Source organism: Rhodococcus sp. 14-2470-1b (assembly GCF_002259415.1).
Lineage (GTDB): Bacteria > Actinomycetota > Actinomycetes > Mycobacteriales > Mycobacteriaceae > Rhodococcoides.
Genome location: NZ_NPFY01000001.1, coordinates 1 through 57,671, shown reverse-complemented (window position 1 = coordinate 57,671; position 57,671 = coordinate 1). Strand labels below are relative to the sequence as shown.

Sequence of the window (57,671 nt, the reverse complement as noted above, 5' to 3'; positions counted from 1 at the left end):
TGTATTACGCGACGGTCTCGTTGTCCACGACCGGATACGGCGACATCACCCCCATCGCGCCATCGGCTCGTCTCGTCAACATTCTGGTGATCACACCACTTCGAATCTTCTTCCTCATCTTGTTGGTCGGCACGACGCTCGCGGTTCTGACCGAGCGTTCCCGGCAGGCATTCAAAATTCAGCGATGGAGGCGCAGCGTGCGCAATCACACCGTGGTCATCGGTTTCGGAACCAAGGGCCGCACGGCGGTCGACGCCATGCTCGGGGACGGTGTTCCTGCGTCGGAGATCGTCGTCGTGGACACGGACCAGACGGTCCTGGATTCCGCGTCCAACATGGGGCTCGTTACAGTGCACGGTTCCGCGACCAAGTCGGACGTGTTGCGATTGACCGGCGCACAGCACGCCGCAGCGATCATCGTCGCGACCAACCGCGACGACACCGCAGTTCTGGTGACACTCACCGCGCGAGAGATCGCGCCGAAGGCCAAGATCGTCGCGTCGGTGCGAGAGGCCGAGAACACTCATTTGGTTCGGCAGTCGGGTGCGGACTCGGTGGTGGTGTCCTCGGAGACTGCAGGACGTCTGCTCGGCATCGCTACCTCGACGCCGAGCGTGGTGGAGATGATCGAGGATCTCCTGACGCCGGAGGCCGGATTCGCTGTCGCCGAGCGCGAAGTCGAGCGCGACGAGGTGGGTGGATCGCCGCGGCACCTCACCGACATCGTGTTGGGCGTCGTGCGCGGAGGCAAGCTGTACCGCGTCGGATCGCCCGAGGTCGACGCCGTCGAGGCATCGGATCGCCTGCTGTACATCCGCCGCGTTGGGGAGTGAACGCGCGCACAATCGAGTCCACGCGGTCGGACGAGCGTCTGCGTGGGCGCAGTAGGGTCTAGAGGTGCCACGATTCGAACTCGCCTCTCCACCGCTGTTGTCCCGCTCGCCACTCGACCGAGCCGAGGAACTTCGAAAGGACACTGACGCGCTGCGTAGCGGTTGGCCGACGGCGAAGGTGCTGCAGGTCGATCACCGCGGCAGGCTCCGGGTCGAGGGTGACTCCCTGGTGTACGTCGATGCGACGGACCTCGGTGCGGAACCCGCGCTGGACGCCGTGTTTCTGGGCATCGACGACGGACGTCACCTGTGGGCGCAGCGCGTCGGTGCACTGACCGGCGAGCTGGGGGACCTACGCACCATCGGTGAGCGTCTGGACGCGACCCAGCTGTCCATCCTGACGAGCGCGCTCGCGATCCTGAACTGGCACGCGAGTGCAAGCTTCAGCGCGCTCGACGGCGCAGCGACGACTCCGTCGGCGGCCGGGTGGTCGCGGGTCAGCACGTCCAACGGTCACGAGGAGTTTCCCCGCACCGATCCCGCGGTCATCTGCCTCGTGCACGACGGAGCAGACAAGGTCCTCCTGGCCCGGGCTCCCGCGTGGCCCGAGCGTCGATTCTCGGTCCTCGCGGGCTTCGTCGAAGCGGGTGAATCGCTCGAGACCTGCGTCCTGCGGGAGATCCGCGAGGAAGTCGGCATCACCGTCGCCGACATCACGTACCTCGGCAGTCAGCCGTGGCCGTTTCCGCGGTCGGTGATGATCGGATTCTCTGCCGTCGCCGATCCAGAGGTTCCGCTGAACTTCCTCGACGGTGAGATCGCCGAGGCGCACTGGTTCGAGCGCAGCGAGGTGCGAGCGGCTCTCGAAGTCGGCGACTGGGCCGCCGATTCCGATTCACGTCTTCTGTTGCCCGGCTCGATCTCGATCGCCCGAGGCATGCTCGAAGCGTGGGCGGGTTCCGCCGGTTAGGTTGTGCAGCGTCGTCACCGCGTCCGACCCGCCACGGGTGGCATCAGAGTCCGAGTGCGCTCTTGACCGCGGCGAGTGACGGGTTGGTCGCGGTCGAGCCGTCGGCGTAGAGAACCGTCGGCACGACGTGGTTGCCGCCGTTGACGCTGCCGACGAACTCGGCGGATTTCGGATCCTCTTCGATGTCGATCTCGGCGTACGCGATGCCGGCTTCGTCGAGCTGGGTCTTCAGACGCCTGCAGTAACCGCACCACGTCGTGGAGTAGACGGTCAATGCCGCGGGGGACTCGGGTACTGCGTTCTCGGTGGTAGTCACGACACGATTCAACACCGATGCCGAATGTGTTGTTCCGTCGGTCGAGTGAGCACCGGCGGAGCAGGCGGCGGCAGGCGGGATGACGGGTGTGTCGGCACCCCCTGACAAGATGGAGACCATGTCTGTGGATTCGATGACCGCCGGGTTGGATCCCGAACAGTCGGCCGCGGTCGCGGCCCCACGAGGCCCCGTCTGCGTTCTCGCCGGCGCGGGTACCGGCAAGACGAGGACTATCACGAGGCGCATCGCACACCTCGTCGACGCCGGTCACGTGTCGGCTGGGCAAGTCCTCGCAGTGACGTTCACGGCGAGGGCCGCGGGGGAGATGCGCGGCCGACTGAGAGAACTGGGCGTCGGCGGTGAGGGACCGTCCGTGCAGGCCCGCACGTTCCACGCTGCCGCGCTGAGGCAGCTGAAGTACTTCTGGCCGCAGGTGGTCGGGGACACGGGCTGGCAACTTCTGGATCGCAAGTTCGCGTTGGTGAGTCAATCTGCGCACCGCGCAGGAGTGTCCACGTCGACGGACTCCGTTCGCGATCTGGCCGGTGAGATCGAGTGGGCGAAGGGTTCGTTGATCGCGCCCGAGGACTACCCGGCGGTGGCCGCGCGGCTGCGCCGGGAGGTGCCGATGGATGCTGCGAAGGTCGCGTCGGTCTACGCCGGGTACGAGGACTTGAAGTCGCACGGCGGTGACGGAATGCTGCTGGATTTCGACGACCTGCTGCTGCACACCGCCGCGGCGCTCGAAGAGCATTCTGCGGTCGCCGACGAGTTCCGTGAGCGGTACCGCTGCTTCGTGGTGGACGAGTACCAGGACGTGACGCCTCTGCAGCAGCGGGTGCTCGACGCCTGGCTCGGCGAGCGTGACGACCTGACGGTCGTCGGTGATGCGAATCAGACGATCTACTCGTTCACCGGCGCGACACCGCGTTACCTGCTCGATTTCTCGAGACGCTTTCCCGACGCCACCGTCGTGCGTCTCGAGCGTGACTACCGATCGACTCCCGAGGTGGTGTCGCTCGCCAACCGGGTGATCGGTGCAGCGCGCGGGCGGATCGCCGGGACTCGGCTGCAGTTGATCGGGCAACGGCCGGCAGGCCCAGAACCGGAGTTCTTCGAGTACGACGACGAGCCGGCCGAGGCCGACGGTGTCGCTCGGGCAATCAAGAGGTTGATCGGCAAGGGCGTCGCGCCGGCGGAGATTGCGGTGCTCTACCGCATCAACGCGCAATCGGAGGCGCACGAGCAGGCTCTGACGGAGTTGCAGATTCCGTACCAGGTCCGTGGCGGCGAAGGGTTCTTCAACAGACCTGAAGTGCGGCAGGGTATTTCGGCTCTTCGTAGCGCCGCCGGGAGGGAGGATCTGCCGGACGAGTCCAAGTACGGCGACGGCCTGCCGTCGCTTGTGCGCGCTGTACTGGCGCCGCTCGGTTTGACGTCGACGGAGCCGACGGGTGCGCAGGCGCGGGAGAAGTGGGCATCGCTCGGCGGGCTGGTACAGGTCACCGAAGAATTGTTGGCGCAGGATCCGGCTCTGGATCTGGATCGTCTGCTCGGGGAACTGGCGGCCCGCGCCGAGGCGCGGCATCCACCGGTCGTCCAGGGTGTGACGTTGGCGTCGCTGCATGCAGCGAAGGGTCTCGAGTGGGACGCTGTCTTCATCGTCGGACTCGCCGACGGCACGCTGCCCATTTCGCATGCGCTCGGCAGCGACCCGAGTGCCAACAACGACGCCGCGATCGAAGAGGAACGGCGGTTGCTGTACGTCGGCGTCACTCGTGCGCGTGAGCATCTGCATCTGTCCTGGGCGCTCGCGCGCAACGAGGGCGGTCGCAAATCCAGGCGTCGGTCGCGTTTTCTCAACGGATTGATTCCCGAGGATTCACCCGCATCACGCATCGCCACTCCGACGACCAAGAAGTCCGGACCCAAGTGCAGGTTGTGCGGCAAACCGTTGATCGGAACGGCGGCGACCATGCTCGGTCGCTGCGAAAGTCACCCGACGGACGTCGACGTCGCTCTGCTCGATGCATTGAAGGCATGGAGGTTGTACAAATCGCGGGAGCTGAAAGTGCCTGCCTACGTTGTCTTCAGCGATACGACGCTGACGGCCATCGCGGAGCAGCAACCACAGGACGACCGCGGTCTCGTGGCCATTCCCGGGATCGGCGCGAAGAAGTTGGAACGTTTCGGTGAGGACGTCCTGACCGTTGTGCGGGAATCATCGACCAACTGATGTAAAACCGCAGGTAGAAAATAACTTGTGCAGTTTCGACCAACAGGTTTAGTCTGTTTTCACCGCTCGCGGGAGACCGCGTGCCACACACATCGTCCGCAATCGATTCGCAAGTAGGAGGTGGAGAACATGAAGATTTTCAATTCGATCGTCACGAGCGCTGTCGCACCCGCGACCGACGCACGGCTGATGCACGTCCTCGGTAACTCCGCTCACTTCTCTTCCGCGTCGACGGGCGGGGCAGTGCGCGTCGCCGGAGCGCATCAGCTCGCGGCCGACGCAGTCTGCGCACGAGCAGCAGTCGTCCCAGCAGCTGCAGCGGCCGAAGCATTTGCCGCCCAGTGGTTCGCCGCCAAGGCGTCCCCCGCAGCACGCCGTCGCCGTACGGCAGTGGTGTCCGTGGTCGAAAGTCGATATCGAGAGAAATCTCGGTAGAGCTTTCGACTTGCCTTTCAGGCCACGGACCCGCATACGCGGACCGTGGCCTTTTTCGTTCGATGAGTCCCCTCGAATTCGAACTTCTCGGCCCGACCGGTTCGCTCAGATACCGAACAACCGTAAACACGCCGCACGAAAAGTAGAGGAGACCGACGTGTCAACCGCCACGATCCGGACGACATGCCGATACGAACGATCCGAACATGTTGCAGCCGAGCGATACTCGGCCACGCACCTCGGTGACGAGGCGACCCCGATCAGCGAGACCTCATCGTCGAACACCCTGAGTGCCGTGACGCTCGGTGACGAAGTGCCGTGCCGTGTGGCCGATCCGGATCTCTGGTTCGCCGAGACACCAGGAGAATTGGAGCGAGCAAAGGCGCTGTGCGCCGAATGTCCTGTTCGGCGCACGTGTTTGAGTGCCGCACTGGACCGTGCCGAGCCCTGGGGAGTATGGGGAGGTGAGATTCTCGATCAGGGAGTCGTCATCGCTCGGAAGCGCCCGCGTGGACGGCCGCGAAAGCAGCAGGTCGCGTGAAGTCCGATACGGCGGCCGTCGTACCCGCCCGGTTCTCGGACGAGACCGATCAGGTCTCGTCCGAGAACCCCGGCATCCACTCCGTCAGAATGGCCATGTACGGCGCATAGGCATCCAATTGCGCACAGATGCCGACGAGTCCGCCCAGCACCCTGAAGATCATGACCTGCTCGGCAGGCATGTTGAGCGCCCGTGCGGTCTTGAACTGCGCACTGTCGAATTCAGTTGCTGTACCGGCAGCTTTCTGCAGCCACGACCTGGTGAAGTGGAAGGAATCGGTCCGGATCGGATCGGTGAACGGACGTAGATAGTCGGCTATCTCCCTCGCTGTCACCGTTCTACCTGGGATCACGAACCCACTGACCGTACAGAGTTCGACCAATTCGTCGAACTTCTCTTCGCGTGCCAGCCTGACCATCCTGCCCAGCACCGGCGGGAGACCGTCCGGCATCGGCGCAGTGGCCCCGAAGTCGATCACACCGAGCCGTCCGTCGGGAAGCATCATGAAATTACCAGGATGCGGGTCGGCGTGCAGGAGACCGGCGAGTGCAGGCGCAGCGAACGCGAAGAGGACCAGAAGCTCACCGGCAGCATTGCGTTGCTCGACGGAACCGTCGGCGATGATCGATGACAACGAGGTCCCGGACATCCACTCGGTGACCAGAACCTTGGGCGCACTCGCCACCACCCGCGGCACAGCGAACCGGCTGTCGCCGTCGAACGTCGACGCGAACTTGCGTTGGCTTGCCGCCTCGATCCGGTAATCCAGTTCGTCCTCCGTCCGGGCGATCAACTCGTCGAGGACCGGCTTGACGTCGGCCCCGGTGAAAATCGCACTGAAGGTGTTGGCAAACCGCGACATCGTCTTCAGATCGGCGCGGAGCGCGTCGTCTGCGCCTGGATACTGCACCTTCACAGCGACGTCTCGGCCGTCGGACCACACTGCGCGGTGCACTTGCCCGATGCTCGCCGAGGCGACCGGAGTGTCGTCGAACGACGCGAACCGCGACCGCCAGGCGGTGCCCAGCTGCCTGTCGAGTACGCGGTGCACCTTTGCGGCGGGGAGCGGCGGTGCGTCTGCCTGCAGCTTGGTGAGAGCCTCCCGGTACGGTTCGGCGAATTCCTCCGGCACGGCGGCTTCCATCACGGACAGCGCCTGCCCGAATTTCATCGCACCGCCCTTGAGCTCGCCGAGGACCGCGAACAATTGCTCGGCAGCTTTGGCGGCAAGATCGGAGTCGATCTCCTGGCGGTTCCCCCCGGCCAACTTCTTTCCGAAACCGACTGCAGCCCGACCGGCGATACCGATCGGAATGCGCGCGAGTTTGGCTGTCCGGGCCGAACCCCGGCGTGGAATGTCTGGCACGCCTCCATCATGTCGGACGAGACGACATTCTGCCGAGACTGCAGGCCACAGCGCCTGTGTTCGCGTCGTTCGTCACACGGCACAATCGCAGTGCGGATGACGAGTCCACCGACGCCGTTCGATGATGTGCGAACCGAGGTCGATCTCGACGGTCGTGTCGATCAACGACGGTCGACGGGTGCGGACGAACTCGTGTATCTGTCCGAGAACGACCGCCGCAGCTGCCAGGACGGTGGGTTTGTCCGCATGCCCGACGCTGCCGAGAAGCTGCGCGGAGATGTGCGGCCACTGTGGGTCGAGTCCGCCTCTGATCAGGTCGGCGCAGCGTAGACAACTCGTCTTCCCTGGAATGACGAACGGGCCGACCACGCCCGTGCCGTCGCGCAACCGAACCTGCACGTGCGGTGTTCTGGCGCGAACAAGTTCGGTCACGAGATGCGGATCGGGGGCCAAATTGTCCGTGAGTACCGCGACATCACCGGTCGTGATGGCAGTGCCTGCGACCTTGCCCGCCCCAGACGTGGAACGTCGAACCGTGATCGAGGACGACGTCGGGAGGACCGCGACGACCGCGTCGGCCAGCGGCCCGCGTCCGACGACGTGCACCACGGTCCGCGTTGCTCCCTCGGGAACGTGAGGCGTCGAATGCCCTTCGACCAACAGTTCTGCCTCGACGAGCTCGGCCAGCAGTGTGGACATCGCATTGGCTGACATCCCGACGGTGCCCGCGTACCAGATCGTGTGCGCTCTCGAATGAACTCCGTCGAGCCGACGCAGTAGATCGACGAGAACGTCGTAGTCGACGCCCGGCGGAGGTGTGACGACGAACGACCGATCCGGATTCCACCCGAGCCGAATCGTGCCGTCCCGTTGGGAGAACACCGGCACGTCGAGTCTGGGCCGCCGCAGCATCGGAACCGGCTGGGGAGGGTGGGGTGGTTCGTGGGCGGACATAAACGCAGAGTCGCACACGACGCATCCCCGGCGACGGCGCCGAGGACGGGTTATCCACAGGCCGGCAGACTCCTCACCAGCGTGATCGAAACAAAACGAGGGATACGCCGAAAATTTCGGCGAACCCCTCGTCGACCGTGTATTCGGTATCAGCCGGCGCTGCCGGTGTCCCCGTCCTTCTTGTCTGCGTCGTTGGCGTCTGTCTCGTCCGACTTGTTCTTGGCTGCTCGTTCCTGAGCTTCCATGGCTTCGAGCTGGGCTATGGGGTCGTCGAAGGAGCTGGAACCTCCGCCGATGACACCGTCGACGAACCCGGCCGGGTCGTCCAGATCGGACGACACCGGCAGGAGGTCCGGGTGAGCCCAGACGCCGTCGCGTCCCTCGATTCCTGCGGCTGTGGTGAGTCGACGCCACAGATCGCCTGCTTCGCGAACCTTGCGTGGACGAAGTTCGAGACCGACGAGCGTCGCGAACGTCTGCTCGGCCGGTCCACCGGATGCCCGTCGGCGACGAATCGTCTCCGCGAGTGCCACGGCACCGGGCAACCTTTCCCCGAGGGCTTCGGAGACGACCGTCTCCACCCAACCCTCGACGAGGGCGAGCAGAGTCTCGAGTCGCTCGAGCGCCTGCTTCTGTTCGGGAGTCGTCTGCGGCTCGAACGCACCCTGCTGCAGTATCTCCTCGATCTTCGACGGATCGGTCAGCGACGCCGGGTCGAGGCCCGACGCGGCTTCCTCGATGGCCGAGAAGTCCATCCGGATACCGCGTGCGTACTCTTCGACCGTCGCCAAGACGCGCTGACGAAGCCACGGAACGTGGCTGTAGAGGCGCTGGTGCGCAGCTTCGCGAGCCGCGAGGAACACGAGAACCTCACGTTCGGGCTGCTCCAAACCTTCGGTGAACGCCGTGATGGACTCGGGGAGAAGGGCGGACACTCCGCTCGGTCCGAGGGGAATTCCGATGTCGGTCGACGTCAGAACCTCCTTGGACAGCTGCCCCAACGCCTGGCCGAGCTGGGAACCGAACGCCATGCCGCCCATCTGCGTGAGCATCCCCATCATCGGTCCTGCCATCTGCTGCGCCTCGGCAGGCAGACCGGCGGTCCACATTCCGGAAATCTGCTCGGCGACCGGATCGCACAGCCTCTTCCAGGTGTCGATCGTGTTCTCCAACCAGTCGACCGGAGTCCACGCCAGCGTCTTGGACGCACCAGCGGGGAGCGTGGTCGCGCCGTCGAGCCACAGTTCCGCGAGATGAGCGGCCTCGGAAACCGCGTCGGCCTTGCCCTTGCCGACGGGAGCGAAGTCTCCGATCTGCTGGCGTGCCAACTGCTTGGCCAGGTCGTAATTGACCGGGCCCGCGGCGGAGCCCCCGGCACCGGGCGCACCCATGCCGCTCAACATCTGCCCGAACTGGGTGAGCATCTGCCCCAGGGCCGCAGGATCGAAACCCTCGGTGCCGAAGCCGAAACCGCCGGGATTGCCGCCGGAGCCGTCGCCACCGCTCTGATCCTTCTTCTTGTCCGGATCCTCGTCGGAGCCCTGAAAACCGAAATTGCTCATAAGTCAACGGTACAAGGCGAGGGCGCGAACAGCACCGCTGGTGATCACGCTTACGGCGAACGCCGTCAGAGGAGCCGTGAGTGGAGCCTGCGGAATGAACCAGGAGGCCGTGAGTGGAGCCTGCGGAATGAACCAGGAGGCCGTGAGTGGAGCCTGCGGAATGAACCGTGACTTGTTCGGACGGGGGTCTCACATCGTCGTCACAGTCGGCGGATCTATGTTTGTCGGGTGAATCGTCGGATTGCCACTCTTGTCGCCGCCCTCGTACCGGTTGTCGTGCTCGGCGTGGTCGGCACCGTCGTCACGGTTCCGTTCGCTGCGCTCGGACCAGGACCGACGTACAACACCCTCGGTGATGCGGACGGGGTTCCCGTGGTGCAGATCGACGGGACGGATGTCGATCCCACCACGGGGCATCTGAACATGACCACGGTGGCGGTCCGTGATCAGCTGAACATCTTCGAAGCGCTCGGATACTGGGCGAGTGGACGGCAAGGACTCGTTCCGCGCGAGGAGGTGTATCCGCCGAACAAGACGAAAGAAGAGGTCCAGGAAGGCAATCAGGCCGATTTCGAACAGTCCGAGAACAGTGCTCAGCTCGCGGCGCTGCACCATCTGGGACTGCCCGTCGTTCTCGTCGTCGGTTCGGTGGCGCCCGACGGTCCCGCCGCAGGCCTGTTGAACGAAGGTGAGCGACTCGTGTCGGTGGCGGGTGCGCCCGTCGATTCGGTCAGCGCTGTCCGCGAGTCGGTCAGTGCTCGCTCACCGGGCGAGTCCATCGACATCGTCGTGGAGAAGGACGGTGTCACCAGAACCGAGTCGGTGGTGCTCGGTTCCCGTCCCGACGACGCGGAGTCCGGGTACCTCGGGGTGACGCCCACCGAGGAGCCCGACGTTCCGTTCTCGGTCACGTTCAACCTGGCCGACGTGGGCGGGCCCTCGGCCGGTCTGATGTTCAGCCTCGCCGTCGTGGACAAGCTGAGTCCCGGCGAGCTCAGCAACGGCGATTTCGTCGCCGGTACCGGCACCATCGATTCGGCCGGAGCAGTCGGGCCGATCGGCGGCATTCCGTACAAGCTGATCGCCGCGCGCGAGGCCGGGGCGACGACGTTTCTGGTGCCGTCCCAAAACTGCGACGAGGCGTCGCAGAACGTTCCTGCCGGACTTCGTCTGGTCAAGGTCGATTCCCTCGACGGAGCCATCGACTCGCTCGATGCCCTCGGCCGCGGCGACGACGCGCCGAGTTGCTGACGAACCGGGGTCAGTCGTCCTCGACGAGGTCGAATGTCGCGTGCAGGGCAGCGACGATGCCGGGTGCAAGACCCTCGTACAGCAGGAGCTCCACGGGGGCGAACGGATCTGCGTCCTCGTCGGGCTGCAACTGCAGAAGAGTCAAGGACGGCCCGTCCTTGAGAACGGCTGCGATGAGCCTGCCGTCCTTGCGGTCGGGATGCGCATGGGCGGCGGCGCGGGCCGCGTCGTCCGCTGCGTCGCGGTCGGCGAGGAGAGGAACCAGTGCGTCGTCGAGTGCCGACTCCGCGGTGGGAGGCAGTACGACGATCTCCTGCACCAGCGCGCACCCGACGACACCGTCCGGCCACGTTGTGGTGGCCAGAAATTCGTCGAGCGCAGGTGACCCGCCGGTGATGTCCTCGGGTAGCGAGTGCTGCTGGATCGGGGTGAGCAACGCACCGTCGGCGAGGTCGTCGAGCAGTCCGGGTTCCGCGGCCGCCAGGAGTTCGGTGGGTACCAGCGCGAACAGCTGGGGGACCTGACCCCAGCCTTCGCCGTCCACGAAGTCGGCGACCTCGCGCGCGCACCGCCCGAGAGCGGCACCGAGGGCATCGTTGTCGGCGTTGGGTTCCACGCCGTCACGGAACAGGTCGTCGCTGAAATCGCTCACCCGCTCATCTTCCCATTCCGCTGTTCGGCCGTCGCCGACCCATGGTCCGCGCGCGCAGGACGAAGGGGTGTCAGCGGCCGGTGCCGCCGTTCCGTACAGTGGTTCCCAAATCGGACAGGCGACGCACTCGGTGCGCCGTCGAACCCCATCAGCGATACCTAGGTGTATCGCCCGAAGTTGGAGTGTGGCACGTGGGCATGAGGGCCCCAACCGGTCTACCGTCGCTGTCGCGGCGCGGACGGATTCTACTTGTACTGGCATTGGTCCTCGCAGCGTTGCTGCTTGTCGGCCCTCGCCTCATCGACACTTACACGAACTGGCTTTGGTTCGGGGAGGTCGGCTTTCGGCAGGTCTTCACGACCACGCTTCTGACGCGTGTCGTTCTGTTCCTGGTGGTCGGGTTGTTCGTCGGCGCGGTGGTGTTCGCGTCGCTGCTGCTCGCGTACCGCAACCGGCCGGTGTTCGTTCCGGTCGCCGGTCCGAACGACCCGGTTGCACGTTATCGGACGACGGTCATGAGCCGGCTGCGCCTGTTCGGTATCGGAATACCGTTGGCGTTCGGCATCATCTCGGGACTGATCGCGCAGACCAATTGGGTGACAGTCCAGTTGTTCCTCAACGGTGGCGAATTCGGACTCACCGACCCACAGTTCAATTTGGACATCGGCTTCTACTCTTTCGATCTGCCGTTCTACCGATTCATCTTGAACTGGTTGTTCGTCGCGACGCTGATTGCATTCTTCGCAAACCTGGTCACGCAGTACATCTTCGGTGGAATCCGGCTGGCGGGTCGTGAGGGTGCTCTGACCCGCGCAGCGCGCATTCAGCTCGCGGTGCTCGCGGGATCGTTCGTGTTGTTCAAGGCCATCGCGTACTGGCTGGATCGGTACTCGCTGCTGTCCAGTGGTCGCAAGGAACCCATCTTCACCGGTGCAGGCTTCACCGACATCAACGCCGTACTTCCCGCCAAGCTGATCCTGCTCGCCATCGCACTGATCTGTGCCGCAGCATTTTTCGCTGCAATCTTCCTCCGCGATCTGCGTGTTCCCGCTCTCGCTACGGCGCTCCTGGTACTGTCCTCGATTCTCGTCGGCGCGGTCTTCCCGCTGCTGATGGAGCAGTTCTCGGTCCGACCGAACGCGGCCGAGAAGGAACGCACGTACATCGAGCGCAACATCGCCGCGACGCGCGACGCGTACGGCATCGGTGACGACCAGGTCGAGTACCAGCCGTATTCGGGAGAAGGCTCGCAGAATCCGCGGGAGAGCGACGCGGACATCACGACCATCGCCAACACCCGTCTACTGGATCCGAATGTGCTGTCTCGCACGTTCACCCAGCAGCAGCAGCTGAAGAACTTCTTCGGCTTCCCGTCGACCCTCGACGTCGATCGCTACGAGATCGACGGGCAACTCCAGGACTACATCGTCGCCGCGCGTGAGCTGTCGCCGGAGTCCCTGACCGGTAACCAGACCGACTGGATCAACCGGCACACGGTCTACACCCACGGAAACGGCTTCGTCGCGGCGCCGGCCAACCGCGTCAACGCGGCCGTGGAGGATCCGACGGCAGAGGGTGCGACCAGCAACAGCGGCTACCCGATCTACACCGTCAGCGACATCGCTTCACAGGGCCAGGATCAGGTCATCCCGGTCGATCAGCCTCGCATCTACTACGGCGAGGTGATCGCCCAGGCCGACCCGGATTACGCCATCGTCGGCGCGACGGGAACGGGTGACCGCGAGTACGACACGGACGATTCCAACTACACCTACACCGGTGCGGGTGGCGTCTCGGTCGGGAACTGGTTCAACCGTCTTGCCTTCGCGGCGAAGTACGCCGAGCGCAACATTCTGTTCTCGGGTGCCATCGGCGACGACTCCAAGATCATCTTCAACCGCGATCCTCGTGATCGTGTCCAGAAGGTGGCCCCGTGGCTGACCACCGACACCGACTCCTACCCGGCGGTCGTGGACGGAAAGATCGTCTGGATCGTCGACGGGTACACCACCTTGGAGAACTTCCCGTACGCACAGCGGGCGTCGTTGGACGGTCTGACCGCGGACAGCATCGAGCCCACGACGGGCAGGCCCCTCCCGCGCGAGGAAGTGTCCTACATCAGGAACTCGGTGAAGGCCACTGTCGACGCCTACGACGGCACCGTGACGCTTTACCAGGTCGACGACACCGACCCGGTGCTGAAGGCGTGGATGGGTGTGTTCCCGGATTCGGTTCAGCCGGAGTCGGAGATCTCGCCGGAACTACGATCGCACTTCCGCTACCCGGAGGATCTGTTCAAGATCCAGCGCGAAATGCTGGCCAAGTACCACGTGGACAATCCCAGTGAGTTCTTCACCAACAACGCGTTCTGGTCGGTTCCCAGTGATCCGACGGTGGACGGCGGAACCGACCTGAATCAGCCCCCGTATTACGTGCTGATCGGTGATCCGGAGACCGGTGAACCCTCGTTCCGTCTGACCAGCGCCATGGTCGGGTTCAACCGTGAACTGCTCTCCGCCTACATTTCGGTGCGTTCCGATCCGGAGAACTACGGAAAGTTCACGGTGTTGCAGCTTCCGACCAACACTCAGACGCAGGGTCCACAGCAGGCGCAGAACTCGATGACATCGGATTCACGCGTGGCCTCGGACCGCACGCTTCTTCAGCAGTCCAACACGATTCAGTACGGCAACCTGTTGACCCTGCCCATCGCGAACGGCGGCATTCTGTACGTCGAACCGCTGTACACCGAACGGAACACGGCATCGACGTCGACGTTCCCGCAGTTGACCAGGGTTCTCGTCAGCTACCGCGAGCCGGGTTCGGGAGGCGGCGTCCGCGTCGGGTACGCCGCAACGCTGTCCGAGGCCTTGGATCAGGTCTTCGGATCGGGTACGGGTACCGCGGCCACGGCACCGGGTGGCGACGCCGCGGATCCGCAGTCGACGGCGGAGTCGCCCGACGCTGCGAACGGCACCGAGCAGGGGACGGCGCCTGCACCGTCGACCACGCCGCCTGCAACCGGCGGTCAGCCGTCGGCTGCGGAGGTGCAGCGTCTGAACTCGGCTCTGGCCGATGTCAGGTCTGCGCAGCAGAGCGGCGACCTCGGTCGTCTGGGGGACGCGTTCGATGCCCTTCAGCAGGCCATCGACGCGTACAACGCCAACTGACCGTGCACTGACCTGGCGGCCGCACACACGAAGGCGCCCGCATCGCTTCTCTTCCTGAAGCGATGCGGGCGCCTTCGTCGGTCAGCAGGTCAAGCCTGCGGACGAATTCAGCGTCCGATCGACGCGAGAACCGGGTTGGTGCTCACGAGCTGCTCGAACTGAGCGCTCAGACCGTACTGGTCTGCGATGCCTTTCGCGGCGTCGAAGCTCTGCTTGGCAGTTGCAGCTGCCTGATCGACAGCCTGCTGTGCCGGTGCCTGGAACTCCGGCGCGACCGGAAGCGCCGGTGCTGCGGGAGCGGCGGGTGCCTCTTCGACAGCGGGTGCGGCCGGTGCCGCGGGGGCTGCCTCGGGCTCCGGGGTGGATGCACCGGTGGTGAGGTTCTGGCCGCAGACCGGCCATGCGCCCACACCCTGGCTCTGCAGCGTGTTCTCGGCAACGCGAATCTGCTCTGCCTTGGAGGCAGTGTGCGGCGATCCGGTGCCGCCGTTGGCGGTCCAGGTGCTCTGCGAGAACTGCAGGCCGCCGTAGTAGCCGTTTCCGGTGTTGATGTTCCAGTTGCCGCCGCTCTCGCACTGTGCGACGCCGTCCCAGTTGTGCTCGGCTGCGCTGGCGGTGCCCACGGAAAGGCCGAGGGGAATCGCTACGACGGCGCCGGTGACGGCGGCCCATCCGAGTGCACGCTTGCCGAAATGAATTTCCTTGGTCATGCGGGGTGAATCCTCTCCGCGCTTGCCTTCGCAACCCAGCCAGGGGACGACGATCGTTCGTAGTCGTCTCCAGGCACCGTGTACGAGGGGCCGGCGCGAGGACTCGGTGCGCGGCGTCGTACGTGTTGCGGCTCTGCCCCCGTGCGTATCGGGGAACCGTTCCCCGCGGGGCAGAGCGATGCAGCGGCGGGGGCGGTACTGACCCTGCGTTGTAGGGCCGACCGTGAAGGTAGTCGAGGATCGTCGTGACGTCACACAAAGAATCCGGGAACCAGTTGTCCACCATGTGAGACAGAGGTCGGTTTATCTGCAGGTGGGACGGCCTCGGAATGTATTCGAGTCCCGTTCGTTACATAGCTGTTATGTGGGATGTCTCACGCGATTTCTGTGGTCCAGCACACTGGTTTCGGTCGTTGTTCCCGGTAATTCGCACGTCGAACGATGCGCAAGTGTCGTCGTCGACGGCTGTACACGCGATTTGCATCCGGCGGACACCTTCGGGTAACTTCATCTCTTGCAACGCGGGGTGGAGCAGCTCGGTAGCTCGCTGGGCTCATAACCCAGAGGTCGCAGGTTCAAATCCTGTCCCCGCTACCAACGCAAGAACCCGGCATCGTGTCACGATGCCGGGTTCTTTGCTGTGCGTCCCCTGTCGGGGCCCTCTTTCGTGCACGCAGCCCACTCGAGTGGTCGACCCCGTGATCCGGGAATTTCGACGCGGAATCGCGGTACGACAACAGCCGATACGTAGCAGCAGGCGGAGCTGTTCCCATGCGAGGAGCGGGGTCGCTCGTCGGCGTCATCGAGATTTCGGGCCTGCCGGAAGCCGACGACCATCCGATGGTCGTCGACGCCCTAGCTTCGCACCGCTCGCGAGCGATCCCAGCCGAACTGCGAGTCGGGAACTAGCGTGTGGAATCCGATTCCGTGCCCGCTGTGGGCGATTCATCCGTCTCGTCCGCGGTGAGGTCGACGGTGTCGACCCCTTCGAGAGCCGTGAGCTCCTGTTCGGCCTCGGCGATGAGTCCCTTGGCTTCGTCCTTGATCTTCTTCGCCCACTCGGACATCGTTGCCCTCACTTCCATCGAATATCGATTCCTGCAGTCCTCGTCAGTCTATGAGTGTCGGTGCCGGCCGCGAGTGGGCAGCATCGGACTCCGACATCCGACCGTGGGCCTGCCGCCCGGTTACGCGCCCGCGGCGTCCCGAGCGTCGTCGGCCCGGCGTCGGAGGTAGTCGCGCTCGGGTATCGACCCGGCAACCGTGCGCGCGCGCTCGAAACAGATCGCTGCGTCGGACGATGCACCGAGGCGGCTGAGTACGTCGCCGCGAGCAGCGTGATAAGGCGAGTAGGCCTGCAGAGCAGGTTCGTCCGCCAACGCGTCGAGCTCCATCAGCCCAGCGGCCGGCCCGTCGCGCAGCGCAATGGCGGCTGCTCTGTTGACTGCGACGACGGGAGACGGGGCGAGCGACATCAGCACGCCGTACAGTTCCACGATCTGCGCCCAATCGGTGGCCTCCCACGTCTCGGACTCCACGTGGAGAGCCGCGATCGCGGCCTGTACCGAATAGGGGCCGGCTGCTCCGCCCGTCAGAGCCCGCACGGTCAGGTCGGCTCCCTCGCCGATCATGTCCCGATCCCACCGGGCCCGGTCCTGCTGGTCGAGCATCACGAGTGTTCCCTCCCCGTTCACTCGTGCGGCAGAGCGTGCGTGAACCGACAACATGAGCGCCAGCAATCCCGTGACCTCCCGTTCGCGGGGCAGCAGGGCCTGCAGGATACGGGCGAGCCGGATTGCCTCGTCGGCGAGATCGACCCGGACGAGATCGTCACCGCTCGACGCTGCGTACCCCTCGGTGAAAATCGAGTACACGACCTGCAGCACCACCGTCAGTCTGGTGGGCAGCTCGTCGGGGCCGGGAATTCGAAACGGAACTCGCGCCTCTCGGATCTTCTTCTTGGCTCGCGAGATTCGCTGACCCGCAGTCGACGGCGGGATCATGAAAGCCCGTGCCACCTCGGCCGTCGTGAGCTGCGCGAGGCAACGCAACGTGATCGCAAGACGGTCGTCGACGTTCAGCGCGGGATGCGCGCACATGAAGAACATCTGCAGCCGTTCGTCGGGCACGTCGTCGTCGAAGGTGCCAACGGCGAGCGCATCGGTTGTCTGCCCGCTGCTCGCGCGATCCTGCTCGATCTGCAGAATCGCCAGCTTCGTGGTGAGCGTCCGGTCTCGACGGAGGCGATCGACGGCTCGGCGCCTGGCTGTCGTCAACAGCCAGGCGCCCGGTTTGGTGGGTACTCCGTCGATCGGCCAACGCTGCAACGCAACCTCGATCGCGTCCGAGGTGACTTCCTCGGCCAGGTCGATGTCGCCGTAGCGGTGCACCATCGACGCAAGGAGTCGCCCGTGCTCCTCTCGGAACACATCCGAGAGGGAGGTACGTACGTCGTCGGACACGGCCGTGGCGCCGTCAGTACTCGGCGACAGGCCGGACGACGACGGTCCCCCCGCCCTTGGAACCGGGGCACCGTGCGGCCCAATCCAACGCAGCGTCGAGGTCGGGAACATCGATGATCTCGAAGCCTCCCAGAACCTCGCGGGTCTCCGCGTACGGACCGTCGGTGATGCTGCGTTCTCCGGACGAATCGACCTGCACGGTCGTCGCCGTCGTGAGGTCGGCCAGTGCGTGACCGGTGACCCATACGCCCGCGTCCTGCATCTCCTTGCCGTACTGCACCCAGTCCGACGGCGTGCATCCGTTGTCGAAATCGGCACTCGGTGCGTTGATCAGCAGCATGTACTTCATGGTGTCCTCCATCGAATTGCTCTTCTGTCTGCGTACATGATGACGACGAACGGGATACGCCGTCTTCGACAAGACCCGAAGAAATTTTTCGGTGGACACCCGATTCTTCTGTCGATACACGACGTGGCCCCGCGAACCTCACGGTCCACGGGGCCACGTCGTCACATCTGCATCACTTCAGTTCGGCGGAGGTCTTTCCGAGAACACGACGGGCGACGATCAACTGCTGAATCTGCTGGGTTCCTTCGAAGATGTCGAGAATCTTCGCGTCACGGCTCCACTTCTCGAGCAGCAGGCGCTCCGAGTAGCCGTAGCTGCCTGCAAGTTCGACGGCCTTGAGTGTGATGTCGGTGGCCGAGCGGCCTGCCTTCGCTTTGGCCATCGATGCCTGCAGCGAGTTCGGCTCCTTGTTGTCGGCCATCCACGCAGCCCGCAGCGCGAGCAGATGAGACGCCTCCCAATCGGCCTCGAGACGCAGGAACTCGGCAGCCGCTGCATGCTGACTGTAGGCCGGAGTGGTGTACGAGATCTCCACGCCTGCCTCGTCGAGGATGGAGCGCAGTTCTTCGAGGGCCGCGCGAGCGACACCGATGGCCATACCCGCGACGAGCGGGCGAGTGTTGTCGAACGTCTGCATGACGCCCGCAAATCCCTTTTCGGTGTTCACCTCGGCGGAACCGAGAAGGTTGTCCTTCGGGATTCGGCAGTCCTCGAGCAGGAGGGCGGCAGTGTCCGACGCCTTGATACCGAGCTTGTGCTCGAGTCGAGCAACACTGAGACCGGGGGCGTCACGTGGCACGACGAAGGACTTGATCGCCGCGCGGCCCTTCGAACGGTCGACACTCGCCCACACCACGATGTGCGTCGAACGTTCGCCCGCGGTGACATAGATCTTCTCGCCGTTGAGGACCCACTCGTCGCCGTCGAGAACCGCAGTCGTCGTCACCGCAGCGGAGTCGGATCCGAAACTCGGTTCGGTGATTGCCATCGATGCCCACACCTTGCCGAAGCGTTCGAGCTGCTCGTCAGTGGACACAGCCGCGATGGCGGAATTGCCGAGGCCCTGGTACGGAATGGACAGAGTCAAACCGACATCGCCCCAGCAGGTTTCGATGACGTTCACCAATGCAGCCATGTTGCCACCGTTGGCATTGGCGGTCTTGCTGGGCTTGGGAGCGCTCTCGCTGTCCTTCTCTCGGCCGCCGGCGGCGCCGCCGACCTCGGTACCAGCGTCGGACATTCCCTCCACCATGGATGCCATGGTGTCGAGTTCGACGGGGTACTCGTGCTCGGCGAGGTCGTACTTGCGAGAGATCGGGCGGAAGATCTCGGCCGCAACCTGATGAGCCTGATTCGCCTGTGCCCGAAGCTTCTTGGGAAGTTCTAGATTGATCATGAATTCAGTCCTTGACCGATGGGTTGCCTACGAGGATGGGGGCGAATCAGATGAGGACGATGCCCTCGGTGACACCGACAGCGCGGAGATCGCGGTACCAGCGTTCGACCGGATGTTCCTTGGTGAATCCGTGCCCACCGAGCAACTGCACACCGTCGGAACCGATCTGCATACCCTTCTCGGCGGCGAGGCGTCGGGCGAGCGCTGCTTCACGTGCGAACGACTTGCCCTGTTCGGCACGCGATGCGCCGCGAAGAGTGACCAGGCGCAGCCCGTCCAGCTCGATCGCAATGTTGGCGACCATGAACGCAACCGCCTGGCGGTTGCTGATCGGCTCGCCGAATGCCTCGCGCTCGTTGACGTACGGAATCACGTAGTCGAGGACAGCCTGACCGGTGCCGACTGCGAGAGCGGACCAGCCGAGCCGGGCAAGGCTGATGGCCTCGGCGTAATCGAGTGCGCGCTGATCTGCATCTCCATCGCCCAGCAGTGCGGATTCCGGAACCGCGACGTCGGTCAGCACGAGTCGACCCAGGCCGGCGGCACGCAGACCCATGCTCGGATCGGCTTCGACGACGAGGCCCTTGGTGTCGGACTCGACGATGAAGAACGCAGGCCTGCCTTCGAGTTCGGCGGCAACGACGAACAGTTCGGAGCTACCCGCGGCAGGCACGACACTCTTGACGCCGTTGAGCTTGAATCCGCTGGGGGAGCGCACGGCCTTCGTCTGCAGAGCGAACGGGTCGAACAGTGCACGCGGTTCGTTGACCACGACGGCCGCACCCGGGACCTTCTCGCCGACGAACGCAGGCAGGTAGGTCTTCTGCTGTGCGTCGGTGCCCCACTGCGTCAATGCGACCGCGACACCGCTCGGTGCGAGGATGGGAAGCGCGAGTCCGAGGTCGCCGTGCGCGAGTGCTTCCGCTACCAACGCGTTGGTGACGGCGCCACGCTCGGTAGCCGCGCCGTCGAGTTCTTCCGGGACGTTGATGAAGGTGATACCGAGTTCAGCGGAACGACGAACGATATCCTCCGGCGACGACGCCGCGGCATCTGCGTCGTGCGCTGCGGGTCGAAGGATCTCCTCGGCGAATTCCTTGACGGTCTCGACGATCATGCGCTGCTCGTCGTCCGGCGTCAGATCGAAGTAGTCGAGGTTCTTGACCGCGGCGTCCTCGAGTCGCTTCGGCTTGTCGCCACCGGTGACCTTCGCGAACGTGCGGTTGGCAGCGCCGAGGGTCTTGAACCCAGTCTTGGTGCTCTCGTACGTCACGCGGTCGATCGTCTGGCGAAGGTTGTACTTCTCCGCGAGATCGGACCCGGTGATAGCCGTGAGAACACGCATGGCGGTACCGATGGCGTCTCGCTTGAACGGGTTGAGGCCAACTGCGGATGTATCGCGAGGCGCCTTGCGCTTCGTCTCGATGACACTGTCTTGCTTGCTCATGATCACCAGCTGTTTCTCGGCGTCGGGCTCGGACTCCGCCTATCTTACTCCCGGGTAAGTTAGCTGTCTACTCTCGAGTAAGAAGTGGACCGTTCGCGCAGTTCACACCCGTTGTGGAAGCATTCGAGCATGCCTGTCATCGCTTCGATCTTCGCTGCCGTCGCCGCCGCGCTGCACGTTGTCATCTTCTTCATGGAATCCGTCGCCTGGACCAAGCCCGCCGTCTGGCGCAGATTCGGAGTCGCCAGTCAGGCCGACGCCGATGTGGTCCGGCCGATGGCCTTCAATCAGGGCTTCTACAACCTGTTTCTGGCAGTGGGAATCGTCGTGGGCCTGTTCCTGGGAGGCGACGCCGGGGACGCGATCGTCGTGTTCTCGTGCCTCAGCATCGTCGGTGCTGCGTTCGTGCTGGCCACCGGCGGGCGGAAGTACTTCCGCCCTGCCGTGATCCAGGGCATCACCCCGTTGTTGGCATTGCTGTTCGCAGCTTTCACGTGAGTGGAAATGTCGCGTTTTCTGGTCGCTCCGCAGGCTCCGCTCCTGGCCCTGCCCTAGATTTCCACTCACGTGCGGCGGAGCCGCGTCAGTACCTCGTCGTGCAGAAAGGCGTTGGTGGCCACTGCGCTTCCGCCGTGCGGGCCTGCCGCGCCGTCGAGTGAGGAGAAGCGCCCACCTGCTTCCCGAACCAGGATGTCCAGGGGTGCCAGGTCCCACAGCGACACCTCGGGTTCGGTCGCGATGTCGAGGGTGCCCTCGGCGAGGAGGCAGTAGGAGAAGAAGTCGCCGTACCCGCGAACCCGCCACACCTCGTCCGTCAGGTCCACGAACCGATCTCGCAGCCCGCGCTCCTTCCAGCCGGACAGGCTCGCGAAACTCAAACTGGCAGAGCCCAGTTCGCGAACCGACGATACTGTGATGGAGCGAGGTTCGCCGCCGTCGTAGGACGTCCACGCGCCCCCGTCCTTCGACGCCCACCACCGCCGGTTCAGCAACGGAGCGCTGATCACGCCCACGACCGGAATGCCGTCTTCGAGCAACGCGATCAGCGTGGCCCAGATCGGCACACCTCGCACGAAATTCTTGGTTCCGTCGATCGGGTCGATGACCCATTGGCGTCCGTCGAAGACGGCGTCGCCACCGAACTCTTCGCCCAGGACGGAATCCTCCGACCGCTCGTCCTGGAGGATGGACCGCGCCTTGTTCTCGACGGCGAGGTCGGCGTCGCTGACCGGACTCAGGTCGGGTTTGTCGTCCACCACCAGGTCGAGAGCGAGAAAACGATCCCGCGTGATGACGTCGGCCTGGTCGGCGATGGACAGTGCGAGCTGCAGGTCAGCGGCAGAGAAAGTCACGCTCCAAACACTAATGCCCGGGGTGCCGGTGGCATCGTCACCCCGGGCGCTGTGCACGTCAGACCGTGACTTCGTTCAGCTTCCCGGTCGCGACGTCGAAGACGAATCCGCGCACCGATTCGTGCTTGGTCACGAACGGGCTCTGCTCGATCCGCGCGAGCGACTGCCGCACGTCGGCGTCGAGGTCGGCGAATGCTTCGGCCGCCCAGTTGGGCTTGATGCCGATCTCGTCCTGGATGCCGTTCTTGAATTCGTCGTCGGTGAACGTCAGCATTCCGCAGTCGGTGTGGTGAATCAGAATGATCTCCTTGGTTCCGAGCAGACGCTGGCTGATGGCGAGTGATCGAATCTCGTCGTCGGTGACGACGCCACCTGCGTTGCGGATGACGTGCGCCTCGCCTTCGTTCAATCCGAGAATGCGGTAGACGTCGAGGCGCGCGTCCATGCATGCCACCACCGCAACGTTCTTCGACGGTGGAAGCGGGAGCGGGCCGGTGAACTGTGCCGCGTATGCCTCGTTGTTCTTCAGGTACTCGTCGGTGACCGTCATGAATCTCCTCCAGATGTTTCTGCGTGGGGTGGAGCTGCGCAGATGGCGCCGACTGTGGGCGCCCTGCGGTTGGGGTGGACCCATCAGCGACAGAGACTGGTGCCGGTCCTGCAGAAATCGACGTGGAGGCGCGCAACGAACAGCAGGGGGTACGCGGCATGGTCGCATGCGTTCGTGTCGATGCCGAGAAAACTAACAGGAGATCGACGTTCGGGCCAGGGCTCGCGATCCGCAGCCGTGCCTGCTCACGCCCTTGGAAGGGCCCGTCCAAATCGTAGAAATCCTGCTCGTCGGGCAGCGTTGGTCGGGCGAGTGCGCCGCGGCCGGTAAACTTCGATCTCGTGCATCCTGACGTCTCCGCGGACCTGAACGAACTCGACATCACCCTCACGACGATCGAGTCGGTTCTCGACGTCGAGGAACTACGTCGCCGGATCGACGAGCTCGAACATCAGGCTGCGTCGCCGGACCTGTGGAACGACCAGGAACACGCTCAGCAGGTCACCAGTCAGCTCTCGCACGCGCAAGCCGAACTGCGCCGCGTCGAGGAACTGCGTGGTCGCCTCGACGACCTGCCGGTGCTCTACGAGCTGGCCGAGGGCGAAGAAGGCGACGCTGCAGCGTCGGCGACAGCCGATGCCGACGCCGAGCGCGCATCGCTGCGCGAGGACATCGCCGCGGCCGAGGTGCGCACGCTTCTCTCCGGTGAGTACGACCAACGCGACGCGCTCGTCAACATTCGTTCCGGTGCGGGCGGCATCGACGCAGCGGACTGGGCCGAGATGCTCATGCGCATGTACATCCGCTGGGCGGAGAAGCATGGATACGGCGTCGAGGTGTACGACACGTCCTACGCCGAAGAAGCTGGAATCAAGAGCGCGACCTTCGCGGTGAAGGCTCCGTACACCTACGGCACTCTGTCTGTCGAGCAGGGAACCCACCGCCTCGTGAGGATCAGCCCGTTCGACAACCAGGGTCGACGGCAGACCTCGTTCGCCGAGGTCGAGGTGCTTCCGGTCGTCGAGACGACCGATCACATCGAGATACCCGAGGGTGATATCCGTGTCGACGTCTACCGGTCCAGCGGCCCGGGCGGACAGTCCGTCAACACGACGGACTCGGCCGTCCGTCTGACACATATCCCTACGGGAATCGTCGTGACGTGTCAGAACGAGAAATCGCAGCTGCAGAACAAGGTGTCCGCGATGCGGGTCCTCCAGGCCAAGCTGCTCGAAGTCAAGCGCAAGGAAGAGCGCGCCGAGATGGATGCACTCAAGGGCGACGGCGGAAGTTCCTGGGGTAACCAGATGCGCTCCTACGTGCTGCATCCGTACCAGATGGTCAAGGATCTGCGCACCGAGTACGAGGTCAACAATCCCTCCACCGTGCTCGACGGTGACATCGATGGTTTCCTGGAAGCAGGAATTCGTTGGCGTATGCGGGGGGACGAGTAGACCATCATGGATCTTGCACTGTCGCTCGGTTTACCGGCGGATCTGAAGCGATGGCTGAGCGGCAGTGGACTCGAGATCGTGCTGTACATCCTGGGGGGATTGCTCGTCGCTCGCTTCGTCAGTTATGTCGGGTCGAAAATAACCACTCGAATCGACGCGAACTATCAACACAGCGACGCGCTCGTCAGGTCCGAGGCCGCCAAGCACCGGCACGCCCTTGCCCAGGTCATCACCTGGGTCGCCGTCACGATCGTGTACGTGCTCGTCACGATCGAGGTGCTTCGTCGATTCGGGTTCGCAGTCAGCAGTCTCGTAGCGCCTGCGACGGTTCTGGGCGCCGCGCTCGGCTTCGGCGCTCAGCGCATCGTCCAGGACATACTTGCCGGCTTCTTCATCATCACCGAGCGGCAGTACGGCTTCGGTGACGTCGTGCAGATCGCGGTCAACGGCTCGGCAGAAGACGCGGAGGGCACCGTCGAGGACGTGACGCTGCGCGTCACTCGTGTTCGGAGTGTCGACGGAGAAGTGATCACGGTGCCCAACGGGCAGATCGTCAAGGCGATCAATCTGTCGAAGGACTGGGCGCGCGCGGTGGTGGACGTACCGATCCCGTCCATCGCGGACTTGAACCGGGTCAACGAGATCCTCCGCCGTGTGGGCCATACTGCGTTCGAGGATCGGCGACTCCGGCCGCTGCTGCTGGACGAACCGACAGTCATGGGCGTCGAGTCCATCGAGGTCGACCAGGTCAACGTGCGGCTTGTGGCACGGACGTTGCCTGGCAAGCAATTTCAGGTCGGACGTGATCTCCGCGTGCGCGTCGCTGCAGCGTTGCAGCCCGAGGGAATCAGTGTGAGCCCGGATGTGTCGACCGCAGGTGTCGCGCCGGAAGGTTCCAACCGTGACCGGGAGGTGGATCTGTGACCGATCCCGATGCCCAGCCGAACCGGCCGAGCCGTCGGTGGCCGATTCCGGCCCGGATCTATGGCCGGGTTCGAACATCGACAGTGCTCATCGGCGTGTGCTTCGTGCTGACGGCTCTGCTGTACGACCAGGTGCGACCGGACCCCGAGGTCGTCCAGACCGGTCCGCAGCCGATCGACACGAGTCAGTACACGCAGCAGCCGACGTACCGGCAGCCCTACACCGAACCGTCGATGACGCAGGCACCGAGCGCGACCGCACCGAGCGGGACCGAAGGCGAGTCGAGTACCGGTGCCGACTCGGTCGAACCGGAATCGTCCACGGGACAGTCCGGTGCGTCGGCAACGCAGGAGCCGACGTATCTGCCGGGACTGACGGTGCCGCCGCAGCTGCGGTCGCTGCTACCCCCCGCTCCGCAGGCCCCGACGGCCACCGGATCTCCCTAGGATTCCTCAGGCAACACACATGTCGAGCCGAGTCGGTTACCGGTAGGTAAGGGCTACACTGGCGACCCGTGATCAGCACCTCGAATGTCTCCAAGTCCTACAAGACATCCACCAGGCCGGCGTTGGACGACGTCACGGTGTCGGTGGACAAGGGCGACTTCGTGTTTCTCATCGGACCGTCGGGATCCGGGAAGTCGACGTTCATGCGTCTTCTTCTGAAGGAGGAGACACCCACCTCCGGCGACATCCACGTCGCGGACTTCCACGTGAACCGGTTGTCCTCGCGGCGCGTGCCGAAGCTCAGGCAGAGCATGGGGTGCGTGTTCCAGGACTTCCGTCTTCTGCAGCAGAAGACGGTCGTGGAGAACGTGGCCTTCGCGCTCGAAGTCATCGGCAAGCCGAGATCGATGATCAAGCGGACGGTGCCCGAGGTCCTGGATCTGGTCGGGCTCGGCGGCAAGTCGGATCGACTGCCCACAGAGCTGTCCGGTGGTGAGCAGCAGCGCGTCGCCATCGCCCGGGCCTTCGTGAACCGCCCACTGGTGCTGCTGGCCGACGAACCGACGGGAAACCTCGATCCGGACACGAGCCAGGACATCATGATGTTGCTCGAGCGGATCAACAGGACCGGAACGACGGTGCTGATGGCAACGCACGACAACCACATCGTCGACTCGATGCGTCGGCGGGTCATCGAACTGGACAACGGCAGAGTGGTGCGTGACGAGGCCCGAGGGGTCTACGGCGTCGGTAGGTAGTACGCCGCCGCACTTCTGCCGCCACGACTACAGACATCGACGACTACAGACATCGACGACTGCAGACACCACCGAAGGGCCCGGATTCCCCGATGCGCGCAAGTTTCATTTTCAGCGAAGTCCTGACCGGACTTCGCCGCAACATCACCATGACCATCGCCATGATTCTGACGACGGCCATTTCGCTCGGCCTGTTCGGAGGCGGACTGCTCGTCGTGCAGATGGCGGGCAAGACGCAGCAGATCTTCCTGGACCGCGTCGAAGTACAGATCTTCCTCACCGACGACATCTCGGCGACCGATCCGGACTGCGCGGCATCCACGTGCTCGACGTTGCGCAGTGAACTCGAGCAGACACCGTCCGTGGTGTCGGTGCAGTACCTCAACCGCGACGACGCAGTGAAGGATGCGACCGAGCGCGTGTTCAAGGATCAACCGGAACTCGCGGAGCTGGTCAGCCCGGACAGCTTCCCGGCCTCGTTCAAGGTCAAGCTCAGTGATCCAGAACGCTTCGGTGTCATCAACGACAACTTCGCGGGCCAGCCCGGAGTGCAGAGCGTGCTCAATCAGCGAGATCTCGTCGAGCGACTGTTCAGCGTGCTCAACGGCGTTCGCAACGCGGCATTCGCCATCGCGATCGTTCAAGCCGTCGGCGCTGTTCTGTTGATTGCGAACATGGTTCAGATCGCAGCCTTCACCCGGCGTACCGAGGTGGGAATCATGCGACTCGTCGGTGCGACCAGGTGGTACACCCAGCTGCCGTTCCTGCTCGAAGCCGTGGTGGCCGCACTGATCGGGTCCGGTCTCGCGATCGCGGGGCTGTTCACCGCGAAGAACCTCTTCATCGACGACGTGCTGTCCGAGGTGTACGACGCCAACATCCTCGCCCGAATCTCCAACAGCGACGTCTTGCTCGTCTCACCGTTCCTGGCGCTCGTCGGCATCGGCATGGCTGCGGTCACCGCGTACATCACGTTGCGGCTGTACGTCCGCGAGTAGGTTCCCGATCCGGCCGATTCCATCCGGAAGAAAAGTGCTTGCGACACGGTTCTATGCTGGAGCGGACAGCGCAGAGAGCGCGTACGCACGGACGAACAGCGCTCGAGAAAGGGCCCTGAAGTGAAAGAGAAGGGCCGCAAGGCCATTGCGACGAACCGCAAGGCTCGCCACCACTACTCGATTCTCGACGTCTACGAGGCCGGTATCGCGCTCGTGGGCACCGAGGTGAAGAGCCTGCGTGAAGGCAAAGCGTCGCTTGCGGACTCGTTCGCGACGGTCGACGACGGCGAGATCTGGTTGCGCGGGCTGCACATCCCCGAGTACACGCAGGGGAGTTGGACCAACCATGCGCCCAGACGCACCCGAAAACTGTTGTTGCACAAGCGAGAGATCGAGCGGCTCGTCGGGAAGACGAAAGAAGGGTCACTGACCCTCGTACCGTTGTCGATGTATTTTTCCGACGGCAAGGTGAAGGTCGAACTTGCTCTCGCCAAGGGTAAGCAGGACTACGACAAGCGCCAGGACCTGGCCCGTCGCACCGCCGAGCGTGAAGTGACCAGGGAACTCGGCCGCCGTATCAAAGGTATGCGGTGAGGGGGTATGCGGTGAGGGGCGAGCGGTGAGGGGTTCGCGCTGACCGCGATCCTGCTCGCACTCGTCGCTGCGGTGGGATACGGCGTCAGCGATTTCGTCGGGGGTGTGGCGTCCCGTCGGGTGGCGGCCCTGCGAGTGGTGATCGTCTCCTACCCTTTCTCGTTCGTGATCGTCCTGATCGTGGCGCCGTTCGTCGGGGGCCAGATTTCGTGGGTGCCCATTCTGTGGGGCTTGGCGTCGGGAGTGGCAGGTGGCCTGGCCGTCTGGTGGTTCTACCTCGCGCTCGCGTCGGGCCCGATGGCAGTCGTGTCACCGCTGACCGCCGTGCTGGTGGCGGGCATACCCGTCGTTGCCGGATTCGCGATCGGGGAGCGTCCGGGTGCGCTCGCGTTCGTGGGTATCGCATTGGCGTTGATCGCGGTACTCCTCGTCAGCAAGGAGTCTCCCGACGACACGACGGGTGAAGTAGCCGGTGGTCGCGAGATGAAATTCACCCCGACGGTGGCGTGGTTGACCGTCGGATCGGGTGTCACGTTCGCGCTCGCGTTCATCTGCCTCCATCAGATCGGCGACGGATCGGGATTGTGGCCGCTGGCTGCATCTCGCGCGTCGGCGACGGCGGTGGTGTGGTGTGTAGCGCTCGCCTCCGGTCATTTCACGCTGCCGCACGGCAGTGTGCTGAAGCTCGCTGCGTTCGTCGGCATTCTCGACGTCGTGGCGAACGCCGCTCTGCTCTACGCGTACCAGGGCGGGTTGCTGTCCTTGGTCAGTGTCATCGCATCGCTGTATCCCGCGGCGACCGTGCTCCTGGCGATGGTCATGCTCGGCGAGCGCGTCGGCAGACTGCAACAGGTGGGAATGGTCGTCGCTCTCGGCGCGGTCGGTCTGATCGCCCTGGGTTGATCGTCCAAGATCGATCGTCCAAGGTTGATCGGCCTGGTGAGATCGGGTTGAGATACCCCCGCGGGGGTATCGATAGACGATGAACGCCAACAGCAGTCCCGATGCCCGCCGTGTCCTCGTCACCGGAGCGACCGGTTATCTCGGCGGCAGGCTCGCTCCGCGACTTCTGGACGCGGGATTCACGGTTCGTGTGCTGGCCCGCAATCCCGACAAACTCCAGGGTGTGCCGTGGGCGGACGACGTCGAGATTGCCCAGGGAGATCTCGGTGACCGCGATTCGCTGAAGAAAGCGTTCGCCGACGTCGATGTCGTGTACTACCTGGTGCACTCGATGGGTTCCGGCGGCGGTGACTTCAAGAAAACCGAGCGTGAGAGCGCCGAGAATGTCGCTGCGGTCGCTGCGGAGGCCGGCGTGTCGCGGATCGTCTATCTCGGCGGGCTGCACCCCCAGTCTGGGGAGCTTTCCGAGCACCTGGAATCGCGCGCCGAGGTAGGCACGATTCTGTGCGAGTCCGAAGTGCCGACCTTCGTCCTTCAGGCCGGAGTGGTGATCGGTGCAGGCTCGGCCTCGTTCGAGATGATTCGTCATCTCACCAACCGGCTGCCGGTCATGACGACACCGCGCTGGGTCCACAACAAGATTCAGCCGATCGCCGTGCGCGACATCCTGCATTACCTACTCGGAGCAGCGGACGCAGACCTTCCGGAGAGCAGGACCTACGACGTCGGCGGCCCGGACGTGATGGAGTACGGCGAGATGATGAACATCTACGCGGACGTTGCAGGCCTACGCAAGAGACAGATGGTGGTACTGCCAGTTCTCACCCCACGGCTGGCCGGACACTGGATCGGACTGGTGACTCCGATACCGAGGGGACTGGCGATGCCGCTCATCGAATCCCTACAGTTCGACGCGGTGGCACACGAAACCGACATCGACTCCGTCGTCGAACGGCCGGAGGGCGGTCTGACGCCGTACCGCGATGCAGTTCGGCTGGCTCTACGCACCATCGACGACGGCGAGTCGGAGTCGACGTGGACATCGACCGTGTCTGCCCCGTCGGATCCTCTTCCGTCCGACCCCGATTGGGCGGGAGAAACCGTCTTCACCGACGTGCGCAGCGTCTACCTCGGAAGCGGGGCCGACGAGATTCGCAGCCGCCTGCACAAAGCCGTTGCGACAGGCAGCGCCGAGAACTGGCAGATCGAGCGCAGTGAGTCGGACGGCAGTGAGTCGGACGGCAGTGAGTCGGACGGCAGTGATTCGGCCGGTGACATCAGGCTACGTTCCACTGCCAAGTTGCCCGGGAACGCGTGGATGCAGTACTCGGTGGTGTCTGCAGGCGGGGGAACGCGGCTCGAGCAACGCATCGACTTCTTTCCTCGTGGCCTCGCGGGCCGCGCCTTCTGGTACGGGTCGTTGCCTGCTCGAAAGGTTGTCGCGGGCCGTCAGTTGCAGCGCGTCGTGGCTGAAGTCGACCGCGCATAGCGACGCGCTGCGTATATCGGGATGATTCTGTTCGGAGGACGCGTTACACTGACAAGCCCCGGCAAAGTGCTGGGGACGTACGGGGCTGAACGGTTTCGACTCTGTATGTTGAGTCAGGGGAAGCGTGTCGGTGCAGGCGAGAGACCACCGTAAGCGTCATCGCAAACATATAAGCGCCGATTCCAATCAGCGCGACTACGCACTCGCTGCCTAAGTAGCGACTGCGTGTCTGTCAGTCCGGGTTCGCCCTCGACCCGGGTACTGGCATCAGCTAGAGGGCTTACCGATTCACTCGGCCACGGAGTGATGAGGAACATCAAACAGTGGCTGGGATCGTCATCCTGGCTTGTTTGCGAGATCAGGAGATCCAAGTAGAGGCATAGCAGACTGCACACGGAGAAGCCCTGGTGATACAGCGGAGGACCCGGGTTCGATTCCCGGCAGCTCCACCGAGACCGGGTCGGAAAGCACACGCTTTCCGGCCCGGTTTTTTCTTGCTCGAAGCCTGTAATTCACCTCACAATCGCATTGCATCGCAAGAATCCAACCCGTGGCAGCGATGGTGTCGAATAGTGATCATGAGCAAGATCGCCACGCCGAAGTTGTGGTCCGGCCCCAGTCCGCGCGGCACTGTCCGCGCCGTCGTCCTCGTTCTGCACGGAGGCAAAGTGGACAGCCACGCGCCCAGTAGGCCTTGGCATCTGTCGGGACTGCGCATGTGGCAGTTCACGTGGGCGCTGCGGCGTGCAGGCCGAGCAGATGGCGTAGCAGTACACCAACTGCAGTACCGGTTCCGCGGATGGAACGGTGTCGAACGCAGCCCCGTTCGTGACGCCCGGTGGGCGTTGCTACGGATTCGCGACGAGCACCCCGGTGTGCCGGTGGTAGTCGTCGGGCACTCGATGGGCGGGCGGACGGCAGCCGCCGTCGGGCACGATCCCGGGGTCCTGGGCATCGTGGCGCTCGCGCCGTGGTGGCCCGACGGCGACGAGCTGGCGAACGTCCAATCCGACCGATCGGTAAGGGTCCTCCACGGGCGCGACGACAGCTGGACGGATCCGCGAAGGTCGTCGGCTGAAGTCGAGGCCGCACGCGGGCGGGGTGTCGATGCAACGTTCGTGGACATGGACGGCGGTCACTTCATGATTCGAAAGTCCCGCACATGGGTAGAGACAACGACGAAATTCGCGATGGACATCATCGCGCGTGTCCCCTCTGAAGAAAACGGAGTGTCGTCGTGACGCGTCGGCGTGTGGCGGTCGTAGGTAGTGGTGTCGCGGGTTTGACTGCGGCATACGTGTTGTCGAAGTCCTCGCACGTGACTCTGTACGAGGCCGACGACAGGCTCGGTGGTCATGCCGACACACACGATGTGAACGGCATCGGCGTCGACACCGGGTTCATCGTCCACAACGACCGGACGTATCCGACTTTGCTCCGTCTCTTCGCCGAGTTGGACGTGCCCACGCAGGAATCCGACATGAGCATGTCGATTCGGTGCGACGGGTGTGGCCTCGAATACTCCGGCGGTCAGGGGATCCGAGGGATTCTTCCGTCGGTACGGACTCTCGCCCGCCCTCGGTACCTGAAGATGCTCCGCGAAATCACCCGATTCCACCGCACAGCGACGGACGTGTTGCGAGCGACCGACAGTACCGTCGCCGACGAAACTCTTGCCGACTTCCTCGGTCGCACGGGCTTCTCCGATTACTTCACCGCGCACTTCATGGCTCCACTCGTCTCGGCGGTGTGGTCGTGTGATCCGGGCACTGCGCTGAACTATCCGGCGCGATATCTGTTCACCTTTCTCGAACACCACGGCATGCTCAGCGTGACGGGCTCTCCGGTCTGGCGCACGGTGACCGGTGGCTCGGCGCGCTACGTCGAGCGCGTCGCCGCGCACATCGACGAGATCCGCACGAGTTCACCGGTCCACGCGGTGTACCGACACTTCGGCGGTGTCGACATCCGCGACTCTCGCGACGTGATGGAACGCTACGACGCCGTGGTCATCGCGGTACATCCCCATCAGGCACTGAAGATGCTCGCCGACCCGACCGCACTCGAGCATTCGGTGCTCGGGTCGATGCCGTATTCGATCAACCGCACTCAACTCCACACCGACGAGGCGGTGCTTCCGGCGACGCCGCGGGCGCGGGCGTCGTGGAACTACCGCATTCCGGAATGCGGAGCGCAGCCGGACAGCGTTCTCGTCAGCTACGACATGACGAGACTGCAGCGGCTGGAAGGCTCGCAGCGATTCCTGGTGACGCTCGGTGGATCTCACGTCGTCGACCCGTCGACCGTGCTCGACGAGATGACGTACGAGCACCCGCAGTACACGCCCGCGTCGCTCGCAGCTCAACGCAGGCTCCCGGAATTGAACACCGACACGGTGGCTTTCGCGGGTGCATACCACGGATGGGGTTTCCACGAGGACGGCGCGGAATCGGGTCGGGTGGCTGCCGAACGTCTGGGCGGGCAGTGGACATGACGTACACCGACGCCATCTATTCGACGACCATCGTTCACGTGCGTACGGCGCCGATACGAAACAAGTTTCGCTACCGCAGTTACAGCTGGTTCGTCGACCTCGACAGTCTGCCCGCGTTGCCTCGGTGGATCCGGCCACTCGCGACGTTCCACGCGAGCGATCACATCGGTGACCCCTCGAGGTCCATCCGGCAGAACGTCGACGCGTTTCTGGCGGACCACGGCATCGACCTCGGCGGAGGACACATCACGATGCTCGCCAGCGCCCGGGTGCTCGGACACACGTTCAACCCGCTCAGCGTCTTCTGGTGTCACGACAAGGAGGACCGGCTCGTCTGCGTCGTCGCGGAAGTCCACAACACCTACGGTGAGCGATACGCCTACCTTCTGCACACCGATGACGTGGGCGCGGCGCGAGCACGCAAAGAGTTCTACGTCTCGCCGTTCAACGACGTCAGTGGCGAATACCGGATGAAACTGCCTGAGCCGGACTCGACGCTGGCGCTCTCCATCGTTCTCGAACGCGAAGGCGCACCGCCGTTCGTGGCGAGCGTGACCGGCCGCCGCACGCCTGCCACCACTCGGTCGGTGGTGGCGTCTGCAGTCTCGGTTCCGCTCGCACCTTTGCGAGTAGTGGCACAGATTCGCTGGCAAGGAATTCGGCTGTGGGCGAGAGGTCTACCCATCGTTCCACGTCCGAAAGCACCCGCTGTAGGAAGGGCAACACGATGACAACCGTCGTTCGATCGAAGTCCGACGTGGACATACAGAACTGGCCGGGTATCGCATTCGTGCCGGCAGGAACGAAGGCAAAGATCGCGGCGCCGGTCGCCGACTTCTTGTTTCGCCGCGCAGTAGGAACGCTACCGCTGCGGGCGCGTTTCGCCGACGGCAGCGTAATCGGTGGGGGTGGCCCCGAATCCCCGGTATTGCACATCGTGCGGCCCGCCGACCTCGCAGCGCGAGTCGGCCAGAGCGGACTCATCGGTTTCGGTGAGGCGTACATGGCAGGGGACTGGGATGCAGAAGACCTGACTGCGGTACTCGAAGTGTTCGCCACGCGGATGGCAACGTTGATTCCGAAATCGCTGCAGCGTCTCCGTGGCCTGTACGTGCCGAAACCTCCGCGTGCGGAACGGAACACGACCGACAACACTCGGTCCAACATCTCGCGACACTACGACCTGTCCAACGACCTGTTCGAGTTGTTCCTCGACGAGACCATGACGTATTCGAGTGCGCTGTTCGCTTCCGGAGGCACCCGTGAGGACGGCGAACCGCTCGCGGAAGCGCAGCGGCGCAAGATCGACAGATTGCTCGACCGCGCCCGCGTCGAAGAAGGAAGCCGCGTACTGGAAATCGGCACGGGCTGGGGTGAACTGGCCATCCGTGCGGCGGCGCGGGGGGCGACGGTGCGCTCGGTGACGTTGTCCACCGAGCAGCAGGAACTCGCCTCCAAGCGCATCGCCGACGCTGGATACTCGGAACGGGTTCAGGTCGATCTACTCGATTACCGCATGGTCGACGGCAATTACGACGCGGTGGTGTCGGTCGAGATGATCGAGGCCGTCGGACACGAGTACTGGGGTGAGTACTTCCGGACCATCGACCGAGTGCTTGCGCCCGGTGGCCGAGTCGCGATTCAGGCGATCACGATGCCGCACGACCGGATGCTGGCCACCCGGAACACCTATACCTGGGTGCACAAGTACATCTTCCCCGGCGGTTTCCTGCCGTCGCTGCGCGCGATCGACGAAGTGACCGAGAATCACACGACTCTTCGTGTGCGCGAACGATTGTCGATGGGCGACCACTACGCACGGACTCTGCGGCGGTGGGACGAGGAGTTCGCCGCCCGGCACGCCGAGACAGCCCAGTTGGGTTTCGATCGGACATTCGACCGAATGTGGCACTTCTATCTGTGCTACTCGGAAGCAGGCTTCCGCTCCGGGTATCTCGACGTACAGCAGATCGTTCTCGACCGTAGGGGAGACAGATGAGCACCGCCGGAGTTGCACCGCGGATCGCGGAGTTGGTGGCGCCGTACGTCGGAGGGAATCTGCCGGTGCGCCTGCACGCATGGGACGGCAGTGTCGCGGGGACCGTCGGTGCCCCCGACGTACACCTGAAATCGCCGAACGTTCTACGGCGACTGCTGTGGAACCCGGGGGAGTTGGGTGCGGCCCAGTCCTACGTTCTGGACGAACTCGACGTCGACGGTGACCTCGGTGCCGCGCTCGCCCACGTGTGGGGCGAAGTTCGAGCGAGGAAGCTGTCGGCCATTCGTCCGTCACCCGCGGCGCTGCTGAAGCTCGCCAAGTTGGCCCGTGAACTCGGAGTGTTCGGTCGTCCCCTCGCCCCACCCGCGTCGCAGGCGGTCGTCAAGGGCAGGCTGCATTCGCTGGTGCGGGACCGGGCCGCGATCAGCCACCACTACGACCTGTCGAACGACTTCTACGAACTGGTGCTCGATTCCCACATGGCGTACTCGTCGGGGTACTGGACGTCCACCGCGCCGACGTACACCCTCGACGACGCACAGACGGACAAGCTCGACCTCGTGTGCCGCAAGATCGGCCTGGACACTGCTCCCGGTCAGCGGTTCCTCGACGTGGGCTGTGGTTGGGGTTCGTTGAGTCTGCACGCGGCGCAGGAATACGGCGCCCACGTCGTCGGCGTCACGATCTCGCGTGAGCAGAAGGCGTTCATCGACAAGCGAATTGCCGACCGAGGACTACAGGACCGCGTCGAGATCAGGATCCAGGACTACCGCGAGATCCCCGACGGTCCGTTCGACGCGGTCGCGTCCATCGAGATGGGCGAGCACGTGGGAGAGTCGAACTACCCCACGTACACCGCCGCGCTGCACCGCAACGTGCGGCCCGGCGGGCGGGTGCTGATCCAGCAGATGTCTCGCAAAGAAGGCGACAACCCGGGCGGAGGTGCGTTCATCGAGCAGTTCATCGCACCGGATATGTACATGCGGCCCGTCGGTCGAACCGTCGCGATGATCGAGGAAGCCGGACTCGAGGTCCGCGACGTTCACGCGATGCGTGAGCACTACGTGCGGACGGTCGACGTGTGGACCGAGCGATTCGAGGCTCGCTGGAACGACGTCGTCGAGCTCGTCGGCGAGGAGGTCGCACGCGTCTGGCGGCTGTATCTCGTCGGCGGCGGTATGGCGTTCCGCGAGGGCCGCATGGGTGTCGACCAGATTCTGTCGGTGCGCCCCGAACCCGACGGGCGGGTCGACCTCGACCCCGTTCGACCGGTATGGGTGGGCCCGAGACCGTGAACGAGTTCTTTCGGTCCGAGTTCCTGATCGTCTCCGCCTCCTCGCTGCTGGCCACCGCCGTTCTGATGGTCGTCACCGCACTCATCGGCAGCAGAATCGGGCGGCACAGCGTCGTCGACGTGACGTGGGGTGGAGGTTTCGTCCTCATCGCACTCGTGTCGGGCGTGGTCGGAACCGGTGAGGGATGGCGCCGATTGTTGGTGACCGTCATCGTCGCCGTATGGGGACTGCGTCTGGCGTGGCACGTGTTTCGCCGGTCGGTCGGCGGTGGTGAGGACCCGCGGTACGAGGAGCTGCTGTCCAAGGCCACGGGAAACCGGACTCTGTACGCCCTCCGCAAGATCTACCTGACGCAGGGTGCGGCGCTCTGGTTCGTCTCGCTGCCGATCCAGGTCTCCGCCGTCTCGCAGTCCTCCGTACCGGTGACCGTGGTCGTCGGTGTACTGCTGTGGGTTGTCGGACTGGCCTTCGAAGCGGTCGGTGACGCGCAGTTGAAAACGTTCAAGGCGGATCCGTCGAACAAGGGCAAGATCATGGACCGCGGTCTGTGGTCGTGGACGCGTCATCCGAACTACTTCGGCGACGCCTGCGTGTGGTGGGGCATTTTCCTCGTTGCGGCGTCGGCGTGGCCTGGGGTGGTCACGGTGCTCTCGCCCGTCGCGATGACCTATTTCCTCGTGTTCGCGACGGGCGCGCGACTGCTGGAACGCTCCATGGAACGACGGCCGGGATACGCCGACTACCAGCGTCGAACGAGTTACTTCCTGCCTCGCCCTCCGAAATCACCCCGCACTTCCTAACCGCGCCCCGCCGCGTTCTCGGTCAGCGATTAGAGTCGAACTCGCCGGCACAGGGTGAGAACAAGGAGGCGCATCGTGGCGCACGAACGAGCTGGAACAATTGCCCTTCCCGAGGACCTCGTGGATGTCGCGCAGTTGATCACCGCCTACTACTCGCGGACGCCCGACGTGTCGGATCCCGGGCAACAGGTCGTGTTCGGAACCTCGGGACACCGAGGCTCCAGCCTCGACTCGGCGTTCAACGAACGACACATCCTGGCGACGACCCAGGCGATCGTCGAATATCGCGCGGCCCAGGGGATCACAGGTCCGTTGTTCATCGGCCGTGACACTCACGCGCTGTCCGAACCCGCCTGGACCACGGCGCTCGAAGTACTGGCCGCCAACGACGTCACCGTCCTGGTCGACTCGGGGGACCGCTACACACCGACTCCCGCTGTGAGTCACGCGATTCTGCGGTACAACGCGTCGGGACCGGAGCGCCGGGCCGACGGGATCGTCGTGACCCCGTCCCACAACCCACCGCGTGACGGCGGCTTCAAGTACAACCCGCCCCACGGCGGGCCCGCCGACAGTGACGCCACGTCGGTCATTGCAGCCCGAGCCAACGAACTTCTGCGCGCCGACCTCGCCGGGGTGCGGCGGGTGTCCCTCGACACCGCGATGCGCACCACCGTCGAACGCTACGACTACCTCGGCACGTACGTCGACGACCTGCCCAGCGTCGTCGACCTCGACGCCGTTCGGGCTGCCGGTGTTCGGATCGGTGCGGATCCGCTCGGTGGCGCAAGCGTCGACTACTGGGACGCCATCGCCGAGCGTCACAATCTCGACCTCACCGTGGTGAATCCGCTCGTCGACTCCACGTTCCGTTTCATGACGCTCGACACCGACGGCAAGATCAGAATGGACTGCTCCTCACCGAACGCGATGGCGTCGTTGATTGCAGCTCGGACGTCGTACGACATCGCGACCGGCAACGATGCAGATTCCGATCGTCACGGGATCGTCACGCCCGACGGTGGACTGATGAACCCCAACCACTATCTGGCGGTGGCGATCGACTACTTGTTCACGCATCGTTCGGGCTGGTCGCCCACCGCGCGTGTCGGTAAAACCCTTGTCTCGTCATCGATGATCGACCGCGTGGTCGCCGGACTGGGTCGGCAATTGCTCGAGGTCCCCGTCGGTTTCAAATGGTTCGTACCCGGCTTGCTCGACGGCGATCTCGGATTCGGCGGGGAGGAGAGCGCTGGGGCGTCCTTCCTGCGTACCGACGGCCGCGTCTGGACGACCGACAAGGACGGAATCATCCTGGCACTGCTCGCGTCGGAGATCACCGCGGTCACCGGAAAGACACCCTCTCAACGCTATTCGGAATTCACCGCCGAGTACGGCGACCCGTCGTACGCCCGGGTCGATGCACCGGCCACCCGCGAGCAGAAGGCAGTCCTCGGCAAGCTGTCTCCCAGTCAGGTGACCGCAACCGAACTCGCAGGTGAGGAGATCACCGCCACCATGACGACGGCGCCCGGCAACGACGCAGCCATCGGAGGGCTGAAGGTCACCACCGAGAATGCATGGTTCGCGGCACGGCCCTCCGGCACCGAGGACGTCTACAAGATCTACGCCGAGTCGTTCCGAGGAGCCGATCACCTCGCTCAGGTTCAGTCAGCGGCAAAGGAATTGGTGTCTCAGGCCTTGAACGAGTCGTGACGGAAGGTACTCGACAGGAAAGCGGGCGCTCGCCGGTTTCGTCCGAAATCTGGGTGTTGATCTCGGCAAGCTTCGTCATCGCCCTCGGATTCGGCATAGTCTCGCCTGCGCTCCCGCAGTTCGCGACCGAGTTCGGAGTCGGCGTGTTCGCGGCGTCCGCCGTCATCAGTACCTTCGCGCTGATGCGTCTTCTGTTCGCCCCGGCAAGCGGGACGCTGGTACAGAAGCTGGGGGAGCGCCCGATCTACCTGTCGGGTCTGCTGATCGTCGCGCTGTCCACCGGTGCATGTGCGTTCGCCCAGACCTATTGGCAGTTGCTCGTGTTCCGTGGGCTCGGCGGCATCGGGTCGACGATGTTCTCGGTGTCCGCTCTCGGATTGTTGATCCGAATGAGCCCGCCCGAGAGCCGTGGGCGAATTTCCGGCTTGTACGCCACGAGTTTTCTGCTCGGATCGATCGGTGGTCCGCTGTTGGGGGGAGCAGTCGTCGGACTCGGTCTGCGTGCGCCGTTTCTGATCTACGCGGTGGCGCTCGTCGTCGCCGCGGCCGTCGTGTTCTTCGCGCTCGGCGACGTCGACAACGAGAAGGCGAGCACGGACTCGGCGGTCCCCGTTCTCACACTCCGGGCAGCGTGGGCGGTGCCCGCCTACCGAGCGGCACTGGCGTCGAACTTCGCGACAGGCTGGGTGATCTTCGGTGTGCGGGTGGCGTTGATTCCACTCTTCGTCATCGAGGTACTCCAGCGTTCCGCTGCGGTCGCGGCGGTGTCGCTGGCCGTCTTCGCCGTCGGCAATGCGATTGTGCTCACCACCGCAGGTCGTCAGTCGGACCTCCGTGGGCGTAAACCGTTCGTCGTGGCAGGCCTGGTCGTCGCGGGCATCGGTACCGCAGGGATCGGGCTCACCGACGACATCGCGCTGTTCATGGCGTTCTCTGTCCTCGCAGGCATCGGATCCGGTCTGATGACACCGGCGCAGCAGGCGTCCATCGCGGATGTCATCGGGTCCAAAGCGCGCGGCGGACCGGTGCTGTCCACCTTCCAGATGTCCGCGGACGTGGGTGCGATCCTCGGCCCGGTGGTCGCAGCCAAGATCGTCGAGGGGGCGTCGTACGGCACCGCTTTCGTGGCATCCGGCGTGATTCTGCTCGCGGCAGCCGCATGGTGGATCACGGTCCCCGAGCCGGGAGGCAGGAAGAGCGCCGCAGCCCCGGCCACGTGAGGCTTTCGTATCATGTGCACGTGAGTCAAAAGAGAACATCCGGGGCAAAGTACACACCTCAGCCGACGTCCAACACCTTCACCTACGTGCTTGCGGGCGTCGCACTTGTCGTGGTTGTCGCCGTGATCGTGGTGGCCATCCTCTGGCAGCGAGGAGGCGACGAGCCACGCAACGACGGATACGGCTCGGTCCGCAACGCGGAGGTCCAATCGACCGTGTCCGACGACGGTGTGGTCGAACTCGGTGTTCCGGGTGCGCCGCGCACCGTCGACATCTTCGAGGATCCGATGTGCCCGTTCTGCGGCGAGCTCGAAGTGAAGCACGGCCAGGAACTGGAACAGAAGATCGACGAAGGAACCGTCACGGTTCGCTACCACATGGTCGTTCTGCCCCAACTCGATCAGTTGTCCGCGAGCGGCGACTACTCCAGCCGGGCCGTCGCAGCGTCGCGCTGCGTCGCCGAATCGTCCGACGCAATCGTGTACTCCGCGTTCCACGCAGAATTGTTCTCGGCAGACTTCCAACCGGAAGAGAACGGCGAGACCGACCATTCGAACGCCGAACTGGCGGAGATGGCAACTCGTAACGGCGCGGACAGTTCGGTTGCAGACTGCATCACGAGTGGACGCGCAGCAGACGCCGCAGCCGCCGACGCCGAAACCGCCCGGGCTGCATTGGCCGCTGCGGGAGCCGCAGGTACGCCCGGAGTTCTCGTCGACGGGGAACTCGTGGACGCACTGCGCGAGTCATCGTGGGTCGAGTCGATCAGCTGATGTGCCCACTTCCACCGCAAGCGCCCTGAGCTGCTGATTTGTTGCTGTCAGCGACAATGGTGTAACTTCGTTCGAGCAACCGCAAGGTAACGCGGAAGCGAAGTACGGGGCTATGGCGCAGCTGGTAGCGCACCACACTGGCAGTGTGGGGGTCAGGGGTTCGAGTCCCCTTAGCTCCACAAAAAGGGAGAGTCACCATCACGGTGGCTCTCCCTTTTTTGCGTAGGTACTCCGCTCGATCGCGGCGTTCCTAGTGCGCCGCGTCGAAGGCTTGCTCTACATCCGCCGGAATTCGACCACGAGTGGAAATCGCGTAACCGTTCGACTTCGCCCATTCCCGAATCGCCTTGGTCTGATTCGCGTCACGCTTGGAGTTCACCGAATCGGATCCGCCGGACTTCTTCGCGCGCTTTCCTCCGACTCGCAACGAATGCTCGATGTAGTAATCGAGCTTCCGGTGAAATTCCTTCGCGTTCTTGTCGCTGAGGTCTATTTCGTAACCGACACCGTTCACGGAGAATGTTATGTGTTCGCCGCCGGATTCGATCGGCTTGTCATCGATATCGTCCACCAGTTGGACGAAGACTTTCTTGGCCATATGAAAAGTTCTCCAATGAAGTTCAGGTGCGTCTGCATCACACTCAACGCGACTATACGACCGGCTGGGCAAATAATCCATGCGTGACGAATTGTCTTCGCCCCTGTTCGGAGCGAACGTGACGTTCGGTCACGGATGATTGCTTTTGTGCGAACTCGTTTTGTGTGTCACTGAAAGAAATATGAAGTGTGCGGAGGTTTTCGAGGAAAAGGCAACGGTTGAGTCACGGCCTGCTCACGATTTGCTTCCGAATTGCGGATCGCCCGTGAGTCTCCCTGATGCTGCTGCTTCACTTGGGGCTCAAGTGTCCACTGATTCCTGTGGGAACGACCGAGGGCTCGTGTGGCCTGGTGGCTGTCGGAGTGAGAGGGGAGCGGTGCGCCGGGCTCAGGCCGCGGTGTGCTCACAACCGTCGATGAACAAAACTGGTGTGCTCGCGTTTCTGTCGATCGGACTGCTGTCCGCTGCGGTGATCGCTCCCGCGGCGGCGAGTGCCGATCCGGCCTCCGAATCGACCGGGAACGAACTCTCCGGCAAGACGGTCTTCCTGGACCCGGGTCATCAAGGGACGGGCCACTCGGAGGATCTCACGCGTCAGGTCGACGATGGACGCGGCGGAACCAAGAACTGCCAGACGACGGGCATGACGTCGCTCGGTGGAGTGCCGGAGCACACGATCAACTGGAACGTCTCTCAGCTCGTGAAGTCGAGTCTGGAGAGCCTCGGTGCGACGGTGGTGACTTCGCGGGCGGACGACACCGGTTGGGGCGGCTGCGTCGACGAGAGGGCGGAGGCCGCCACGCGATCGGGGGCCGACGTGGCCGTCAGCATTCATGCGGACTCCACGTCCACAGGCCCGGACGAGAACAAGCACGGCTTCCACCTCATCGTTCCCACCTTGCCGATCCCCGATGCAGCGGCCGACGCGGCACAATCGGCGGGTGGGCGGCAGGCAACGTCACTGATGCGCGACGCCTACGAACGTGCCGGTTTCACTCCTGCCAACTACGCCGGTGTGACCGACGGTGTTCAGGAACGCTCCGACGTCGCAGGCCCTGCGCTGGCGGGTGTACCGCTGGTGTTCGTCGAGATGGGCAACGGATCCAACCCGTCGGATGCGGACACGTTGGAGACCACCGACGGTCAACTGAAGCACGCGATCGCGCTGTCCACCGGGATCATCGACTATCTGCTCGGGCCGGACACCTCGGTCACTCCCGACGAGATCGCAGCCGAGACGGATGCCGAGTCGGTGCCGTCGTTGCCGACTGTTCCCTCCGCTGCCGATTCGACCGCGGGAAACTCGCTGTCGCGGTTGCTGTCCGAACTCGCTCCCTACGTCGACGCCGGTGGCGGTGAGGCGGACGTTCGGGCCGTCGCCGATGTCGCGCAAGGTCTGCTCCGTCAGATCCTGACTCGATGACCGAACGCGGCACCGAGTAATCTCGCTGCGTGGCCGAGGCAGACCGAACGATTCCCGTTGTCCTCGTCTCGGGCTTCCTGGGTTCCGGCAAGACGACGCTGCTCAATCACCTTCTTCGCAACAATCGCGGAATTCGCATCGGCGTGGTCGTCAACGACTTCGGGTCGATCAACATCGACTCGATGATGGTTGCCGGACAGGTGGACTCGATGGTGTCGCTGGGCAACGGTTGCCTGTGTTGCGCCGTCGACGTGGAGGAACTCGACGCGATGTTCGACGTCCTCGCGGGTAGCAAGTCCGCGCTCGACGTGATCGTCGTCGAAGCCAGCGGTCTCGCCGAGCCCCGAAATCTCATTCGGATGGTTCTTGCAAGCGACAATCCGCGGGTGTCGTACGGCGGTCTCGTCGGGGTGGTCGATGCCGTCGAATTCGCCTCCACCCGAGCCGAACACCCCGAACTCGACCAGCACGTGCAGTTGGCCGACCTGGTGGTGCTCAACAAAGCGGACGTGCCGTCGCCCGACGCACTGTCGAACATCGAATCCCTTGTCCGCGGCATCGTCGCCGACACGCCCGTTCTGACCACCGACCACGGCCGCGTCGACGCCGAACTGCTCTTCGACGTACCCGAGCGTGTGCAGGATCCCACGCAGCCGCGTCAGATGTCGTTCGACGAGATTCTCCTCGACGACGACGACGACCACGACCACGACAGCCATGGCGACCAAGACGATCATGCACATCATTTGCATGCGAAGTACTCCACGACGAGCTTCGAGAGCGACGAGCCGTTCGATCCCCGACGGTTCGTCGACATGGTGGAGAACCCGGCTGGCGACGTCTACCGCATCAAGGGGTTCGTTCACTTCGACGTACCCGGCTACCGCGAGCGGTACGAGGTGAACACCGTCGGCCGGCACATCACGATGACGCCGGCGGAGTGGGGCGACGACACCACGAGAATGACCCGGCTCGTTCTGATCGGCACCGACCTCGACGAGGAACTGGCCGAGATTCGGCTACTGGATTGCGTCCGGCGGCCCGGTGACCTCGCCGACGAGTCCGCGATGCTCCCGGTCCACCGGTACGTCCGGTCCGGTTAGAGGCCGACCCATTCCGACGTGCCCGACGCGAAGTGCTGTCGCTTCCAGATGGGCACTTCTGCTTTGATCCGTTCGACGAGCAGTGCACAGGTTGCGAACGCCTCGGCGCGATGGGGCGAAGCGACGGCGGCAACGAGGGCGATGTCGCCGATCGACAGGTCACCGACGCGATGCACGGCTGCGACGGGCAGGCCGGATTCTTCCGCGACCTCCGCGCAGCACGTACGAAGGAATCTCTCCGCCTCGGGGTGGGCCTGGTACTCGAGCGCCGACACGGATTGTCCGCCGTCGTGGTTGCGTACGACGCCGGAGAACAACACGACTGCACCGTGCGTCGGACCGGCGACTGCACTTTCCACCGCCGATGTGTCGATGGGATCGGCGGAGATCGCGGCGAGCAGGTCGGTCATGGGGTGTTCACGTCACTTTCCGAATCGGCGTGGGGTCCGTCTCCAGCAACCTGGGCGAGTAGATGGTCGACGATCGGATCCAGCACCGCCAGGCCGTCTTTCACGCCTCCCGGTGATCCGGGGAGATTGACGACGACAGAGCGGCCCGCCACCCCGGACAGCCCGCGGCTGAGCGTGGCATGCGGCGTGACCTTCGTTCCTTGAAGCCGGATGGCGTCGGATATTCCCGGAAGTTCGCGGTCCAGAACGGCTTTGGTCGCCTCGGGGGTCGCATCGGTCGGGGAGACGCCGGTGCCACCGGTGCTGACGACGAGAGCGGGGCCGTCGGTGAGAGCGTCGCGCAGGCCTGCCGCGATCTCCGCGTCGGCGTAGACGAGTGGGCCGCGCACGGTGAATCCCCTGTCGAGAAGCCACGCCGCGATGCGAGGCCCGGTCGTGTCCTCACGGGTTCCGTTCGCACCACCGGTGGAGGCGACCAGGACGGCGGCTGTTCGGCCCGCCGGAGATTCGTTCTCGGTCAGGGACGGAGGCGCAGCGGATGCGGTGTCGTCACGTGACCACGCCCCTCGTTTGCCGCCTTCTTTGCGCACCAACCGAATACCGTTCATCGTCGCCGACGGGTCGACGGCCTTGACCATGTCGTGCAACGTGAGCCCGGCCACGGCGACGGCCGTCAGCGCCTCCATCTCCACTCCTGTCGGACCTGTGGTCTTCGCGGTGGCTTCCACCGTGATCGTGGTGTCGGTGAAACCGAACACGATGTCGACCTTCGACAGCGCGAGTTGGTGGCAGAGCGGGATGAGTTCCGACGTCTTCTTCGCTCCGGAGATTCCTGCGATCCGTGCGGTCGCGAGCACGTCGGCTTTCGGCATGCCATCGGCGCGCACCAACGCGACTACCTCTGCCGTGGTGGCCAGTTCGCCTGCGGCGACGGCGATTCGAGCGGTGTCCTGTTTGGCGGAGACGTCGACCATGCGTGCGCGACCCTCGGAGTCGAGGTGGGAGAAACCGGATGTGGTCACAGCGGGATCACCTGAACTTTCTCACCGGCTTCGAGAGCCGTCGTGTCCTCGGGCACGTCGACGAGGACGTCGGCCCATGCCATTGCAGCGACGAGGTGCGAACCGGGACCGGCGACCAACGAGACTCCGTCGTCGCCGAGGCGTGCTCGGAGCATCTGTCGCTTGCCGCGTATCGAGGTGATCGAGTGCGCCAGTGGGACCGACCGCGGCTCGATCCGGTCCAGACCTGCCGCCTCTCGAACGATGTTGCGCGCAAAAATCAGAAAGGACACGACCGTGCTCACCGGATTACCCGGAAAGTCGAGCACGGGCGTTCCCTCGATGGTCGCGACGCCCTGTGGACCGCCGGGCTGCATGCGCACGGACCCGAAACGCCCACCCAGAGGACCCACTACATCCTTCACGACCTCGAAATCACCCATCGACACTCCGCCGGACGTGATGACGAGTTCGGCTTCGCGGGCAGCGTCGAACAATATCTTTTCGAACTCGCTCCGGTCGTCGGAGCTTCGGCGGACGGAGACGACGTCGGCGCCGTTTGCCCGCAGGTGCGCCGCCAGCGTGAGCCCGTTGGAGTCGAAGATCTCGCCGGGACGCAGGGTGCTGCCGGCGTCGACCAATTCTTCGCCGGTGGTGATGACCGCGACCGTGGGTCGAGAACGTACGGTGACGCTGTCGAGGCCCACCGCGGCGAGCACCGCGATGTGGCGTGGTTCGAGGACCTGCCCGGCCCGCACCAGGATCGTGCCCGCGGTGATGTCGCTGCCCTGCTCACGGATGTAGTCACCCGGTTGCCTCGACACGGTGACCGTCACGGCATCACCGGAGGGCGTTGATCCTTCGGCGGATCGCTCGGTGTTCTCGACGGGGACGACGGCGTCCGCGCCGAGGGGCACGGGCGCGCCCGTCATGATCTTGACGGCCGACCCCGATTCGATCCGGACGATCTCCGACGGACCCGCAGCAACGACACCGTCGACCCGCAGCGTGACCGGAACCGTCGCGACGTCCGATGCGAGAACGGCGTATCCGTCCATCTGGGAATTGCGGAACAACGGGAGGTCGACGGGGGAGACGACGTCGGCGTGCACGACGCGACCGAGGGCTTCGGCCACCGACACCGACAGCGGCGTTCTCGTGCGCAGCGGGCGCAACAGTTCCTCGACGACTGCAAGGTGTTCCTCGACCGACGCCCCGCTCGGACGGTGCGCGCGCCCGCCGGCCTCCGGTGATCCACCATGCCCAGCACTGCTCATTCCACGATCCTGCTCATTCCACGATCCTAGGCGCGCGCCGTCGCGCGAATGTTCGGTGGATCGTACGAAGAATCGGGCGGACGGCATACTGGAGGATGGACAGTCGGACGCGGAACAGTCGAAGGAGGGTCATGACAGTCGGCAATGCGGTGGGCACCGGTGCGGTCGGGCTCGGAATGCCTTCGATCAACCGAGCGCGCCCGAACACCGTCGAGGATCGGCCGGATGTTCCCGTCCTCGTCGACAGGTTCGGTCGCGTCGCACGTGACCTCAGGGTGTCCATCACCGAGAAGTGCTCGCTGCGGTGCACCTATTGCATGCCGGAAGCCGGTCTCCCCGCGATCGCGGCTCGGGATCTGCTGACGGCGAGCGAGATCGCCCGAGTGGTCGGTGTTGCCACCTCGCGCCTCGGCGTCGAGGAAGTCCGCTTCACCGGCGGAGAGCCGTTGATGCGTGCGGATCTGGCGGAGATCCTTCAGCTCTGCTCGGCGTCCGCGCCGGGCGTGCCACTGGCGATGACCACCAACGCCGTCGGTCTCGAACACCGCGTCGACGCCTTGGTGGCAGCGGGTCTCGGACGGGTGAACGTCTCGCTCGACACCATCGATCGGAACCACTTCGCGGAACTGACTCGGCGCGACCGGCTTCCGTCGGTGCTTGCAGGTGTTCGCGCGGCCAGACGCGCCGGTTTGAACCCGGTGAAGATCAACGCCGTCCTGATGCCGGAAACGGTGCACGGCGCAGCGGACCTCCTGCAGTGGTGCCTCGACGAGGGTGTCGCACTGCGTTTCATCGAACAGATGCCGCTGGACGCGGACCAGGAATGGGCGCGCGCGAACATGCTCGACGCGCAGCACTTGCTCGACGTGCTGTCGGCCCGGTTCGAACTGACGGAAATCGGCCGCGCGGACCCGTCGGCTCCCGCGGAGGAATGGGCGGTCGGCGGAACATCGGCGACCGTCGGCATCATCGCGTCCGTCACCAGGTCGTTCTGCTCGGACTGCGACCGCACGCGGTTGACCGCCGAGGGCACCGTTCGGTCGTGCCTGTTCAGCGACGAGGAAACCGACCTTCGCGCCGCACTGCGCGGCGGCGCCACCGATGACGAGATCGCACGGCTGTGGCGCGGCGCGATGTGGAACAAGTGGGCCGGACACGGTATCGACGCCGCAGATTTCGTACCGCCCGCACGAAGCATGGGAGCTATCGGTGGTTGAGGTCAGGTATTTCGCCGGCGCAGCCGACGCTGCCGGGTGCGCACACGAAATATTCGATCTTCCCGGTGGAAGTACGCTTGCAGCTCTCAAAGCTGCTGTGCAACAAAGACATGGAAGCTCGGTTACCGACGTGCTGCGAGTCTCGGCGTTTCTCGTGGGCGACGACCTGACCCGTGATCCGGCCACGACGCTCGGCGACAGGGTCGATGTCCTGCCGCCGTTCGCCGGCGGTTAGCGTCCTTTAGTTCTCGGTGGTCCACCAGTCGTCGAACGGTGTGACCGGAACGGCGCGCTTGTGCCTGGTGATCAGGAACATCCGCTCCAACCTCTCGGCGATCTCGTCGGACACGTCCTTGCCTTCGAGATAATCGTCGATCTGGTCGTAGGTGACGCCGAGTGCTTCCTCGTCCGGGAGCGCGGGTCGGTCGTCTTCCAGATCTGCTGTCGGCACTTTCTTCCACGTGCTCTCCGGTGCGCGCAGTTCACGTAGCAATGCCGCACCCTGGCGCTTGCTGAGACCGGTGAGCGGGGTGATGTCGACACCGCCGTCGCCGAACTTGGTGAAGAATCCGGTGATCGCCTCGGCCGCGTGATCGGTTCCTACGACGACGTAGCCCAACTGGCCGGCGAGAGCATACTGCGCGACCATGCGTTGGCGCGCTTTGATGTTGCCGCGCACGAAGTCACGCACCTCGGACGTGCCCAGCGCCTCGGCGGCGGCAGCGGCCGAAGCATCGGCCGCTGACTTGATGTTGACGGTGACCGTCCGGTCCGGACCGATGAAGGTCAGTGCCGTCGTCGCGTCGTCCTCGTCGGCCTGAACTCCGTACGGCAAACGCACCGCGACGAACTCTGCCTCGGCGCCCTCGCTGCGTAGTTCGGCCGCGGCACGCTGGCAGAGCGCGCCCGTGAGGGTGCTGTCCTGCCCACCACTGATGCCGAGCACGAATCCCTTCGCGGGGGTCGAGCGTAGATAGGCCTTCAGAAAATCGACACGGCGAGTGATCTCCGCCACGGGGTCGATCGACGACTGGACCGCCAGTTCACGCAGGATGCGGGTCCGAAGTTCCGAGCGTAGTAGTGACATTCGGCCATTCTAGGGGCGCCGGGCGAACTTTCGCCGGTCAGCGGGTGGCTCGGCGCACCAGGTCTTCCCAGCCGTCGGCGAGCCGTTCTATCGGCATACCCAGATCGCGGAACTGATGCATGACCAGTGTCGCTTCGAGTGGGGTCAGCAGGTTGTAGGCCAGTAGTTCCAGATCGCCGCCGACGTCTGCACTGCGCAGCAGTGTCAGCACATGGGTGTAGTTCACCATGTGAGCAGGCGCGGAGTACCGCACCAGGGCCGAGTTCTCGGCCGCGCGCATGACCTCGCCCTGAACCTCCACCAGTTGCAGCCGAGCGCGGCCGAAGGCGACGAGCCTGTCGATCGGGTCGGCACCCGGGCCCAGCGGCGGGGGACCGAAGAGGAACGACTGCTGGAGCTCTTTCTCCGTGTGATCGAGCAGAGATTGCATCAGGCCGGATCGACTCCCGAACCGACGGAACACTGTGCCCTTGCCCACACCAGCCTTGGCAGCGAGGCCGTCCATGGTCACAGCGTCGGCTCCGACCGTCGCGACCAGTTCCGATGCCGCGTCCAGCAGGAGTCGCCGGTTACGCGCGGCGTCGCACCGCTCGGTCTCCTCGCCGGCTATGGGCAGCATGAAATCGGTCACAAGGGACAGTCTACCTGCTCGGGAATGGAAGTGGACCGCGGTCCGTTTGAGTGGTAAGAATTGGATCGAACACCGGCTGCACACTCGAACTCGAAGGAATTACTCATGTCTGATGCACACGTTCTCGTTCTCGTCGGAAGTCTCCGCGCGGATTCGGTCAACAAGCAGATTGCCGATACTGCGGCGTCGCTGACCCCCGAGGGCTCCTCGGCGGTGGTCTACGACGGTCTTGCCGATGTGCCGTTCTACAACGAAGACATCGACGTCGACGGCAAGGTTCCCGGTTCCGCACTCGAACTGCGTGCTGCGGCGGAGAAGGCCACCGCGTTTCTGCTCGTCACGCCCGAATACAACGGCACCATTCCTGCAGTTCTGAAGAACGCCATCGACTGGCTGTCCCGTCCGTACGGCGCCGGTGCGGTGTCGAAGAAGCCGGTCGCCGTCATCAGTGCGTCGCCGAGTGGAAACGGTGCCAAGTGGGCGCACGACGATGCCCGCAAGGCCGTCGGCATCGCGGGCGGCAAGGTGCTCGAGGACGTCGAGCTCACCATCGGCGGAACCATCGACAAGTTCGGAACTGCCCACCCGCGCGAGAATGCCGAGGTCTCCGCCGAGATCGGCGCCGTCGTCGCGGAGTTGGTCAAGGCATCCGACGAGCTCGTCGCAGCCTGACACGGTAACGGAAATCGTTTTCATGTAGAGTCTTCGTATGAAGGTACGAAACTCGCTGAAATCATTGAAGAACAAGCCGGGCGCTCAGGTAGTGCGTCGTCACGGCAAGGTGTTCGTGATCAACAAGAAGGAACCGCGGTTCAAGGCGCGCCAACGCTGACGGATCGACGGCGCATCAGCGCCTACGGGCGGTCGGACGAGGCCCTCGGAGTCGACAAGACTTCGAGGGCCTTTCTCGTGTCCGAACCGGACCGTTTCACCCTTCGCGTGCGGCGTGTCGGCTTGCTGTACTCGGTCACTGTGGTTTCACGTCTTCGGTGTGACGCATGACATGAAAGCGTGTCGCACGCGACACGCCGCAATGATTCCTTCTTTCGCTCGACGGCAAGTCCGTGACCAGCGAATACCAACGATGTTGTTCGCAACATCTCGTGTTGTAGGCATATGTCGGACACAAGGTGTAGTGTCTGAGCAGTCGAGAGGACACAACGTCGAAAGCCCCGAAAACGGGCTCGAAGCACGGTGAATCGTCTCGAAACTGCTCTGGCCCGGGTCACCGCTCGGCGTCGGAATCGTCGGCCGAGGTCGGTACGGAAAAGGGGAACATCATGAGCATCACCGTCTACACCAAGCCCGCCTGCGTTCAGTGCAATGCCACCTACCGCGCTCTCGACAAAGAGGGCATCGAGTACAACGTCGTCGACATCTCGCAGGATGCCGAGGCTCGTGATTACGTGATGGCGCTCGGCTACCTCCAGGCTCCCGTCGTCGTCGCCGGCGAAGACCACTGGTCCGGATTCCGTCCTGACCGCATCAAGGCACTCACGGCGAGCGTTGCTTGAACTCAGGGTGCTCCGGACGTAGGAGGAGATGAGCAGGTGTGAATTTCGCTCCCGCTCCACCGTCGACGCATCCGATCGTCTACTTCTCCAGCGCATCCGAGAACACGCATCGGTTCGTTACGAAGCTCGCCCTTCCGGCAAGTCGCATCCCGCTCAAGAACCCCGAGGATTTCTCGGTGGACCAGCCCTACGTGTTGATCGTGCCCACGTACGGCGGGGGAATGACGTTCGAAGGCCGCGACACCAGCTACGTCCCCAAACAGGTCATCAAATTTCTGAATCGCAAGCACAATCGGTCGCTGATCCGCGCGGTCATCGCGGCCGGTAATACCAATTTCGGTGATTCGTTCTGCTTTGCAGGCGATGTCATTTCGCAAAAGTGCGCAGTTCCGTATCTCTACCGATTCGAACTGATGGGCACTCCCGAAGACGTACATCGAGTCCGCGAGGGTCTCGAGGACTTCTGGGAGCGCGAATCCCGCCGCGCCGCGCAGGTCCACTAGCGCAGCGCACACAACAAACGACATGTAGAAGGAACTGGAGCGAAGCCGTGGCACCGACCATCACCGAGGTAGCACCCGTCAACGCCGCTCGATCGGACAGCGATCTGGATTATCACGCGTTGAACGCGATGTTGAATCTGTACGGTCCCAACGGCGAGATCCAGTTCGAGAAGGACCGCGAGGCGGCCAACCAGTACTTTCTGCAGCACGTCAACCAGAACACGGTCTTCTTCCACGATCTGGACGAGAAGCTCGACTACCTCGTCGAGGAGAACTACTACGAGCCCGAGGTGCTGGACCAGTACTCGCGCGAGTTCGTGAAGTTCCTGATCAACCACGCCTACTCGAAGAAGTTCCGTTTCCCTACGTTCCTCGGCGCGTTCAAGTACTACACGTCCTACACGCTCAAGACGTTCGACGGTAAGCGTTACCTCGAACGCTTCGAGGACCGCGTCTGCATGGTCGCTCTGACCCTCGCGGCCGGCGACGAAAGGCTTGCGACGGATCTGGTCGACGAGATCATCGCCGGACGATTCCAGCCGGCCACCCCGACATTCCTCAACTCGGGTAAGAAGCAGCGCGGCGAGCCCGTCTCCTGTTTCCTGCTGCGTATCGAGGACAACATGGAGTCCATCGGTCGTTCCATCAACTCCGCCCTGCAGCTGTCCAAGCGCGGCGGCGGTGTTGCTCTGCTGCTCAGCAACATTCGCGAGGCGGGTGCGCCGATCAAGCGGATCGAGAACCAGAGCTCGGGCGTCATCCCCATCATGAAGCTCCTCGAGGACTCGTTCTCCTACGCCAATCAGCTCGGTGCCCGTCAGGGTGCCGGAGCGGTGTACCTGCATGCTCACCACCCGGACGTCTACAAATTCCTCGACACCAAGCGCGAGAACGCGGACGAGAAGATCCGCATCAAGACGCTGTCGCTCGGAATCGTCATCCCGGACATCACGTTCGAGCTGGCGAAGAAGAACGAAGAGATGTACTTGTTCTCCCCGTACGACGTCGAGCGTATCTACGGCGTTCCGTTCGCGGACATCAACGTCACCGAGAAGTACTACGAGATGGTCGACGACAAGCGAATTCGCAAGACCAAGATCAAGGCGCGCGAATTCTTCCAGACACTTGCCGAGCTCCAGTTCGAATCCGGTTACCCGTACATCATGTTCGAGGACACCGTGAACCGCGCGAATCCGGTGAAGGGCAAGATCACTCACTCCAACCTTTGCTCGGAGATCCTGCAGGTCTCGACGCCGTCGCTGTTCAACGACGATCTGTCCTACAGTCACGTCGGCAAGGACATCTCCTGCAACCTCGGCTCGCTGAACATCGCCAAGACGATGGATTCACCGGACTTCGGCAAGACCATCGCCGTCGCTATCCGTGGATTGACCGCAGTGTCCGATCAGACCCACATCTACTCGGTGCCGTCGATCGAGCAGGGCAACAACGACTCTCACGCTATCGGTCTCGGCCAGATGAACCTGCACGGATACCTCGCGCGTGAGCGCATCCACTACGGTTCCACCGAAGGCGTCGACTTCACGAACATCTACTTCTACACCGTGCTGTTCCACGCTATCCAGGCGTCGAACCAGCTCGCGAAGGACCGCGGAACGTACTTCAAGGGGTTCCCGGAATCCAAGTACGCCTCCGGTGAGTTCTTCGACAAGTACACCGAGCGGGTGTGGGAGCCCAGTACCGCTCGGGTGGCGTCTCTGTTCGCGGACGCCGACGTGCACATCCCCACGCAGACCGACTGGTCCGCGCTGAAGGCGTCGGTGCAGCAGTACGGCATCTACAACCAGAACCTGCAGGCCGTTCCGCCGACCGGATCGATCTCCTACATCAACAACTCGACGTCCTCGATCCACCCCGTCGCGTCCAAGATCGAGATCCGCAAAGAAGGCAAGATCGGTCGCGTCTACTACCCGGCGCCGTACCTCGACAACGACAACCTGGACTACTACCAGGATGCCTACGAAATCGGGTACGAGAAGATCATCGACACCTACGCCGCGGCAACGCAGCACGTCGATCAGGGCTTGTCGTTGACGTTGTTCTTCAAGGACACCGCCACCACGCGTGACATCAACAAGGCTCAGATCTACGCATGGCGCAAGGGCATCAAGACGCTCTACTACATCCGACTGCGTCAGATGGCACTCGAAGGCACCGAGGTCGAGGGCTGCGTTTCGTGCATGCTGTAAGCCGAGGCCGTTGATCTTCACCCGATTCAACCCACAGAGGACACGTCATGACTGCAGCACCGCACTCGCCCGCGGACGGGGCAAAGATCAAGCTCATCGACCGCGTCTCGGCAATCAACTGGAACCGCGTCCAGGACGACAAGGACGCCGAGGTCTGGGAGAGGCTCACCAGTAATTTCTGGCTTCCCGAGAAGGTGCCGGTATCCAACGACATCCCGTCGTGGGGGACTCTCAATGCCGTCGAGAAGCAGTTGACGATGCGGGTGTTCACCGGGCTGACGCTCCTCGACACAATTCAGGGCACGGTCGGAGCGGTCAGTCTGATCCCCGACGCGATCACTCCGCACGAGGAAGCCGTCTACACGAACATCGCGTTCATGGAGTCGGTCCATGCCAAGAGCTACAGCTCGATCTTCTCGACGCTGAGCTCGACGCGTGACATCGACGATGCCTTCCGCTGGTCGGAGGAGAACCCGAACCTGCAACGCAAAGCCGAGATCGTCCTCGACTACTACAAAGGTGACGACCCGCTCAAGCGCAAGGTCGCGTCGACGCTTCTCGAGTCGTTCCTCTTCTACTCGGGCTTCTACCTGCCGATGTACTGGTCCTCACGGGCCAAGCTGACCAACACGGCCGACCTCATTCGCTTGATCATCCGCGACGAGGCCGTGCACGGTTACTACATCGGCTACAAGTACCAGAAGGGCCTGGAGAAGGTCACCGAAGCCGAGCGCGAGGACCTGAAGAACTACACGTTCGAGTTGCTGTTCGAGCTGTACGACAACGAGGTCGAGTACACGCAGGACCTCTACGACGAAATCGGTCTGACCGAGGACGTCAAGAAGTTCCTGCGCTACAACGCCAACAAAGCTCTCAACAACCTCGGATACGAAGGCTTGTTCCCCAAGGACGAGACCGACGTCAACCCGGCGATCCTGTCCGCACTCTCGCCCAACGCGGACGAGAACCACGACTTCTTCTCCGGCTCCGGGTCGTCCTACGTCATCGGCAAAGCAGTCAACACCGAAGACGAGGACTGGGACTTCTGATCTTGTTCGGCGGGGCAGGCCCCTCGGCTACGAGCCGGGGGGCCTGCCTTGCTTCCGCATCGTTTCCGCGTCCTTCGGCATCCGCCCTTGCTCGGTCAGAGCGCGACGCAACAGAAACTCGATCTGCGCATTCGTGCTCCGGAGCTCGTCGGAAGCCCAGCGGGCAAGCGCGTCGTGCACCGCTGGGTCGAGTCTGAGCAGAAGCTTCTTACGTTCGACGGGCATCGGATTACTGGTAGAGCGATCCGGTGTTCACCACGGGCTGCGTGTCGCGGTCACTGCACAGCACGACGAGCAAGTTGGACACCATCGTGGCCTTGCGTTCCTCGTCCAACTCGACGACGTGCTTGTCCTCGAGCTTTGCAAGGGCCATCTCGACCATTCCCACCGCGCCCTCGACAATCTGCTGACGTGCTGCGATGACAGCACCTGCTTGTTGACGGCGCAGCATCGCCTGGGCGATCTCCGGTGCGTAGGCGAGCCGGTTGATCCGCGTCTCGATCACCTCGACGCCCGCCGATCTGACCCGTGCGTGCACTTCCTCGCTCATCGCGCCCGTGATCTCGTCCGCGTTTTCGCGCAACGACATTCGACCCTCGGCATCGTACGGGTAGCTACCGGCGATGTGCCGAACCGCCGACTCTGTCTGCACCGCGACGAACTCCTCGTAGTCGTCGACCTGGAACGACGCGAGTGCGGTGTCCGCCACCTGCCACACCACGATCGCCGAGATCTCGATGGGGTTGCCGTCGGCGTCGTTGACCTTCGACTGTCCCGTCTCGTGATTGCGAATTCGCGTCGAAATCGCCTTGCGGTACGTCAACGGATTCGTCCAACGCAGGCCGGGCGTGCGGAGCGTTCCGCTGTACGAACTTCCCAGGAGCTGAAGCACGCGAGCCTGATTCGGCTGCACCAACGTCAAGCCCGCAAGAACGGGAAGCGACACGACGAACAACACGGCGCCGACGACAGCCAGTGGGACAACGGTGAACACGAGACCGAGTACGAACGCCGCGATACCTCCCAGGAACAGAACGAGCCCGACCCCGAGCATCGACCACCCCGGCAGATCCCATCCCGGCCGTTCGGCAATCGTCGTCGTCGGAGCACCCGTCGGTTTCTCGGCAACAGTCGATGGTCCAGTCACAATGGCCTCCCTCTCAGTAGTGATACTAAAGTGATATCACATTCCGCGCCCGCCGTCGCACCGAACGTGACGTTCGGTCACTTGGAGTGAGCGAAAGTGATGTTCGGTCAGTCAGACTGACCGAACATCACTTTCGCTCGGGAATGGGGGCGACTCAGGGCCGGGTGGAGGAGGAGGGCGGATCAGCGCGTGGTGGGGGGAGAGGGGCGACTCAGCGCCGGAACCAGGCTTCGGCTGTGTTGCCGAGAGCGTGGTGGATGCGCAGACGCGAAGTGTCGGCGAGGTTGTCGGGAAGTTCGTCAGGGTCGAACCATGCGACGGCGAGGTTTTCGTCGTCGGCGACGTGTGCGTGTCCGCCGGTGTGGTGGGCGAGGAAGGTGATGTCCAGGTATTGGGCCACGTCGCCGTTGGGGTAGGTGATCTGTTCGGTGACGTCGACGCCGGTGAGGCGGATCAGTTCGGCGTCGATGCCGGCTTCCTCGCGGATTTCGCGTAGAGCGGCCGGACCGGGTTCTTCGCCGGGTTCGAGGATGCCGGAGACAACGGCCCATTTTCCGTTGTCCCGCCGCTGGGTCAGGAGAATCTTGCCGTCGGAGACCACGACGGCGCTGACGCCGGACAGCCAGAGCGGTGACGTGCCGACCTTGTCGCGGAGGGCGAGGACGAATTCGGGGATCGGCATGTCAGGACACGTACGCGTTCAGGGAGTTGGTGACGTCCGCAAGGATCGTGCGGGCGGCGATCAGTCCGCTGCCCGACCATACGGTGTCGTTGACCACGAAGATGCGTCCGTCTTTGACCGAGCCCAGGCCCTCCCACGCCTCGCCAGTCATGACCGAGGTGCCGTAGTCCTCCCCGGCGTCGCCGTCGAAGCGGACGTAGACGATGTCGCCTTCGGCGGCTGCGACGTCCTCGGCCGATCCAGTGGCGGCGGTGTCGACCTGCGTCGGAGGTCGTTGAACGCCGATCTCCGCGAGAACGGAGCTGGCGAACGTCGAGGGAGCATCGGTGGAGAAGGAGTCCGGAAGGAATCGCACGACCGACGCCTGCGTCTGTTGGGCGTTGACGTCCCGGCCGACCTGCTCGGCGTCCGCGGTGAAGCGGGCTAGTTCCTCGAAGGCGGTCCCACCCCGACCCAGTGCAGCCGCCGATTGCAGGAATGCGCCTTTCCATCCCTCGTCGGTGCTGGTGAAGACCGTCGGGGCGATGTCGCCGAGTGTGTCGTACATGTCCGGTCCCAGTGAATCCGCTCCGATTATCAGGTCGGGGGACAGGCCTGCAATGGCGTCGATGTCCGGCGTGCCGACGGCCCCGGCCGACGGGATCTGTGCAATTCCGGTCCCCAGGTACAGCTCCTGATCGCCGTCGCCGCGGAAGTCGGGATCGAGCGGAGCTGCGCCGACGACGCGCTCCCACACACCCAGTGCACAGGTGGCGTCCAGCGACGCGGCGTCCAGTACGACGACGCGCATCGGGTCCGCCGGCACGTCCGTGATGCCCTCGCTGTGGCCGACCGGGCGGGTGTCACCGTCGATGCCGGTCGGATCCAGCGGTGCAGGAGCCGGGCACAGCCCGACGGTGTCCCGGTCATTGCCGACGACGCCCGCTCCGGCGATGTTGGTGGTGCTCCGAACGATGGTCGACGCGTTGTCCTCGGAGGATGCGGTGTCCGAGCATCCGGATGCGAGTGTCAGTGCTGTCACCACGATCGCAAGGGCAGCGGTGCGCGCAGGAGACGTCTTGATCAACTCGGGTGTTCCTTACGGGAGTCGGGATGCCGTCATACCCTATCGAAGAAGATCGACCGCTCCTCGAATCGCCGGTCTCGCTGGTCGTTCGACGCCGCCCAGCTGGTGCGGGAGCCGAATACGACACACGGTAGGACCGGTTGGTCAGGCTCGGAGTGCACGGTCTAGGATTCGAATAGCGCAAGACACCAGGACGTCCCGCTTGTCGATCGGGATGGGACGCATCTTCAGGAGGATCAGTGACTGCCCTAGCGCCTAGGCCTACTCCCGCTGTGACGGCGGCTCGGCCTTTTCCGCCGCGGATGGGACCTAAGGGTTCGTTCGTTCACAAGGCGATT

At 64.0% G+C, this 57,671-nt stretch carries 58 protein-coding genes, 2 tRNA genes, 1 other RNA gene and 1 pseudogene (1 of these 62 running past the window's edge); 39 read left to right on the top strand and 23 right to left on the bottom strand.

Going from position 1 to position 57,671, the window contains the following annotated elements; all coding sequences use genetic code 11:
- Together CH293_RS00305 and nudC are read left to right on the top strand one after the other, a co-directional pair.
- On the top strand, positions 1–833 hold the 3' portion of the coding sequence (locus CH293_RS00305; RefSeq protein WP_026347941.1) for a TrkA family potassium uptake protein. 235 nt of this gene lie to the left of the window's left edge; the window shows 833 of its 1,068 coding nt (coding positions 236–1,068); its start codon lies off the left edge, out of view; its stop codon occupies positions 831–833.
- Positions 834–897: 64 nt separating this feature from the next.
- Positions 898–1,803, top strand: coding sequence for an NAD(+) diphosphatase (nudC, locus tag CH293_RS00300; RefSeq protein WP_094719035.1), 906 nt, complete (start codon positions 898–900; stop codon positions 1,801–1,803).
- 43 nt (positions 1,804–1,846) lie between these two features.
- On the opposite strand, the gene CH293_RS00295 is transcribed toward nudC, so the two are convergent.
- Positions 1,847–2,119 carry a mycoredoxin gene (locus CH293_RS00295; RefSeq protein ID WP_052059337.1) on the bottom strand — a complete coding sequence of 91 codons (273 nt, stop codon included), beginning with the start codon at positions 2,117–2,119 and terminating at the stop codon, positions 1,847–1,849.
- A 109-nt stretch (positions 2,120–2,228) separates the two neighbouring features.
- Between CH293_RS00295 and CH293_RS00290 the strand changes: the two genes are divergently transcribed.
- From CH293_RS00290 to CH293_RS28040, 3 genes are all read left to right on the top strand, one after another.
- Positions 2,229–4,355 (top strand): ATP-dependent DNA helicase UvrD2, encoded by a 2,127-nt coding sequence (locus tag CH293_RS00290; protein WP_094719034.1) that lies wholly within the window; start codon positions 2,229–2,231, stop codon positions 4,353–4,355.
- Between the two features lie 129 nt (positions 4,356–4,484).
- On the top strand, positions 4,485–4,790 hold the full coding sequence (locus CH293_RS00285) for a hypothetical protein (RefSeq protein ID WP_255122636.1): 306 nt from the start codon (positions 4,485–4,487) through the stop codon (positions 4,788–4,790).
- A gap of 259 nt (positions 4,791–5,049) precedes the next feature.
- Complete coding sequence (locus CH293_RS28040) at positions 5,050–5,331, top strand: WhiB family transcriptional regulator (RefSeq protein WP_303396206.1); 282 nt, start codon at positions 5,050–5,052, stop codon at positions 5,329–5,331.
- A gap of 49 nt (positions 5,332–5,380) precedes the next feature.
- Here CH293_RS28040 and CH293_RS00275 read toward each other — a convergent pair whose 3' ends face one another.
- The 3 genes from CH293_RS00275 to CH293_RS00265 form a co-directional block, all read right to left on the bottom strand.
- Positions 5,381–6,697 (bottom strand): AarF/ABC1/UbiB kinase family protein, encoded by a 1,317-nt coding sequence (locus tag CH293_RS00275; protein WP_094719031.1) that lies wholly within the window; start codon positions 6,695–6,697, stop codon positions 5,381–5,383.
- A gap of 72 nt (positions 6,698–6,769) precedes the next feature.
- Positions 6,770–7,651 carry a hypothetical protein gene (locus tag CH293_RS00270; RefSeq protein WP_080733016.1) on the bottom strand — a complete coding sequence of 294 codons (882 nt, stop codon included), beginning with the start codon at positions 7,649–7,651 and terminating at the stop codon, positions 6,770–6,772.
- 149 nt (positions 7,652–7,800) lie between these two features.
- Positions 7,801–9,213: a zinc-dependent metalloprotease gene (locus tag CH293_RS00265; RefSeq protein WP_094719030.1), complete on the bottom strand. Its 1,413-nt coding sequence runs from the start codon at positions 9,211–9,213 to the stop codon at positions 7,801–7,803.
- A 228-nt stretch (positions 9,214–9,441) separates the two neighbouring features.
- Here CH293_RS00265 and CH293_RS00260 point away from each other — a divergent pair, with 228 nt between their 5' ends.
- Positions 9,442–10,464: a PDZ domain-containing protein gene (locus tag CH293_RS00260; RefSeq protein WP_094719029.1), complete on the top strand. Its 1,023-nt coding sequence runs from the start codon at positions 9,442–9,444 to the stop codon at positions 10,462–10,464.
- Between the two features lie 10 nt (positions 10,465–10,474).
- On the opposite strand, the gene CH293_RS00255 is transcribed toward CH293_RS00260, so the two are convergent.
- Positions 10,475–11,080 carry a PPA1309 family protein gene (locus tag CH293_RS00255; protein ID WP_170947479.1) on the bottom strand — a complete coding sequence of 202 codons (606 nt, stop codon included), beginning with the start codon at positions 11,078–11,080 and terminating at the stop codon, positions 10,475–10,477.
- A 227-nt stretch (positions 11,081–11,307) separates the two neighbouring features.
- On the opposite strand from CH293_RS00255, the gene CH293_RS00250 reads away from it, so the two are divergent.
- Positions 11,308–14,286, top strand: coding sequence for a UPF0182 family protein (locus CH293_RS00250; protein ID WP_170945115.1), 2,979 nt, complete (start codon positions 11,308–11,310; stop codon positions 14,284–14,286).
- 107 nt (positions 14,287–14,393) lie between these two features.
- Here the strand turns inward: CH293_RS00250 and CH293_RS00245 are convergent, their stop codons facing one another.
- A complete protein-coding gene (locus CH293_RS00245; protein ID WP_094719028.1) occupies positions 14,394–14,996 on the bottom strand; it encodes a transglycosylase family protein in 603 nt (200 codons plus the stop codon).
- 520 nt (positions 14,997–15,516) lie between these two features.
- Here CH293_RS00245 and CH293_RS00240 point away from each other — a divergent pair.
- Positions 15,517–15,593: transfer RNA gene (locus CH293_RS00240), tRNA-Met, on the top strand.
- 135 nt (positions 15,594–15,728) lie between these two features.
- A pseudogene (locus CH293_RS00235) lies at positions 15,729–15,905 on the top strand (heme-binding protein); the annotation flags it as partial.
- Here CH293_RS00235 and CH293_RS27790 read toward each other — a convergent pair.
- From CH293_RS27790 to CH293_RS00215, 5 genes are all read right to left on the bottom strand, one after another.
- On the bottom strand, positions 15,902–16,081 hold the full coding sequence (locus tag CH293_RS27790; protein WP_141216776.1) for a hypothetical protein: 180 nt from the start codon (positions 16,079–16,081) through the stop codon (positions 15,902–15,904). The pseudogene CH293_RS00235 and the gene CH293_RS27790 sit on opposite strands and share 4 nt — an antisense overlap.
- 102 nt (positions 16,082–16,183) lie before the next feature.
- A complete protein-coding gene (locus CH293_RS00230; RefSeq protein ID WP_094719027.1) occupies positions 16,184–17,458 on the bottom strand; it encodes an RNA polymerase sigma factor in 1,275 nt (424 codons plus the stop codon).
- A 13-nt stretch (positions 17,459–17,471) separates the two neighbouring features.
- Positions 17,472–17,807, bottom strand: coding sequence for a YciI family protein (locus CH293_RS00225; RefSeq protein ID WP_037111509.1), 336 nt, complete (start codon positions 17,805–17,807; stop codon positions 17,472–17,474).
- A gap of 172 nt (positions 17,808–17,979) precedes the next feature.
- Positions 17,980–19,203 (bottom strand): acyl-CoA dehydrogenase family protein, encoded by a 1,224-nt coding sequence (locus CH293_RS00220; protein WP_019666043.1) that lies wholly within the window; start codon positions 19,201–19,203, stop codon positions 17,980–17,982.
- Between the two features lie 46 nt (positions 19,204–19,249).
- Complete coding sequence (locus CH293_RS00215; protein WP_037111074.1) at positions 19,250–20,656, bottom strand: acyl-CoA dehydrogenase family protein; 1,407 nt, start codon at positions 20,654–20,656, stop codon at positions 19,250–19,252.
- Between the two features lie 123 nt (positions 20,657–20,779).
- Between CH293_RS00215 and CH293_RS00210 the strand changes: the two genes are divergently transcribed.
- On the top strand, positions 20,780–21,148 hold the full coding sequence (locus CH293_RS00210; protein ID WP_037111073.1) for a DUF1304 domain-containing protein: 369 nt from the start codon (positions 20,780–20,782) through the stop codon (positions 21,146–21,148).
- A gap of 65 nt (positions 21,149–21,213) precedes the next feature.
- Here CH293_RS00210 and CH293_RS00205 read toward each other — a convergent pair whose 3' ends face one another.
- On the bottom strand, positions 21,214–22,002 hold the full coding sequence (locus CH293_RS00205) for an inositol monophosphatase family protein (protein ID WP_037111508.1): 789 nt from the start codon (positions 22,000–22,002) through the stop codon (positions 21,214–21,216).
- Between the two features lie 58 nt (positions 22,003–22,060).
- A complete protein-coding gene (locus CH293_RS00200; RefSeq protein ID WP_037111072.1) occupies positions 22,061–22,552 on the bottom strand; it encodes a carbonic anhydrase in 492 nt (163 codons plus the stop codon).
- A 341-nt stretch (positions 22,553–22,893) separates the two neighbouring features.
- On the opposite strand from CH293_RS00200, the gene prfB reads away from it, so the two are divergent.
- The 19 genes from prfB (at position 22,894) to CH293_RS00105 (ending at position 40,594) form a co-directional block, all read left to right on the top strand.
- A complete protein-coding gene (prfB, locus tag CH293_RS00195) occupies positions 22,894–24,006 on the top strand; it encodes a peptide chain release factor 2 (protein ID WP_019666038.1) in 1,113 nt (370 codons plus the stop codon).
- Positions 24,007–24,012: 6 nt separating this feature from the next.
- Positions 24,013–24,930: a mechanosensitive ion channel family protein gene (locus tag CH293_RS00190; RefSeq protein WP_037111070.1), complete on the top strand. Its 918-nt coding sequence runs from the start codon at positions 24,013–24,015 to the stop codon at positions 24,928–24,930.
- A complete protein-coding gene (locus CH293_RS00185) occupies positions 24,927–25,376 on the top strand; it encodes a hypothetical protein (protein WP_094719026.1) in 450 nt (149 codons plus the stop codon). The genes CH293_RS00190 and CH293_RS00185 overlap by 4 nt, the downstream gene beginning before the upstream one ends.
- A gap of 68 nt (positions 25,377–25,444) precedes the next feature.
- On the top strand, positions 25,445–26,134 hold the full coding sequence (ftsE, locus tag CH293_RS00180) for a cell division ATP-binding protein FtsE (protein ID WP_019666035.1): 690 nt from the start codon (positions 25,445–25,447) through the stop codon (positions 26,132–26,134).
- A gap of 92 nt (positions 26,135–26,226) precedes the next feature.
- Positions 26,227–27,132 carry a permease-like cell division protein FtsX gene (ftsX, locus tag CH293_RS00175; protein ID WP_094719025.1) on the top strand — a complete coding sequence of 302 codons (906 nt, stop codon included), beginning with the start codon at positions 26,227–26,229 and terminating at the stop codon, positions 27,130–27,132.
- Between the two features lie 120 nt (positions 27,133–27,252).
- Positions 27,253–27,726 carry an SsrA-binding protein SmpB gene (gene smpB, locus CH293_RS00170; protein ID WP_019666033.1) on the top strand — a complete coding sequence of 158 codons (474 nt, stop codon included), beginning with the start codon at positions 27,253–27,255 and terminating at the stop codon, positions 27,724–27,726.
- Positions 27,727–27,777: 51 nt separating this feature from the next.
- A complete protein-coding gene (locus CH293_RS00165; RefSeq protein WP_094719024.1) occupies positions 27,778–28,629 on the top strand; it encodes a DMT family transporter in 852 nt (283 codons plus the stop codon).
- A 79-nt stretch (positions 28,630–28,708) separates the two neighbouring features.
- Complete coding sequence (locus tag CH293_RS00160; RefSeq protein WP_037111065.1) at positions 28,709–30,118, top strand: NAD(P)H-binding protein; 1,410 nt, start codon at positions 28,709–28,711, stop codon at positions 30,116–30,118.
- 81 nt (positions 30,119–30,199) lie between these two features.
- Positions 30,200–30,570: a transfer-messenger RNA gene (ssrA, locus tag CH293_RS00155) on the top strand.
- 126 nt (positions 30,571–30,696) lie between these two features.
- Positions 30,697–31,359, top strand: a complete 663-nt coding sequence (locus CH293_RS00150; RefSeq protein ID WP_241483813.1) for an alpha/beta fold hydrolase — start codon at positions 30,697–30,699, stop codon at positions 31,357–31,359.
- Positions 31,360–31,370: 11 nt separating this feature from the next.
- The gene (locus CH293_RS00145) at positions 31,371–32,612 is read left to right on the top strand and encodes an NAD(P)/FAD-dependent oxidoreductase (RefSeq protein ID WP_037111062.1); all 1,242 of its coding nucleotides are present in this window, start codon (positions 31,371–31,373) and stop codon (positions 32,610–32,612) included.
- Positions 32,609–33,343: a DUF1365 domain-containing protein gene (locus tag CH293_RS00140; RefSeq protein ID WP_176459856.1), complete on the top strand. Its 735-nt coding sequence runs from the start codon at positions 32,609–32,611 to the stop codon at positions 33,341–33,343. The genes CH293_RS00145 and CH293_RS00140 overlap by 4 nt, the downstream gene beginning before the upstream one ends.
- Entirely contained in the window at positions 33,340–34,611 is a 1,272-nt protein-coding gene (locus CH293_RS00135; protein ID WP_094719022.1) for a cyclopropane-fatty-acyl-phospholipid synthase family protein, read from the top strand. Before CH293_RS00140 ends, CH293_RS00135 begins: the two co-directional genes overlap by 4 nt.
- On the top strand, positions 34,608–35,906 hold the full coding sequence (locus tag CH293_RS00130) for a cyclopropane-fatty-acyl-phospholipid synthase family protein (protein WP_094719021.1): 1,299 nt from the start codon (positions 34,608–34,610) through the stop codon (positions 35,904–35,906). Before CH293_RS00135 ends, CH293_RS00130 begins: the two co-directional genes overlap by 4 nt.
- Positions 35,903–36,706 carry a DUF1295 domain-containing protein gene (locus CH293_RS00125; RefSeq protein WP_094719101.1) on the top strand — a complete coding sequence of 268 codons (804 nt, stop codon included), beginning with the start codon at positions 35,903–35,905 and terminating at the stop codon, positions 36,704–36,706. The genes CH293_RS00130 and CH293_RS00125 overlap by 4 nt, the downstream gene beginning before the upstream one ends.
- Before the next feature lie 75 nt (positions 36,707–36,781).
- On the top strand, positions 36,782–38,422 hold the full coding sequence (pgm, locus tag CH293_RS00120) for a phosphoglucomutase (alpha-D-glucose-1,6-bisphosphate-dependent) (RefSeq protein WP_094719020.1): 1,641 nt from the start codon (positions 36,782–36,784) through the stop codon (positions 38,420–38,422).
- The gene (locus CH293_RS00115) at positions 38,419–39,642 is read left to right on the top strand and encodes an MFS transporter (RefSeq protein ID WP_094719019.1); all 1,224 of its coding nucleotides are present in this window, start codon (positions 38,419–38,421) and stop codon (positions 39,640–39,642) included. Before pgm ends, CH293_RS00115 begins: the two co-directional genes overlap by 4 nt.
- A 20-nt stretch (positions 39,643–39,662) precedes the next feature.
- The gene (locus CH293_RS00110) at positions 39,663–40,415 is read left to right on the top strand and encodes a thioredoxin domain-containing protein (RefSeq protein WP_176459855.1); all 753 of its coding nucleotides are present in this window, start codon (positions 39,663–39,665) and stop codon (positions 40,413–40,415) included.
- A 106-nt stretch (positions 40,416–40,521) separates the two neighbouring features.
- Positions 40,522–40,594 (top strand) — tRNA-Ala (locus CH293_RS00105).
- Between the two features lie 71 nt (positions 40,595–40,665).
- Here the strand turns inward: CH293_RS00105 and CH293_RS00100 are convergent.
- Entirely contained in the window at positions 40,666–41,013 is a 348-nt protein-coding gene (locus tag CH293_RS00100) for an Lsr2 family protein (protein ID WP_037110414.1), read from the bottom strand.
- Positions 41,014–41,428: 415 nt separating this feature from the next.
- Between CH293_RS00100 and CH293_RS00095 the strand changes: the two genes are divergently transcribed.
- Both CH293_RS00095 and CH293_RS00090 read left to right on the top strand, forming a co-directional pair.
- Positions 41,429–42,436 (top strand): N-acetylmuramoyl-L-alanine amidase, encoded by a 1,008-nt coding sequence (locus CH293_RS00095; RefSeq protein ID WP_037110413.1) that lies wholly within the window; start codon positions 41,429–41,431, stop codon positions 42,434–42,436.
- A 29-nt stretch (positions 42,437–42,465) separates the two neighbouring features.
- Complete coding sequence (locus CH293_RS00090) at positions 42,466–43,539, top strand: GTP-binding protein (RefSeq protein ID WP_094719017.1); 1,074 nt, start codon at positions 42,466–42,468, stop codon at positions 43,537–43,539.
- On the opposite strand, the gene CH293_RS00085 is transcribed toward CH293_RS00090, so the two are convergent.
- From CH293_RS00085 to glp, 3 genes are read right to left on the bottom strand one after another with little or no spacing between them, the layout of a single operon-like run.
- A complete protein-coding gene (locus CH293_RS00085) occupies positions 43,536–43,949 on the bottom strand; it encodes a molybdenum cofactor biosynthesis protein MoaE (RefSeq protein ID WP_019668000.1) in 414 nt (137 codons plus the stop codon). The two genes, CH293_RS00090 and CH293_RS00085, sit on opposite strands and share 4 nt — an antisense overlap.
- Complete coding sequence (moaCB, locus tag CH293_RS00080; RefSeq protein WP_094719016.1) at positions 43,946–44,971, bottom strand: bifunctional molybdenum cofactor biosynthesis protein MoaC/MoaB; 1,026 nt, start codon at positions 44,969–44,971, stop codon at positions 43,946–43,948. Before moaCB ends, CH293_RS00085 begins: the two co-directional genes overlap by 4 nt.
- Complete coding sequence (glp, locus tag CH293_RS00075) at positions 44,968–46,314, bottom strand: gephyrin-like molybdotransferase Glp (protein WP_094719015.1); 1,347 nt, start codon at positions 46,312–46,314, stop codon at positions 44,968–44,970. The genes moaCB and glp overlap by 4 nt, the downstream gene beginning before the upstream one ends.
- Positions 46,315–46,358: 44 nt before the next feature.
- Between glp and moaA the strand changes: the two genes are divergently transcribed.
- On the top strand, positions 46,359–47,444 hold the full coding sequence (gene moaA / locus CH293_RS00070; protein WP_037110406.1) for a GTP 3',8-cyclase MoaA: 1,086 nt from the start codon (positions 46,359–46,361) through the stop codon (positions 47,442–47,444).
- A complete protein-coding gene (locus CH293_RS00065; RefSeq protein WP_094719014.1) occupies positions 47,437–47,679 on the top strand; it encodes a MoaD/ThiS family protein in 243 nt (80 codons plus the stop codon). Before moaA ends, CH293_RS00065 begins: the two co-directional genes overlap by 8 nt.
- Positions 47,680–47,685: 6 nt before the next feature.
- On the opposite strand, the gene nadE is transcribed toward CH293_RS00065, so the two are convergent.
- Positions 47,686–48,531, bottom strand: coding sequence for an ammonia-dependent NAD(+) synthetase (gene nadE / locus CH293_RS00060; protein ID WP_094719013.1), 846 nt, complete (start codon positions 48,529–48,531; stop codon positions 47,686–47,688).
- 37 nt (positions 48,532–48,568) lie between these two features.
- On the bottom strand, positions 48,569–49,162 hold the full coding sequence (locus CH293_RS00055) for a TetR/AcrR family transcriptional regulator (RefSeq protein WP_037110401.1): 594 nt from the start codon (positions 49,160–49,162) through the stop codon (positions 48,569–48,571).
- 105 nt (positions 49,163–49,267) lie between these two features.
- On the opposite strand from CH293_RS00055, the gene CH293_RS00050 reads away from it, so the two are divergent.
- From CH293_RS00050 to nrdF, 6 genes are all read left to right on the top strand, one after another.
- A complete protein-coding gene (locus CH293_RS00050; protein ID WP_037110399.1) occupies positions 49,268–49,834 on the top strand; it encodes an NAD(P)H-dependent oxidoreductase in 567 nt (188 codons plus the stop codon).
- Between the two features lie 37 nt (positions 49,835–49,871).
- On the top strand, positions 49,872–49,994 hold the full coding sequence (gene ykgO / locus CH293_RS00045) for a type B 50S ribosomal protein L36 (RefSeq protein WP_019668008.1): 123 nt from the start codon (positions 49,872–49,874) through the stop codon (positions 49,992–49,994).
- Positions 49,995–50,442: 448 nt separating this feature from the next.
- Complete coding sequence (gene nrdH, locus CH293_RS00040) at positions 50,443–50,676, top strand: glutaredoxin-like protein NrdH (RefSeq protein WP_019668009.1); 234 nt, start codon at positions 50,443–50,445, stop codon at positions 50,674–50,676.
- A gap of 38 nt (positions 50,677–50,714) precedes the next feature.
- Positions 50,715–51,179 carry a class Ib ribonucleoside-diphosphate reductase assembly flavoprotein NrdI gene (gene nrdI, locus CH293_RS00035; RefSeq protein WP_020112063.1) on the top strand — a complete coding sequence of 155 codons (465 nt, stop codon included), beginning with the start codon at positions 50,715–50,717 and terminating at the stop codon, positions 51,177–51,179.
- Between the two features lie 47 nt (positions 51,180–51,226).
- Entirely contained in the window at positions 51,227–53,389 is a 2,163-nt protein-coding gene (gene nrdE, locus CH293_RS00030) for a class 1b ribonucleoside-diphosphate reductase subunit alpha (RefSeq protein WP_094719012.1), read from the top strand.
- Between the two features lie 47 nt (positions 53,390–53,436).
- Positions 53,437–54,438 carry a class 1b ribonucleoside-diphosphate reductase subunit beta gene (gene nrdF, locus CH293_RS00025; RefSeq protein WP_037110394.1) on the top strand — a complete coding sequence of 334 codons (1,002 nt, stop codon included), beginning with the start codon at positions 53,437–53,439 and terminating at the stop codon, positions 54,436–54,438.
- 27 nt (positions 54,439–54,465) lie between these two features.
- On the opposite strand, the gene CH293_RS00020 is transcribed toward nrdF, so the two are convergent.
- From CH293_RS00020 to CH293_RS00005, 4 genes are all read right to left on the bottom strand, one after another.
- Entirely contained in the window at positions 54,466–54,663 is a 198-nt protein-coding gene (locus CH293_RS00020; protein ID WP_020112062.1) for a hypothetical protein, read from the bottom strand.
- A 4-nt stretch (positions 54,664–54,667) separates the two neighbouring features.
- Positions 54,668–55,492, bottom strand: coding sequence for an SPFH domain-containing protein (locus CH293_RS00015; RefSeq protein ID WP_020112061.1), 825 nt, complete (start codon positions 55,490–55,492; stop codon positions 54,668–54,670).
- Positions 55,493–55,796: 304 nt separating this feature from the next.
- A complete protein-coding gene (locus tag CH293_RS00010; protein WP_037110392.1) occupies positions 55,797–56,267 on the bottom strand; it encodes an NUDIX domain-containing protein in 471 nt (156 codons plus the stop codon).
- A 1-nt stretch (position 56,268) separates the two neighbouring features.
- The gene (locus CH293_RS00005; RefSeq protein WP_094719011.1) at positions 56,269–57,333 is read right to left on the bottom strand and encodes an ABC transporter substrate-binding protein; all 1,065 of its coding nucleotides are present in this window, start codon (positions 57,331–57,333) and stop codon (positions 56,269–56,271) included.
- Positions 57,334–57,671: the final 338 nt, after the last annotated feature.

Bases quoted from the DNA above. Each gene is read 5' to 3' on its own strand.
- CH293_RS00290 (WP_094719034.1), top strand. From the start codon at position 2,229: ATGGAGACCATGTCTGTGGATTCGATGACCGCCGGGTTGGATCCCGAA.
- CH293_RS00285 (WP_255122636.1), top strand. From the start codon at position 4,485: ATGAAGATTTTCAATTCGATCGTCACGAGCGCTGTCGCACCCGCGACC.
- CH293_RS00270 (WP_080733016.1), bottom strand. From the start codon at position 7,651: ATGTCCGCCCACGAACCACCCCACCCTCCCCAGCCGGTTCCGATGCTG.
- CH293_RS00265 (WP_094719030.1), bottom strand. From the start codon at position 9,213: ATGAGCAATTTCGGTTTTCAGGGCTCCGACGAGGATCCGGACAAGAAG.
- CH293_RS00245 (WP_094719028.1), bottom strand. From the start codon at position 14,996: ATGACCAAGGAAATTCATTTCGGCAAGCGTGCACTCGGATGGGCCGCC.
- CH293_RS27790 (WP_141216776.1), bottom strand. From the start codon at position 16,081: ATGGAAGTGAGGGCAACGATGTCCGAGTGGGCGAAGAAGATCAAGGAC.
- CH293_RS00225 (WP_037111509.1), bottom strand. From the start codon at position 17,807: ATGAAGTACATGCTGCTGATCAACGCACCGAGTGCCGATTTCGACAAC.
- CH293_RS00220 (WP_019666043.1), bottom strand. From the start codon at position 19,203: ATGATCAATCTAGAACTTCCCAAGAAGCTTCGGGCACAGGCGAATCAG.
- CH293_RS00210 (WP_037111073.1), top strand. From the start codon at position 20,780: ATGCCTGTCATCGCTTCGATCTTCGCTGCCGTCGCCGCCGCGCTGCAC.
- CH293_RS00200 (WP_037111072.1), bottom strand. From the start codon at position 22,552: ATGACGGTCACCGACGAGTACCTGAAGAACAACGAGGCATACGCGGCA.
- CH293_RS00190 (WP_037111070.1), top strand. From the start codon at position 24,013: ATGGATCTTGCACTGTCGCTCGGTTTACCGGCGGATCTGAAGCGATGG.
- ftsX (WP_094719025.1), top strand. From the start codon at position 26,227: ATGCGCGCAAGTTTCATTTTCAGCGAAGTCCTGACCGGACTTCGCCGC.
- CH293_RS00160 (WP_037111065.1), top strand. From the start codon at position 28,709: ATGAACGCCAACAGCAGTCCCGATGCCCGCCGTGTCCTCGTCACCGGA.
- CH293_RS00150 (WP_241483813.1), top strand. From the start codon at position 30,697: ATGAGCAAGATCGCCACGCCGAAGTTGTGGTCCGGCCCCAGTCCGCGC.
- CH293_RS00140 (WP_176459856.1), top strand. From the start codon at position 32,609: ATGACGTACACCGACGCCATCTATTCGACGACCATCGTTCACGTGCGT.
- CH293_RS00135 (WP_094719022.1), top strand. From the start codon at position 33,340: ATGACAACCGTCGTTCGATCGAAGTCCGACGTGGACATACAGAACTGG.
- CH293_RS00130 (WP_094719021.1), top strand. From the start codon at position 34,608: ATGAGCACCGCCGGAGTTGCACCGCGGATCGCGGAGTTGGTGGCGCCG.
- CH293_RS00100 (WP_037110414.1), bottom strand. From the start codon at position 41,013: ATGGCCAAGAAAGTCTTCGTCCAACTGGTGGACGATATCGATGACAAG.
- CH293_RS00095 (WP_037110413.1), top strand. From the start codon at position 41,429: ATGAACAAAACTGGTGTGCTCGCGTTTCTGTCGATCGGACTGCTGTCC.
- CH293_RS00085 (WP_019668000.1), bottom strand. From the start codon at position 43,949: ATGACCGACCTGCTCGCCGCGATCTCCGCCGATCCCATCGACACATCG.
- glp (WP_094719015.1), bottom strand. From the start codon at position 46,314: ATGCCGTCCGCCCGATTCTTCGTACGATCCACCGAACATTCGCGCGAC.
- moaA (WP_037110406.1), top strand. From the start codon at position 46,359: ATGACAGTCGGCAATGCGGTGGGCACCGGTGCGGTCGGGCTCGGAATG.
- nadE (WP_094719013.1), bottom strand. From the start codon at position 48,531: ATGTCACTACTACGCTCGGAACTTCGGACCCGCATCCTGCGTGAACTG.
- CH293_RS00050 (WP_037110399.1), top strand. From the start codon at position 49,268: ATGTCTGATGCACACGTTCTCGTTCTCGTCGGAAGTCTCCGCGCGGAT.
- ykgO (WP_019668008.1), top strand. From the start codon at position 49,872: ATGAAGGTACGAAACTCGCTGAAATCATTGAAGAACAAGCCGGGCGCT.
- nrdH (WP_019668009.1), top strand. From the start codon at position 50,443: ATGAGCATCACCGTCTACACCAAGCCCGCCTGCGTTCAGTGCAATGCC.
- nrdF (WP_037110394.1), top strand. From the start codon at position 53,437: ATGACTGCAGCACCGCACTCGCCCGCGGACGGGGCAAAGATCAAGCTC.
- CH293_RS00020 (WP_020112062.1), bottom strand. From the start codon at position 54,663: ATGCCCGTCGAACGTAAGAAGCTTCTGCTCAGACTCGACCCAGCGGTG.
- CH293_RS00015 (WP_020112061.1), bottom strand. From the start codon at position 55,492: ATGCTCGGGGTCGGGCTCGTTCTGTTCCTGGGAGGTATCGCGGCGTTC.
- CH293_RS00010 (WP_037110392.1), bottom strand. From the start codon at position 56,267: ATGCCGATCCCCGAATTCGTCCTCGCCCTCCGCGACAAGGTCGGCACG.